Below are 57,671 nucleotides of genomic sequence, written 5' to 3' on the forward strand. Positions count from 1 at the left end.
AAGAAAGCGATACCATATTATCATTGGAAGAATATTTAGGGCTTGTAAAAAAATATCATCCTATTATAAAACAAGCAAAACTTATAACTTCTGAAAGTGAAGCAAAATTATTAAAATCAAGAGGTGCTTTTGATCCTAAATTAGAAGTTGATTTTAGCCGTAAAAAATTTAAAGGTACAGAATATTACAATAAATTAAATTCAACATTTAAAATACCAACCTGGTATGGTATTGAATTAAAAGCCAACTATGAAAGTAATGATGGTTATTATTTAAATCCTGAATTTAAAACACCAGATGACGGCTTATATAGTGCCGGCGTGTCTATACCACTTGCAAAAGGCTTGCTAACTAATAAAAGAATGGCAACTTTAAAACAAGCTAAATTATATACAAAACAAGCACAAGCAAAACAACAATTAGTTGTTAATGACATTCTATATAACTCAATTGCTTCCTATTTTAATTGGTTAAAAAATTACCAAGCAAAATTAGTTTATAAAGATTATCTTTTAAATGCAAAAACAAGATTTCAAAATGTAAAAAAAAGCTTTTCCGCTGGCGACAAACCTGCAATTGATACATTGGAAGCCAATATTAATCTTAAAAATAGACTGCTAGATTTTGAAAAGGCTAAAATTGGCTATATAAAATCAGTATTAGAAATTTCAAATTATTTATGGTTAGAAAACAACTTACCAATTGAGTTAGAAACCTCAATTATACCAGACATAAGTACACTTCAAAAAATTGATACTGTGTTAAATAGCTCCATTTTAAATATAACTGATAATGTAATTGAAAATCATCCTAAAATACAGGAACTTAAAACTAAAAAAGAATCTTTAAGTGTTGATAAGCGATTAAAAGCAAATAATTTATTACCTAAAATAGATTTAGAGTATAATTTTTTAAATACAGATTATGATGCTATAAATTCATTTAACACCTCAAATTATAAGACTGGCTTAAGTATTAATTTCCCATTATTTTTAAGAAAAGAACGAGCTGATTTAAAGCTAACAAAGTTAAAATTACAAGATATTGATTTTGACATTTCAGTTACCGAGGTTAGTTTAAAAAACAAAATTAAAAGCATACTTCAAGAGATAGAATCTTACTCAATACAACACAATATTTTAACTGACCTTGTAAATGATTATAAAAAACTAGTAACCAGCGAAGAACGTAAATTTAGTCTTGGAGAAGGCTCACTATTTCTTGTTAATTATAGAGAAGTTAAACTAATTGAAATTCAGCTAAAAAATATTGATACTGAATATCAATTATTTATTAATAAATCTACTTTATTAAAAACTTTAGGTAATTTGTAATATTTATTATTCAATCTATACATAGACATTACACTTCCCTCCTTTTGCCACCGCCTAAAAGTGCTCCATTAACATTGTAATAATAAGTTATATTTTAACTGCATTTAAAAAAAAAGACAAAAAAAGCAGGTTTTTACACCTGCTTTACATTATTAAATTATTAACCAATGTTAGATAATTTATAAACACTTTTTTTTTTAAAATTTATTTCTATTTAGAAATATTAACTTTAAAATCACCGTTACTTCTTATATAAATTATGGTTTCTTTAGTTGTTGAAATTTTTGATGTTGCGTTTTCTTTAGCTCCAAAATATGATCCTGGTTCTAGTACATTTTTTGTTCCTTTTTTAGCAAACTGATGAGTTAGGCTACCAGAAATAACAACAACTCTAAAGTTTGAACTTAAATTTTTGATACTTCCCTTAAAACCAATTGGTAATTTTAAAAGTGTTGCCCGTAATTGCTTTTCTTTATGACTTCCCCATAAGAAAGCTGTTTCTACATTACTTTTTTCTGCTATCCATTCTATATCGTTCGCATTTAACCAAACCAAATTAGTTTTATCTACATTCAGTGGTCTTTCACCATTATCAAAAGCTTCAGAAGTTGGTTTCACTAAATAAGGACCTTCTTGAATATCTAAAAAAGCCATATTGTCCTCACCATCTGCTGCAGTAATATGCGCTTCGCCTGCTGGTTGTTGCCAGTACGAACCTTCTGGTAACCATTGTTTTTCAGCGTTTTCATCATCGTTATGTAATAAACCTTTTATTACTACACCTCTATACGTAATATTGTGAATATGTGGTGGAGATGAAAATCCTTTTTTAAATTTCACCAAAAATCCTGCGGGCTCATTTTTAGTTCTATCTCCCCAAAGTTTACCTGCAGCCGGACTTTTATCGCCTCGTAACGGGTTTAACCAACCCCATTCTACATTATTAGCTGTAACAACTTCGTTTTTAGAGGTTTTATTGTCTGTTGTTGGTGTTTGTGCAAAAGTTATTGCACTAATAAAAGCTGCAAAAACTAAAGTAATAATTGTTTTCATTTATTGAATTTTAACTATGAGTTTCTAAAACAATTCCAAAAGTTTTTGGGATAGAATTAAACCTCTAAATATTTATATTTCTTATTTCCAAGTTACTATATCCTCCAAAGCTCTTCTAGATTTTGGGAATTCAGGTTCTGCTTTTCTGTAACCAAATGCAGTCATAAATGAAATTCCATATTTATCCGTATCAACTCCAAATTTATCTCTTAATAAAGCTTCAGTTTGTTCTATATGAAAGCCTTCAATTGGACAAGAATCAATTCCTGTTAAAGCAGCAGCAGTCATCATATTACCTAACGCAATATAGGTTTGTTTTGAAGACCAATCGAATAATTTTTTATCTGAATCTAATTTAAAATCGCGCTCTTGAAACTCTCTGTAAAATTTAGAGTACATTTCAATTACGTCTTCTGGCAATTGTTTAACTTCTTTCATCATGTGCATAATGTAATCTGTATCATGTTTTACCATAGATGCTTTCATACTTAAGCCTAAAACAAAATGACTAGCTGTATCTAATTTTAAAGGTGCTCCCCAAGCTACAGGTTTTAGTAATTCTCTTAATTCTTGGTCTTGTACCACTATAAAATGCCATGGTTCAAACCCAAAGGAACTTGGAGATAAATTTGCTGTTTTAAGTATAAAATTAATATCTTCTTCAGATATTTTTTTGGTGGCATCAAATTCTTTTGTTGCGTGTCTGTATTGAAATGCGTTTAAAACATCTTCTTTTGCTATGTTTGGTGTCTTCATTATATTTTAGATTTTATTAGACTATAATTTTTATAGTGGCAAAAGTATGTATAGTATTTAAATTTCACAATAACGGTCAAAAATGATAGTATAATTAAATTTTGCAAACAACTTAAAATCAATACATTATAAATATAAAATTTACTATAAAAAGTATAGTTGTATAATTAAGTATAGTGTTGTACTTTTGTATTCTTAAAAAATATATGATGTATAAATTTAAAGGAAAAGAATATCCATGCTGTGCCAGTTTAACTATGGGAGTTATAGGAGGAAAATGGAAAACGGTTATATTATACCATTTAATTGATAATACGCTACGATATAATGAATTGAGAAAAGAAATGCCTACAGTTACTGAACGTACTTTAAGTTTACAGTTAAAAACGTTGGAAGAAGATGGCATTATTAAAAGAAAAGTATATACCTCTAAACCACCTTTAAAAGTAGAGTATTCGCTAACCAATTTTGGTAAAACATTAATTCCAGTAATTAAATCTATTGCAGATTGGGGCGTTTTTGTTGTTGAAAAAAAAGGGAAAATTGTTATTTAATACATAAGTATTAATTAAGACTACAATCTCCTGCTTGGATATCTTCAACTGTTGGATTATAACCGTTGTGAGCAATTTCAACAGTTTCATAGGTTCCATTTACAAATAGATTTTGTAATGCACAGAAATCAGTTAAACTAGGATTAAAAGAATCGTTCACATAACCAAAAGGTCCAATTATTACCCTTTTTAGACTTATTAAATTTTCTAAACCGGTTAAAGAACTCAAATTCTCATTACTAAAAATACTCAATGCATTTGTAATAGTTTGTACTCCTTCTAAACCAGATAAGTCTTGTAATGCATCATTATCATGGATATATACATTGTCTAAATTCCCAGGACTTAAATTGCTTAAACTATTAATTGAATTAAGAGCAGAATTCATTGATAATTTTAACTCAACAACAGATGTTAAATTATCTAAACCTGACAGTGTTTGAAGTGACGGATTTAGAATAACAGTTAAATACGACATTGCTGATACATTTTTTAAGCCATCTATAGATGCTAATAAAGGATTATCTTGTATACCAAATGATAACGGATTAGATATATCATTATTTAAACCTTCTAATCCGTTTAGAGATGTTAGATTGGAGTTGTAACGAATAGATAATTCAGAAATATTACTTATATTTTCTAATCCATCCATAGAAACTAAAGCATCATTATTTTCGATTAGAAGCCAGCTATCATTAGCATCATTTATTAACGACAAATTACCTAAACCTACTAAATTTACAAGTGCAGGATTATCTCTAACAAATACCCAAGGTCCTGCAGTTGTAAGATTCGGTGTTCCAATTTCAATAAGAGAATCATTTCCGTTTATGTCAAGATATTCAACAGTGGTTAAACTACTTAAATCGGATAAAGATATTAACGCATTATTATTTGAAATTATTAGAGATCCTGAAGTAGACTCGATAGCATTTAAACCCGCTAAAGAAGTGAGATTGTCATTATTTTTAATAAAAACATTACCATTTAATGAAGAGGATACTGAAGTTAATGTGTTAAGATTTACTAATGATGTTATATCTGAAGATGAGTCATCTAGCCCAATCACTAAATTACCTTCAATTTGTTGGTAACCTAAATACCCAAAAAAGTCAACTTCATCTTGACTTGTTAATGTAACATTACCAACCTTAACACCTCCAAGATTTTCGCAAATAGAAATTGTATTTAAATTGGTGTCACCTTCTGGAGTAAAATTAAGATTAATAAAATCTGTTCTTTTATTGGTATCAAAATCATAAGCGATTAATGTATAAGAAGCGTTTGGACAATAACTGAAATCGAAATTTACACTAGATCCTGTTAACGATACTGTTTCAAAAACATTGCTTCCACTTAATAAAGCCAAATAACCGTTTGTAATTAGATTAGCGTTACAATCAACCAAATCTGCAATTATTGTTGTTTGTTGATAATCTGGAACATCGTCTATGGTTATATTAATATCTGTATCAGAATTAAAAGGATCTATAGGCTGGTCATATATTAGCGTTGTAGAACAGTTTGAATATACTTTTAGCAATGTCTGTTCGCCTTGAGGAAACAATCCACACAATTGACCAGAAATATTAGTATAACCAGAAAATATCATTTGCTCTGTAGATTGCATAATTATTTCTATGTAATTATTTGATACATCAGCACCATTTAAATCCGTTAGTGTAAGGCAAACATTAACGCCTTCAAAAGGATAATCTACGTTCCACCAAGAAAAATGAGTTACAGATGCTTCATATTGATTACCAACACGAGACGCTGTTCCTTCTTCTTTCCAGTAACCAACTTCATCATCAAAACTCCATAAAGCAATTTCTGCAGGTGCATTTGGCGTACTTGTATCTATTGGAAATGTTAAGGTAGCCGGTGCAGTTTCTGATATATTTAGCTGTTCTCCGCTTGGTGAAGTAAGTGAAACAGAAAGCATACCATAAGTTTCCATACTTGTTGCATTTCCATTTTCTCGTTTTCCAAACAGCATACCAGGCATTGCATTAAAAGTTTCTTGTTGGTTTGGTGCTAAATAGTTTATAGAAACATCTACTTGTCCATTATAATTATTAGCGTCTGAATCTATAAAAATTCCTTGAAACACAACCTTGGCTCCATTTGGAAGACCTATTTCAGAAATTTCCCCAGAATTAATTGAATCTACAATTATTTTTTTAATGAGTGTTATACGAATATTGTTTGAAGCGTTTTGCAAAGGAATTAAAGTTCTACTCCCATTTATATATCCTGCTTTACTAGCTTTTATATGCGCAAAATTGTCAAAAACAGAAGCATTATTAATTATAAACACGCCATTTTGGTCTGTAACAGTTGTTTGATCTCTTAAGGTTATTTGAACATTAGGTATATGCTCTCCAGCTTCATCTACTATTTGCCCAATAAAATCTGTTGTAATTAATTCACCAAAATATTTATCAGCAAATTGCTCATCAGTAATTAACTCTTCAGGATTCTCTATATTTTCTTTAAAAGCATCATCTTTTTGACAAGTAAAAAAGATAAAACAAGATAATGTAAGTAGTAAGTACTTTTTCATAAGCAAATTATAATTTTAGACAATATACTATTTTTATTTAACTGCTAATAATTATAATATCGCTATCGCTGTTTTAAGTATGGAATAAACTTATTTTATATTATATATTTCGCTACGCTCCTATCATCGGTACGTGAAAAAGAATATTCCATTAACACTATAAAAAAGGTTTTTGAGAAAAAATTAAGAAAGTTTCTCAATGTTTTCTATTATTTTTGCTGTTTTAATTTCAATAGTTTTGATTTTTTCTTATTATGAAACCATTATATATCTTCTTTTCTCTATGTTTTTTATACTTTAATAATTATGCACAAAACGAGAACGATTATAAAATAAATATAGATTCTGTTATTCAAGTAGTTTTATTGGAAAAAGCCAAAGAAATTAAAAACGATTCGATTGGCAATGTAATTTTACAAGATTCTACAGCTGTTTCAGCAAAAGATAGTATAACAAATGTATGGTTAACAGATAATTGGGATACTTCAGTTATTAATCCATATAAAAGAGAAGTTATAGTTGAACCTTTTAATATAAAATTTTCCGATACTGTTTATAGCTCTCCAATGGAACGTAAAAAAGTTATTACGTCTCATTACGGTTGGCGAAATAGAAGAGCTCATTATGGGATTGATATCGATTTAGTTACTGGAGATAATGTTTTAGCTATGCTAGACGGTAAAGTACGTTACGTTGGTTATAATAGAGGACACGGAAAAGTGATTGTGATTCGCCATTTTAACGGATTAGAAACAGTTTATGCACACTTATCTAAACGATTGGTAAAAGCCAACGATATTGTTTTAAAAGGAGAAGTTATTGGTTTAGGTGGTAATTCTGGAAATTCTAGAGGAAGTCATTTACACCTTGAGGTTAACTATAAAGGAAATCATATAAATCCTGAATATTTATTTGATTTTGGCGAAAAAAATATAGTAAGAGCTCAAAATATATGGGTTACTAAAAATTGGGTTACAGCATACAATCATAGTTCTAGACGTAAAAGTAATATTACCGTTTGCAGTACTTATGATGAAGCTATACAAAGTGAAGTAAAACAAAAAGAATTGTATATTGTTAAACAAGGAGACACACTGTCTAGAATTTCAAACAATCACCACGTATCTATAACTTCAATTTGTAAAACTAATGCTATTAGAAAAACAAGCACGTTAAGAATTGGTCAAAAATTAATATTAGTTAAATAGTAAGCTTCTCTTTTTTTAGCTATTCATAAATAAGTGTTTATTAGCTTCGCTACAATATCTAAATAAAATACTATCCCATTAATTCTAATACCGTATTAATATTCTTTTTACTAGCTAGGTTTGTACCTTCACTCATAGTAGTTGCTGTGCCACATACAACTCCCCATTTAAGTATTTCTTCAGAAGAAAAACCATTTTGAATAGCAAACACCATTCCCGCAACCATACTATCACCTGCACCAATTGTACTTTTAACTTTTACTGATGGCGTATTTTTATAAAAAACACCTTCAGACGATGCTAAAAAAGCTCCACGTGCACCTAAAGAAACTACCACATATTTTGCTCTATTCGAATTTACTAATTCCATAGCAAAAACTTCTTGTTCTTTTTTAGTTAAAAACTCTTTCCCTGCTAGTTGCGCTAATTCTTTTTGATTTGGTTTTATTAAAAATACGTTTTCTTTTAATGTTTCCATTAACGCTTTTTCGGATGTATCTACTATAATTTTTATATTTTTTTCTTTTACCATTTGTATTATTTTCACATATAAATCTAAAGGCATTTTTTCTGAAATACTTCCGCTTAAAACTAAAATTGAATTTTCAGAAGCTTCATTATTAATTATTGTTTTTATTTGTTCAATTTCGTTTAAACTTAATTCACCTCCAGGCATACCAAAACGATACTGTAATTGTGTTTGCTTATCAACAATTGATAAGTTTTCTCTTGTCCAAGCTTCAACAGAAATTGCTGTTAAATTTATGTTTTCTTTTAATAAATGATTTTTTAAATTTAAACCTGTATCGCCACCAATAGTACAGATACATTTGTTTTTTACTTGAAGTACATTTAATACTCTAGAAATATTAACTCCTCCTCCACCAGCCTGATACTGAATTGAATGGCATTTAAGTTTTTGATCTGGTATAACCTGGTCTACTTTAGCACTTTTATCTAATGCAGGATTTAATGTTAGTGTAATTATATTCATTTTATAGTTTGTATTTTTAAATTTTTATGATTTGAATATGGTTAATTATTTAGTTTCATTTTGCTTTACATACACATCTAGTTGAGGGAACGCTATTACAATATTATTTTCATCAAACTTACGGACAATTATTCGCCTAATATCACTTTTTACAGAACCAATTCTAAATATATTTTTACTGAAGAATAATAATTGAAAATCTAGAGATGAACTTCCAAATCCCATTAATCTTCCTTCAGCTAATTCACGATCAAATACATCGGGATGCTCAAAAGCACTTTCTTCAAGTATGCTAATTACCTGATCTACATCACTCCCATAAGCTACACCAACATCAATTCTAAAACGTGTTTTATCTGTTTGATGGCTCCAATTAATTACTTTACTAGTGGTTATTAACGAATTTGGAATAATTATAGATATATCATCTGTATTTAATCCTTTAGACGTTCTAACACCAATAGTTTGTATTTTAACTATATTATCATCAATTTCTAAAACATCTCCAATTTTAATAGAACGTTCAGTAAGTAAAATAAACCCCGAAATTATATCGTTAAAAGTTTGTTGTAAACCAAGCCCTATTCCAACTAATAAAGCCGCAGAACCAGCAAGAAATAAGGTTACTTTAATACCAATAGCTTCTAAAATTAAACCAAAAGCTACAATCCATAATATATATCTAATAATTTGATAAATTGCTTGAATGTTTCCTTTTTCATGTTCATCAACATCTGATCGTCTAAAAAGCATTTTTTTAACAATCCACAATACTATTTTTGTAATTATTATAATTAAAAAAATGGCCACTACCATATGTAACTTTAATGAATAACCACCAACACTAAAAAGTATATGATTTAAAATCTCTTGTATTGACTGCATAAGTATAATAAATTAGTACGCTAAATATACCATTAATTTAGATGCATATTTACAAAAAATAAAATGTGAAAATATATTTAACTAATCATTTTTATTATCTTATTAAAAAAAAACAGTTTATATAAAAGTTTTATATAATTTAGTGTTAATAAATTAATACTATTTATAATGAGTAAAGTCCTCTCTAAAGCGAAGGCCAATTTTGGTACACTTCCAGTATTTTTAACAGCAATTTCAACTATTTTGGGTGCTGTGATGTTTTTACGTTTTGGCTTTGCTGTTGGTGCAATAGGATTTGTTGGAACTGTATTTATAATTATAATTGGTCATATAGTTACTATAACAACAGCTATGGCTTTAGCCGAAATTGCTACTAATTCAAAAGTTGAAGGTGGTGGAGAGTATTTTATTATTTCTAGATCTTTTGGGGTAAATATTGGTGCTGCCATTGGTATTACACTATATCTTTCACAAGCTGTTAGTGTTGCTTTTTATGTTATTGCATTTGCAGAGGCTTTTGATGCTATAAAACCTTGGGTACTTTCAGAATTTGGGTATGAATTGTACGACAATCGTTTGTTTAGTATACCTGCTTTACTGCTACTTATTTGGTTAATGGTTACCAAAGGTGCTAATTTAGGAATGAAAGCACTATATATTGTGGTTACTATTTTAGCTATATCACTTGTGTTTTTCTTTCTTGGAACTACATCTTATAATGAAGTTTTTGATAGCTCACAATTATTAAAAGGTGTTGATACCGGTAAAAGTTTCTTTTATGTTTTCGCTATTATTTTCCCTGCTTTTACTGGAATGACTGCTGGTGTTGGTTTATCTGGAGATTTAAAAGATCCTAAAAAATCTATTCCAATAGGTACACTTTCTGCAACTATTATAGGTATGATAATTTATGTTTTTATTGCTTATAAATTGGCTTCATCAGCAAGTCCTACAGATTTAATTAGCGACCAATTAATTATGGGTAAAATTGCGCTTTGGGGACCAATTATACCCATTGGTTTGGCGGCAGCAACAATATCATCTGCATTAGGTTCTTTTATGGTTGCTCCTAGAACTTTACAAGCCATTGGAAGTGATAAAGTTTTTCCGAATAGATTAATTAATTTCTGGGTTGCAAAAGGAACTAAAAGCACTAATGAACCAAGAAATGCGACCATTTTAACAAGTGTAATTGCACTAATTTTTGTATTAATGGGAGACGTTAATGCTGTTGCAGAAATTATATCCATGTTTTTTATGGTTACATATGGTTCTCTTTGTTTAATTTCGTTTTTACAACATTTTGCTGCAGATCCAGCTTATAGACCTTCCTTTAAATCTAAATGGTATTTTTCGTTAATAGGTGCTATTATGTGTATTTATTTAATGTTTAAAATTAACACACCTTATGCAGTTTCAGCAATAGCTTTAATGGTTGTACTTTATTTTTATATTTCTATTAAAAGTAGTAACAATAAAGGTTTGGCTACTATTTTTCAGGGTGTTATTCATCAATTTAATAGAACTATTCAAGTTTTTCTTCAAAAAGCTGAAAAAGATAAAGCTGAAGAAGATTGGCGTCCAGCAGTATTGTGTTTATCAAAAGATAGCTTTAAACGTTATAGTGCACTAGAAATGATGCGTTGGATATCACATCGATACGGGTTTGGAACCTACATTCATTTTGAAAAAGATTATTTTTCTACTGAATCTAAAGAATTAGCGGATAAAAATCTTCAAAAATTAATAGATATTTCGTCTAGTAGTAATTCTAACGTTTTTTTAGAAACATTAATATCTCCATCAAATACTGGAGCTATAGTACAAGCAATACAGCAACCAGGTATTTCTGGACAACCAAACAATATGATGCTTTTTGAATTTAAAAAAGGTGAAAAAGAATGGTTAACAGATGTAGTAGATAATTATAGTATTTTAAAAACTGCGAAATACGATTTATGTATTTTGGCTACTTCTGATAAAGGTTTTGGGTATAAAAAAGATATTCATGTATGGCTTAATAAAGATGATTATGAGAATGCCAATTTAATGATTTTACTATCTTATATTATTTTAGGGCATAGTGATTGGAAAAAAGGGCAAATCAAAATTTTTGCTACATTCCCAAAAGAAGATATTAAAAAAGAAGAAGAACAATTAATAGAACTTACAAGTAGCGGACGTTTACCAATTTCTGCTAACAACATACATGTTTTATCTAGAGATGAAGGCAAAAGTAGATTAGATTTAATTAATGAATATTCTACCGATGCAGATTTAACATTAATAGGTTTTCATGAAGGAATGATAAAATCAGATAAAAGCATTGAACTTTTTGAAGGCTATGACAAAATAGGAAATATACTATTTGTGAACACTTTAACTTCTAAATTTATTAAATAATTAAAAAGAGAGCAGTTTTAAAACTACCCTCTTTTTAATTATTTAGTGATTATTTTTATTATTTCATATCTATAATACCAACTATTTCGTAAGCTCTAGTTCCATCAATTTGTATTTTTTCATATAAAATATTAGCGTATTCATAATATGTTAATCCATCTATAACAACTTTTTCATAATCGTTAGGTAGTTCATAAACTATAGTCCCTATTTCAGGTTCTACAACTTCGTATTGGTTATTTATTTGTATGTAAAATATACCATTTGCATTATAATAATCATAATTATTAAATCGTACTCTTCTAGAATTAGATGGTAAAATATTAATTCTAAATCCAATTTTAGGAGCAATTACAATATATCTACCTCTAGATTGTGTATAATATTTATTGTTTGCATAATAGTAATTTTGACCTTTATGATTTATAACTCTTCTATTTGAAATATTTCTTACAGCAACTACTTTCTTTTTAGGTTTCTTGTAAGTTACTTTAGTACTAGGTATCCTTCTACTTGTTGTACTATTATTTACAATTCTATTAGTTTTAGTTTTAGTAGTTCTGGCTGTAGTTGTTGGTTTTACCGTTTTATTTGTTGAAGTACTTCTTCGTGTTTGTGCTGAAACTTGCGTTGTAATTGTTATTAAAAACAATGCAGATAATATGTATGCTTTCATAAATGTTTTCATAATTTAAAATTTTAATAATTAGACTTCCTTTTTTTATAGTAATAGTTAGACTATACTTTGTATGATTAGTTTAAAAATAATTAGATTATGAATTAAAAAAAAAGTTAATAGAAGATTACTTAAATTACATCTATAAATAAGCTGATTTTATAGATTGTTATTAATTAATGGCATTAAGAATAGTTTAAAGTAAAATAAACAAAACCATAAGTTACTAGTTTTTTGGTTGTTAATTACGTATTAAACACACGTGTAAATATTCTACTTTTACTAAAAAACGTTACCACCAAAGTATATTTATTGTTTATGTGTTTATTTTGTATTTTTGCTACTAAAAATAGAAAAAAGCATATAATATGAAAAATAACTTATGTAAAACTTCATGTTTATTGATAGTTATGTTAATTAGTTTTTTAAGTTATTCTCAAACAACTATTATAGCTAGTGACGATGCGTACACATGGGATTCTTACCCTGCAAATAATTACGGAACTAAAAGATTAATTACTAGTAATGATAGTGATAACAGTAGCACAGACCATACTAGAGAAGTATATTTAAAGTTTAGCTTATCTTCTATTCCTACTGTAGTTTCAGCAAAATTAAGACTAACTATAGAGAGTACTATAACAACCACAAGAAATTACAAAGCTTATTTAGTACCCAATACTAATTCTTGGACAAACAGTAACATTACATGGAACAAAGCAACTAATTTTACGGGAGTATCAGAAATAGTTTCTGGAAATCATCTTGGAAACTTAATAGAATTTGATATTACTAGTGCCGTTTCTAACGCTAAAGCTAATAATGAAACTTCTATTTCAATTAAAATTGTTTCTACTGAAGAAGATATATCAACTTTTATATACAGTACAAATACTACTACATCAAATGCTGAAAAACCAAGATTAGTAATTAATGAAACTACTCTATCTTTAGATAACGAACTAAATTCAGAGATAACCAATGTTTTTGTTTTCCCAAACCCAACTAGTGATAAGTTATATATTAAAGGAATTGAAAATATAGAAACAACTATAAATATATATAGTGCTATGGGTCAGCTGTTAAAGCAAGAAAAATACAATTCTAGTGTAGATTTGAGTACTTTTAAAACTGGATTGTACTATGTGAAAATTTCAAATACACAGAATCAAAAAACATTTAGTATTTTAAAAAAATAGATTTTATAAAAACGTATTTAAAATAAAAAAGAGAATAGCTACAAGCTATTCTCTTTTTTATTATCCAAAATTTATTATTTCAATAAACCTAATAAACCTGTTAATTCAGTAAGGTTTAAACTTGAATTATTATCAGTATCTAATATGTTAAAATTTTCTGCTACAGTACCAATGGCTTCAGTTGAGCTAATTGCCTCATCTTTATTACTATCTAATAAAGTAAAAAGACTAGATATTTGCTTTACTGTAGAATTTGAACTTAACGAGCTTAACAATGTTGCTGCACTTGAAATACTAGATGTGTTAGCATTTTTAACTGTATCACAACTAAACATTGCAATTACTAATGTTAATGATAAAATGATTTTTTTCATACTATTAATTCTATTTATTTAATATTAAAGAAATGTAATGTTACATATTATTAATAAAGAAGTGAATAGACAAACAGCACTTATTAATCCTTTAATACAATAATTTTATCGACGAAGTTATACCTTTATTTTAATTAAATTCTTCTTCGATTTATTTATCTATTTAAATTAATTTTCTAATACTGCGAATTGCTCCAATGCTTGCATAGCTTCACAACCGTAAACTACTGATGGGCCTCCTCCCATAAGAACAGCTACTCCAATAGTTTCCATAATTTCTTCTGCACTTGCACCTGAAGTTAACGCATCATGCACATGGCAAACAATACAACCCTCACATCGTACGGTAATTGCAATACCTAAAGCAATAAGTTCTTTTGTTTTAGCTGAAAGAACTCCATCTGAACTACTTGCTTTATGCATTTTACTAAAACCTTCCATTGTGTTAGGTATTTTTGCGCCTAATTCTCCCATTAATTTTGAGAGGTTGTTGTAGTTATTTGAATAATCTTTAATCATATCTAAAAAATTTAAAGAGTTAATTAAAAAGCAATTGATTTTGAAAGAAGAGCTCAAAAACATTGCGTTACTCAAAGTTAAAAAATATTACACTAATTTTCAATAATTATTCTGTTTATTTCCAACTAAAAAAAATCTTAAAAATGCTAGTATTCAAGCTGTTAAAATATTTATTCAATTAGTAAATAATGTTTTTAATTTGAATTTTTAGTGCAAAAAAAAACGCATATTTCTATTAAAATTATAAACTTATTACTATTAATTTGTAAAATAGATAATGCTAATTTAATTATGAATTTAAAGAGTTATTATTTATAAACTCTAAAAATTTTGGTTTGTAGTGTTCTGAAACTGTAATTCTCTGCTTATTAATTATTATTTGACTACGCTCAATTACATCTATATTTTTTAAAGCTACAATAAAAGACCGATGTACGCGCATAAATTTTGTTTCAGGAAGTTCTTCTTCCAAAGATTTTAAACTCATTAACGTTAAAATAGGTTTTGGGTTATCTTTTAACCAAATTTTAATATAATCTTTCAACCCTTCAAAATACAATACATCAGCTAATTTTATACGTAATTGTTTGTATTCAGATTTCACAAAAAGGAATTCTTTTTCTTTAGAAACACTATTTTGTTGTTTTCCTTTCACCAATTCAAACCATGTATTTGCTTTATTAGCTGCTGCTAAAAATTCAGCATAATCAAAAGGCTTTAATAAATAATCTAAAGCTTCTACTTTAATACCTTCTAGAGCATATTGATCAAAAGCAGTAGTAAAAACAACACGGGTTTCTTTCGGTAACATTTTTGAAAATTCAATACCAGTTAAATCTGGCATTTGAATATCTAAAAACAATAAATCCACAGGATTTGCTTTAATAAACTCCATAGCTTCAATAGCACTACTACACTTTTTTTTAAGTACTAAAAAAGGTGTTTTTTTTACGTAGCTTTCAACTAAATTTAAAGCCATTGGTTCATCATCTACAATAATACAGGTAATTTTAAGTGCACTCATAATTTAGGATGTTTCTATTTCTAAATGTACTAAAAAACATTCTTGTTTTACACTAGTTTTAAAGGTATATTTATTGGGATAAAGCAATTCTAATCGTTTTTCTAAATTTTTTAATCCAATACCTGAACCGCTTTTATCATCTGTTTTTTTAGGGAAGTTATCGTTTTCAACAGTAAAAAGCACAGTTTTTCCTTTACAATTCATTTGAATATTAATACTACTTTTTTCACTCGCAGAAACACCATGTTTAAATGCATTTTCAATTAATGAAATAAATAATAATGGTGCAATTTTAATACCTGTTTCTTCTGAAGGGAAATTAAAATTAACCGTTGTTTTATCTGAAACTCTTAATTTCATAAGCGCAATATACTTTTTCATAAAATCAATTTCTTTTGAAAGTGAAACTAACTCCATATTTGTTTCATACAGCATATAACGCATTAACTTACTTAAACTATGTATAGAAGATTTGGCTTGTTCTGGCGAAACATCTACCATAGAATAAATATTATTTAATGAATTGAAAAAGAAATGTGGTTGTAATTGATAATGTAAATGTTGTAACTCGGATTGTAATTTAAAATTTGCCGCCTCTTTACGTTCAGCTTCTGTTTCCACCCAGCGTCTTGTAGTTTTCATAGCTATAGAAAATAGCAATGGAGCAACGTAAGACAGTATTTGTACATAAATAAATAACTTAAAAGGAGGACCATTACCATTTTCATTATCCGTTTTTTTTCTAACAATCTCTTGAAAAAAAGTATCTTCAATTTGTTCTTTTAAAACTAAAAACAAAGCAATCATACCAAGGTTTATACCTATAAATAATAGCATTTTTTTAGTAAATAAAAAGCGATCTATAAGTATAAAATAGTTGACATAGAAAATAATGGCATAAAACCCTAACGGAACCCAAAAATGAGCAATAACTCTATTTATCTCTTGCGATTGTCCATACGATAATATATACGGAATACTAAAAAGCACTACCCAAACTAGAAGATGTGAAAAAGTTGTTATTTTATTATTTTTATGCATTAAATTATATTTATAAAGTTTTAAAAATTTTACTTAACTACCAATGGTGTTTTTTACCGTGAACAGTATCCCATAAAGTACCACTCTCAAATTCACTTGTAATATATGTATAGATATTTTCTGCCGATTCTTTAGGTGTTAATGGAGCATTTTTAAGATTACTAATTCTAATCTCCGTTTTTACCCAACCAGGATCAATTGCGGTTATAAATATGGAGTTTTTTAATCTGTTTGAAAGAATTTTTGTGTACATATTTAATGCACTTTTAGACATTCTATAAGCAACAGAATAAGCATCTTCTACATTTGTTATTGAGCCTAATTTTGATGAAATTATTATTATTTTCCCTTTGTTTTCTATATGTGGTAGTAAACTTTCTGTTAAAAAAACAGTACCATTAACATTTACCTTAAATGTGTTTTCAAAAGATTCATATTCAGGGTTACTTTTTCCTAAATCGGGACCAATTCCTGCATTATTAATTAGTATATTAATTTTATTAAAACGTTCAGCTACAAATTTAGAAAACTCTTCTATACTGCTTTTATCTTTTAAATCTAGCTTAACAGAAATAAGATTTTTATGTTCTATTTCGCTAATTTTACCATCTCTGCAAGTTCCAATTACTGTAAACCCATTAGACAGCATTTTTTTAGCTAGTGCTAAACCTATTCCCTTACTTGCTCCTGTTATTATTGCTATCTTATTCATTTACTTGTTATTTTTAAAAGCTACTATTTATTATTCATAACGCAATGCAGTTATCGGATCTAAAGCAGCTGCTTTTTTAGCTGGATACCACCCAAAAAAGATACCTGTAATGGCACATACAGCAAATGATATTATTATAGAATACAATGCAATACTTGTAGGCCAATTTAAGAATTTTTCAATAAAAACAGTTGATGTAAGCCCTAAAATCACTCCTAGAATTCCACCTGTTATACTTATTAAAATAGCTTCTATTAAAAACTGCATTAAAATATCTGAACCCTTACCGCCTACTGCCATTCGTAATCCAATTTCTTTAGTTCGTTCTTTTACAGAAACATACATAATATTCATAATACCAATACCACCAATTAATAATGAGATACCTGCAACAGCTACTAATAAAATTGTTAACATTTCGCTAGTTGAACTAAAGGTTGAAATTAATTCTTCCATAGAACGTACATGAAAATCGTCTTCTTCACTTGCTGTTAATTTGTGTTGTTTTCTTAAAATTTCTGAAACTTGAGTTACTGCTTCTGGGGCTTCACCTTCACTTATAGCAGATGCCATAATTGTATTTAAATGATCGATCGCTAAAATTCGTTTTTGTACTGTTGTATATGGTGCAATAACTACATCATCTTGATCTTGACCAAAGGTATTCTCTCCTTTTTCTTCTAAAACACCTATTACTTTAAAAGGAATATTACTAAATCGAATCATTTGCCCTACAGGATCTTGGCCGTCAGGAAACACATTATCAACCACTGTTTGTCCAATTAAAGCCACTTTAGCAGCCGTTTGCACTTCTGCATCAGTAAACATACTGCCGCTTTGTAATTCGGTAATTTTAATTTTTAAATACTCTTGATTTACTCCGTAAATTGTTGATGGCCAGTTATTAGAACCGTTAATAACCTGTCCACTACCATTTACTAAAGGTGTTATATACGTTAATAAATTAGCTTGGTCTTTAATTGCGTAGTAATCATTTAGTGTTAATGTTTCCATAGCGCTACGTTCTTGTCTAACACCACCTCGCACATCAGATCCAGGTCTAATAGTTATCATATTTGAACCCATTGCTGAAATAGTTGAACGAATACTCTCTTTTGAACCTTCACCAATGGCTAACATAGCAATTACAGAAGCTACGCCAATAATAATTCCTAACATGGTAAGCAATGTTCTTGTTTTATTAAGAATAATTGCTTTAAATGCGATTTTTAATAAATTTAATAGTCTCATAATTAATCGTCTTGTTTAGGTAATTTTTCTAATTCTTCTGCAGCAGATAGTATATTGGTATTTTTATAATCTTTAATAATATTTCCATCTCTTAACACAACAGTTCTATTGCTAAAAGTAGCAATATCAGGTTCATGTGTTACAAAAGCAATAGTAATTCCTTGTTTATTTAAATGTTGAAACAACGACATAATTTCATAAGAGGTTCTTGTATCTAAATTACCTGTAGCTTCATCTGCGAGAATCATTACTGGATTATTCACCAACGATCTGGCAATTGCAACACGTTGTTGTTGTCCTCCTGAAAGTTCTGAAGGAGTATGATCCATTCTATCAGCCAAACCAACCATTTCTAACGCTTTTATAGCACGTTTTTTTCGTTCTTCTGTAGAAACTTTACTATTGTACAACAATGGTAATTCTACATTTTCTAATGCTGAAGTTCTTGCTAATAAATTATATGATTGAAAAATGAATCCTATTTTTTCGTTTCTTATGGTTGCTAATTGGTTTCTGCCAAGGTCTTTTACTTTTAAACCATCAATTTTATAAGATCCATCAGTTGGTTGATCTAAACAGCCTAAAATATTTAGGAGTGTACTTTTACCAGATCCACTAGATCCCATAATGGTAACAAACTCACCTTCATGTATAGTAAATGAAATACCTCTTAAGGCATGAACCGTTTCGGTTCCCATAACAAAGTCACGTTTTAAGTCTTCTATTTTTATAATTTCTTTACTCATGACTATTTACTTTTTTTTACTTCCAGGTCTTTGTGGCATAAACGGACTTTCATTAGAACCACTTGACCTAGCTTCAGATTTAGAGACAGCTTTTAAGCTATAGACTAATTTTTCTCCTTCAGAAATACCACTTACTATTTGTACATTAACACCATCACTTGCTCCTAGAGTTACTGTTTTTGACGTAATACTTCTATCGTTTCCAAGCACCCAAAGTATTTTTTCATTTTTAGATGAATTGTTTGTGTTTTCTGGTAAATTATGATGTGTATTATAGGTTGCTAACGTTTCTGCTTCTGGTTTAAAGTTTATGGCTTTAGCTTCTGCTGTTAAAACATTGTTTAACTCTAAAGTATAAATTGAAATGGTTGCTGTTAAACCAGGTTTTAGTTTTAAATCTGGGTTATCTGCCTTAATAACAACGGTATATGTTACCACATTTGAAGTAACTGTTGGGTCTAGTCTCACTTGGGTTACAATACCTTCAAAGGTTTCACCAATATAAGCATCAACCGTAAAAGATACACGTTGACCATTTTTTACATTTCCTATATCTGCTTCATCTACATCTGCTTCTACTTGCATTTCTTTTAAATCTTGTGCTATGGTAAACAAGGTTGGAGTACTGTAACTTGCTGCAACTGTTTGTCCTTCATCTATATCTCTAGATAATATAACACCATCAATAGGTGAATAAATATTAGCATATCCTAAATTAGTTCTTGCTGACTGAAGATCAGAATAACGTTGTGTTACAGTACCTTTTGCTGTTTGGTAATTGTATTCGGCTTCGTCAAAATCAGATTTACTAATTACTTGATTTTCATACAAGGATTTTTGTCTCTCGTAGATAGTTTTCATGTAATTTCTTTGACTTACAGCATTGTCATAAGCAGCTTGAGCTTGAGTTTTAGAAGCTTTTAAGTTTGTTTTATCTAATTCAGCTATCAACTGTCCTTGTTTAACTTCACTATTATAATCTACATATATTTTTTCAACAACACCAGATACTTGCGTACCAACATCTACTTGATTTATGGGTTCAATAGTTCCTGTTGCAGTAACCATTGTAGTTACGTTTGCTTTTTTAGCTAAAACTGTTTTTGCTTCAATTATAATAGCATCGTCTCCTTTTAAAAAAAAGTAAGCTATAATAGCAAGTGCTACTAGTGTAATACTACTTATAATGATTGTTTTTTTATTTTTCATGAGTCTGTTGATTAAAGTTTTATATCGTTTCCTTGATAAAATTGTAATAATTGGTGGTATAAAATATTTAAGTATTTTGCTTGCAGGTAGTTTTGTTGTGCATTGGTAAATGTATTTTGACTAATTACCAAATCTATAGTACTTAAAGCTCCTAATTCGTACTTTTTTTGTGCAAGTTTGTAACTTTGTTCTGCGGCTGTTTTAGAAGCTTCAGAAGCAATTACTTGTTCTTGAGCTGAAAGTGCATTTTGATAGGCTGTTTCTACTTTTTTATAAACTTCTTTTGTAGTAGTTTGTTTTTGAATTTCAGCTTTTTCAATGTTTATAGTTGCATTTTGTACAGCTGCTTTTGTTTGGTTTCTGTTAAATATTGGAATACTTAAGGATAATCCTAATTTTTGATTAAAATTAACATCAAATTGATCTGAAAAGGTGCTATCATCAACACTTGTGTATCCAGAGCCTATACTTCCACTTAAAGATAAGGTTGGTAAAAAACCTCCTTTAGCAATTTCAAGTTCTTTCTGATTAACAGCAATATTTAAATTACTAGCTTCAATTTCAGGTAAAAATGTTAACGATTTGTTGTAAATCTGTGTTTTGTTTAGTTCTAAATTTATTAAATCCTGATTTTCACTTAAGGTCTCAACTTCTATATCTTCAAAAGGTTGAAGTTCTAATAGTTGTTTTAACTCAATTATATATTGTTGATAATTATTTTTTGCTGCAATAACATTGTATTTGTTTGTTGCGGCTTGACTTTGTGCTTCTGTGTAATCACTTAAAGCAATAGTTTCTGCATCTAAACGAGCTTTAGCTCTTAATACTTCTTTTTCTGAAGCTTCTAAATTATTTTCTGCAATAGTGATACTTTCTTTACTGTATAACGTATTTAAATACGTTTCTAGAATAGTTAAAACAATGTTGTTTTTTTCAACTTCTTCTTGAAAAATACTTTGTTCTACTAATATTTTATTTTGTTCTATCTGATTGCTAATTTGATTCCCTTGAAACAATGTCATAGAACTATTTATACCAACATTTGTACTATGTATTTGGTCAGAAACATAATCGCTAGTAATTGGATCAATTGTATTTCCGCTAGAAAAACTTTGTGATGCACTTCCAAATAAATTAGGTAATCTAGAAGATTTTGCCTTACTATAATTTACTTCAGCTATATTTTTATTTAGTGTAGCATCTTTTACAGTAATGTTATTTTCTATTGCATAGCTTATACAATCTTCTAAAGACCAAACTTTTGTTTTTGAAGTTGAAACTTCTTGAGCAAAAGATATTTGCATAAAAAGAAAGCTTGCTATGATAAGATATAATTTCATTTTGAGTGTTTTTTAATTTAACACTACAAATGTGAAACTATATACTATTTAAATAAAGTAGAATAGACGTTTACGAAGATTTGATATATAAAAACCTATTTTTAATAGATGAGATTTTTTACATTAAAGTATCTATAATTATTTTTTATTCAACAAAAGATTGATTATCAATTTTTTAAACGTATTCAAAATAACTCCATATTGTTATACAAACTTTTATTTTTGTGATCTTTTATTTTTAATTTCAGATAAATGCAGTCCTTTTTCACGTATAAGTAAATCATTTTTTGGACTACCTATAATTTGTGAAGAATATACTCCAGAATGTCCAGAAAATAAATAAGCTGTAGAGCAAGCTAATGCAATAAAAACTCCAGATTCTATTCCAAAAAGTTCAATTCCCATAATGGTACAAGCAATAGGTGTGTTTGTAGCACCAGCAAAAACAGCTACAAATCCCATTCCTGCAAGTAATCCCATTGGTAAAGGAATAAACCAAATTAATACATTACCTAAAGCTGCTCCAATATAAAATAAAGGTGTTACTTCTCCTCCTTTAAAACCTGCTCCAAGGGTAAATGATGTAAATAAAATTTTCAATAAAAAATCATACGAATTTAAATTCTCATTAAAAGCATCTACAATAGTTGGTATTCCCAATCCAATATATTTTGTAGTACCCATAAAATAAATAGCAATTGCTAAAATTGTTCCTCCAATTACAGGTCGAAGTGGTGGATATTTAATTTTTTTATTAAAAAGCTTGCTCCAAAAATGTGTGGATTTTGAAAAAAGCATTGCTGTAAGTCCAAAAATAATTCCTGCTAATAATGACCATAATAGATTAACAGGAGTCATTTCAGCAACTGTATTGATGTGATAATGTGTATGAGGTACATTCCAAAATTGACAAAAATAATCTGCAAAAACTGCAGCCATAAAACTTGGAATAATAGCATCTAATCGAATTCTTCCTAAAACTAATACTTCCAATGCAAAAATTCCACCTGCTAAAGGCGTACCAAAAACAGAGGCAAAACCAGCACTTATACCTGCAATTAATACAATTTGTCTATCTCGCTTTGATAATTTAAGAACTTTTGTAAACCTATCGGCAATAGCACCACCAATTTGAACTGCAGTTCCCTCACGACCAGCTGAACCTCCAAAAAAATGAGTTAAAATAGTTCCAAACAAAACAAGCGGAGCCATTCTAAATGGAATTATTTTTTTGGGAGAATGAAATTCTTCAAGCAATAAATTATTACCTTTTACAACACTATTTCCATATAGATGATATGACAGCCCTATTATAAAACCACCAACAGGTAATAACGCAATTATCCATAAATGTGATTCTCTCCAATTTGTAACCCAGCTTAAACTTAACAGAAAAAATGCTGAAATACCTCCTACTATAATTCCTAAAACTAAACAAATTAAAACCCATTTTAGAAGATATATTAATGATGGTATTTGTTCAAATGAAAATAAAAACTTTTTAATTTTTGTTTTGTTCATATTGCCCAAAGTAATTTTTTTATACTGGCATAAACTATTTTAAATAGAAATTTTTAATTCTAAATTGAAAGTAGTTTAAGGCAAACCTTATAGCCAAAATTAAGAATGTAAATATAAACTAAAATTAAGTTTTAACAATTGGTAATAAAGTTATTATCTAGTTTTATTTTTTAATAGACTATTTTAAAATTAAAACCTAAAAAAACCAGAAAATTTGCATCATCTGGTTTTTAATTTAAAGTATATGTATTTTAAATTTAGGTTGCTTCTAAATAATCGGCAATTCCATTATTGTTTTCATCTCCCAATTCATCTGCGGTTAAAATTTCATCACCATCGTCATCAGTATCCAAGTAATTAGGAATTTCATCTCCGTCAGTATCATCGTTTTTTACATTTCCATCACCATCAATATCTTCATCACTTGATAAAACACCATCATTATCATGATCAGCTCTATTTATATCGTTTAGTGTTATTTTAAAAATTAAAGGTGAATTTTCACTAATTATTGATTGAGTAATATTTCTATAAGCTAAACCAGATGGAATAAATAAATAACCTTCTCCACTATCTTCATAATCAAAAGATTCATCATCATTTATTATTTTAGTTCCAGTTTTAAAATTTGTAAACCCGTAAGCCCAACCATCTACAACACCTGTTAAAGAAAACCATATTTTACTTGAACTAGAATCAAAAACAGTACTATCTAATAACATTCCGGCATAAGTAACAAATACTGAATCTGAAGATTTTGGATATTCACCCACACCTTCGTTTTCTTTTAAAAAGTATAAGTTATAATTTATATCATCCTTTGTAACCTCCTGTACTTCAACTAAATCTGAAAGCGGTGTTTCGTCTGATGTTATTGTCCAAATTGCATTATCATCTTCATTTAAATAATGAGTTTGTAAGTATTCTATTAAATCAGCATCGTCAATTAAGGCTTGCGCTGCATGATCAAAATCATCATCACTTGAATTATCATCATTTCCATCACAAGAAAACATTGTAATACTTAGTAGTGCAATAAATAATAAACTTTTTAATTTCATTCCTTTTATAAGATTAGATTGCGCAAGATACTATTTTCATATACTTTTGAAAAGTTTAATATTAAATTTTTAACTTTAAATTATGCGAATAGATAAGTATTTGTGGTGTACGCGTTATTATAAAACACGAAGTATTGCAACTGAAGCTTGTAAAAAAGGACATGTTAGAGTTGATAATAAGCCGGTAAAGCCTTCAAAAGATGTGTTCTCTGGAGAGAAAATTATGGTAAGAAAAAATCAAATTAATTACGAATTTTTAATTCTTGATTTACCTTTAAATCGTGTTGGTGCTAAATTAGTAGACTTATACAGAAAAGATATTACCAATAAAGAACAGTTTGAAAAACTAGAATTATTAAAATATTCTAAAGACTATTATCGTAAAAAAGGAACTGGAAGACCAACAAAAAAAGATAGACGTGAATTAGAAGATTATCAGGATGAAGATTAATTTAATACATAAAAAAGCACTTGTAGGTGGAAGCTCAAAAGGTTTAGGAAAATCAATAGCTTTAGAATTAGCTAAAAACGGAGCTTCTGTAACAATAATGGCTAGAAATAAAGAGGCTTTGCAAGCTTTAGTTTCAAAAATGGATACTTCACAAGGTCAAGTACATCAATTTTTAATTGTGGATTTTTATAATTTTAACGAATACCAGAATATAATTTCAAACTATTTTAAATCTAATTCAGTTGATATTTTAGTCAATAACACCAACGGACCAGAAGGAGGAACTGTTTTTGATAAAACTACAAAAGATTACCAAACAGCATTTGATTTACTTTTTAAAACTACACAATTTACTACCATGTGTGCTATTAAACAAATGGAAAAAAATGGTTTTGGTAGAATTATTAATGCAACTTCTATTAGTGTTGTTGAACCTATTAACCATTTAATATTATCTAACACTATTAGAGCAGCAGTAACTACTTGGGCTAAAACATTAGCTACAAGCATTGCTAGTAAAGGAATTACAGTAAATAACATTTTAACTGGTATTTTTGATACTGAACGAATTAAAGAACTTAATAAATTACAAGCTAAACAGTTAAATATTTCTGAAGATGAAGTTTTACTTAATTTAAAAAACTCAATTCCAATGAAACGAATTGGAAACCCAAAAGAGTTTGGATACTTGGTTAATTTTTTAGCTTCAGAATATGCATCTTACATTACAGGAACAAATATTGTTATTGATGGAGGACTTGTAAAATCTTTATAATTTATGACTAAATTTGACAAACAGTATTGGGATTTAAAATACGAAAAAAATAAAACGGGTTGGGATATTGGTTACATCTCCACTCCTATAAAAACATATATAAATCAATTAACAAATAAAAATTTAAAAATTCTTATTCCAGGTGCCGGTAACAGTTATGAAGCTGAATATTTGCATGAAAATAATTTTAATAAAGTTAGAGTTATTGATATTGCTTTTCAACCACTACTTAATCTAAAAAAACGTTTTCCAGATTTTCCTGAAAAAGATTTAATAAACATGAATTTTTTCAGTCATGAAGATAAATATGATTTAATACTAGAACAAACTTTCTTTTGTGCATTAGATCCTTCTTTGCGAGAAGCTTATGTAAATAAAATGTATAATTTATTAAATGATGGAGGAAAAATTGTTGGTTTACTATTTGATTTTGAACTAACCAAGCAAGGTCCACCTTTTGGAGGAAATATTATTGAATATATTCAACTATTCTATGCTAAATTTGAAGTTCGTGTTTTAGAACGTTGTTATAATTCTATAAAACCAAGAGATGGTAGAGAATTGTTTTTTATCTTTGAAAAAAAATAAATATAATGGAACAATCGGTTATACTTACTAATAAACAAATTGAACACAAAACAAAACGTATTGCGTATCAAATTTTCGAATGTAATTCTAAAGAATCAGAAATTATTATAGCAGGTATAAAAGGAAATGGATACATTTTTGCTCAACATTTAGAAGCAGAATTAAAGCAAATTTCCGATTTAAAAATTACACTTTGCGAAGTAAATATAGATAAACGAAATCCATTAAAACCAATTTCAACAGACTTAAAACCTGATGATTACAAAAACAAGCCACTAGTTTTAGTTGATGATGTATTAAACTCTGGGTCTACCTTAATTTACGGAATAAAACACTTTTTAGAGGTTCCAATAAAGCAATTTAATACAGCTGTAATGATTGATAGAAATCATAAAAAATACCCTGTAAAAGCAGATTTTAAAGGTCTCTCTTTATCTACTTCACTTCGTGAACATGTTAATTTAGTGTATAATAAACAAAATAGTTATGCTGTTTTAGAGTAGCGTAATTATTTCTTCTGAAATTTCTAAAATAGATTTATCATCAACATTTGCAATTTTTGAAGCACTTTCATAAAATGGTGAACGTTCAAAAAGATGTTTAGCAATAAATTCTTTTAAATTATCAATTCCTATTGTTGCTACTAAAGGACGTTGAAGAGTTTCTTTTTTTATCCTTTCAAAAATAGTATTAATAGAAGCTTTTAAATATATTGAAGTACTATTTTCTGTTATTAGTTCCATATTATTTCCATAACAAGGTGTCCCTCCTCCTAACGAAATAATCATATCATTTTTAGAACTCAATAACTCTTTTAAACATTCAGACTCCTTGTTTCTAAAATATATTTCTCCTTTTTCTTTAAAAATAGTAGAAATTGTTGATTGTTCTTTCGCTTCGATATACGCATCTAAATCAATAAAAGGAATCAACATTTTTTTTGCAACTACCTTACCCACAGCAGATTTGCCACTTGCCATATACCCTAATAAAACTATTTTCATACTTGTTTACTTTCTATTTAAATAAGTAACACAAATATCGTTTAAAAAACTACATAAAAAAACTTGTATTTTAAACTTTAGGTAGTATATTTGCACTCGTCTTTGGAAAAGGTAATTGACCTGGTAGCTCAGTTGGTAGAGCACCTCCCTTTTAAGGAGGTGGTCCTGGGTTCGAGCCCCAGCCAGGTCACAAAAAAAGTTAAGCATTTGCTTAACTTTTTTTATTTACTAAAATTAATGCACATATGGCGGAATTGGTAGACGCGCGGGCTTGAGGGGCTCGTAAACGTAAGTTTGTGCAGGTTCAAGTCCTGTTATGTGCACTTATTTCACTTTAAAATTCATTACTATTTTAATATTCTTTAGCAAAAATTAGGGTTTTTATTAGTAATATTGCATTATGCTAAAAAGAATTTTAACTCCTATAGTTTTTTGTATTGCTTTTGCTGGTTTTGCTCAAGTAGAAAAAAACACCGATACTATAAAACAATTTGAAACTTCATATTTGAAAGGTCAAGTTATTAGTCATACAACCAAAGACCCTTTAAAAGGAGCTCACTTATTTAATTTGAATTCTGTTTTAGGAACTGCAACAAATGATGATGGTAAGTTTGAAATGAGCACAAGAGTAAATGACACTATTTATGTATCATACCTTGGTTACCAATCCATTAAACTAAAAATTACAAACGATTTACTTCTTGGAAATGAGTTAGTTATAGAATTAAATGAAAAAACTGAACAAATGGAAGAAGTAGTTGTTAAATCACATAAACTAATTGGTGTTTTGGAAATTGACGCTAAAAACACTCCAAAAGATAAATACTCAAGAATACATATTAGTGGTGTTCAACAAACTTATGAAGTTGGTGGATTACGTAAAGCTAAAACCTATACTTCTCCTGTAGACGCTTTATTTCATCCTGTAGATTTTGTTTATAATATGTTTGGTAAAAAACCAAAACAACTAAAAAAATTAAAAAAATTACGAGATGATGATGAAGTTAGAAATTTAATGGAAACTAAATTTAATCGTGAGATTATGATGGAGTATTTAAATATGGATGCTCAAGAATTAAATGATCTTTTAAATGAATGTAATTATTCTGACTATTTTATTAAATCAGCTAGTGATTTACAATTAGTTGAGGCAATTTTACTTTGTTATGAAAACTATAAAGCCATTAAAAAAGGTAGTACTATAAAAGAAAAAAACTAGAAAATTTATAACTTATATAATAATTAAAGTCAACATATGTTGGCTTTTTTTAACATATTTACTATGACATATAAAGAAATTGACTCTTATACAGATTTAATGGAAGCTATTGAAACTCAAAATCAATTAAGTTTTCATGCTTTTCAAAATATAGATTTCAACCAGATTTCAAATTCTTTTACAAACTTATCATTTTACAATTGTATATTTTTAGGTTGTACAATTCCTGAAAAATTTACCGTTAAACTTTCTGAGGATTGTTTAATTTTTCCTCAAATAAACGCTCCATTTAATCCATTTATAAATTCATTATACACAAAAGAAAAATTGTATAATAATTATCAACTTGGAAATCCTGATAGTTACGAAAAAACTTTTGATAAGGTAGTTTACAATCACTACACAAAACAAGGTAAAGAAGCTGTAGATATTAAAGAAACACTTACTAGACGTTTACACGATCACTCCATTACAAATGCTTTAAATGATTTTGTTATAGATTATGATAAACGGAAAATTGTTGCCATAATGGGTGGACACAGCTTATCTAGAAGTAATAAGAATTTTTTAAAAGTAGCTAGGATTAGTAAAAAATTAACTGAATTAGGTTATTTAATGATTTCTGGTGGTGGTCCTGGAGCAATGGAAGCTACCCACGTAGGTGCTTGGTTTGCAGGAAAAAGTAATAAGGAGTTAACCGAAGCTATAAATATATTAGCTGAAGCACCAATTTATAATGATGCTTTATGGTTAGATAAATCTTTTGAAGTTTTAGAAAAACATCCTACTTCTAATTATAAAAGTTTAGGAATTCCAACTTGGTTATATGGACACGAACCGCCTACTCCATTTGCCACACATATTGCTAAATATTTTGCAAACAGTGTACGTGAAGAAGGTTTGTTAGCTTTAGCTAAAGGTGGTGTTATATTTTCACCAGGAAGCGCAGGAACTATTCAAGAAATTTTTCAAGATGCTACTCAAAATCATTATTTAAGTTATGGTTTTGCCAGCCCAATGGTGTTTTTAAATAAAGAATATTGGACTAAAAATAGGCCTATTTATCCATTGTTGCTAAAATTAACAGAAGAAGAAAAATATAAAAATATGATTCTTTCTATTTTCGATTCTGAAGAAGATGTGATTTCTGAAATAGAAAAGTTTCCAAAAAAATAATCATAAAAAAAGAGGCTATCTAAAAGTGAAAATTTCGTCAACCTGAACTTGTTTCAGGTTCTCATACTAATTAATTATCGGTATGATGTGATTCTGAAACAAGTTCAGAATGACGGCTTTCAATGCTTTTTAGACAGCCTCTTCTATTGGTTTATCTTCTTCTTATTGATTCCCTAAAATAATAGGCATTCCAGAATCACCACTACCAATAACAATTACTTTGCTATTTGGAGATTCAGCTAACTTAATAGTTGCTTCAATTCCTTTATCCTGAAGAATTTTATCAGTTAATGATGCGCTTAAAATTCTATTTGCATCTGCTTTACCTTTCGCTTCAATTATTTGCTTTTCAGCTTCTTTAGCTGCAGTAACTAATCTAAACTCATATTCTAAAGATTCTTGCTCTTGTTTTAATTTACGCTCAATTGCATCTTTAATTGTTGCTGGTAAAGTTACATCTCTAACTAAAACTTCGTTTAATATAATGTATTGACCATCCAATATTTTTTTTGCTTCATCATAAATTTCACTCTGAATTACATCTCTTTTACTTGCATATAATTGCTCCGGAGTATAACGTCCAACAACACTACGAGCTGCTGATCGAAGCGTAGGTTGAATAACTCTTTCTAAATAATTTTTACCTTTTTCTTGATGTAGTTTACCTAAATCTGCAGGTCTTGGCATATACCAAGATGAAGTTTCTAAAATAATATCCAATCCGTTTGATGAAAGTACTTTCATTTTTTCAAATAATTCTTGTTGACGTACTTCATACACTATAACTTCATTCCAAGGTGCAACAATATGAAATCCTTCACCTAATGGTGGTTGATCTGTTACTACACCGCCATCAAAACGTTTCCATAACACTCCCGCTTCACCTGCATCTACTGTTACAGTTGATTTTGATAAAAATATAATTGCTACAATACCTATTAAAATAATAGGCATTAAAGTTTTTGGTAATTGTAATTGTCCGTTGTTTGCCATTGTTGTTTTAATTTAAATTTTTGTAAAAATACGAAACAGAAAATTATAAACTATCTTCTATTTTTATTTTTTACTACTCTACATTTTCTAAAGGTGAAAAAACTCCTTTGCCTAGTATTTCTAATTCATTAAATTGACTGTAATTTTCAACTTCAATCCATTCTTCATTTTTAACTCCAAGAATTACTTCTTTTTTTTCAAAATTAAATGCTTTATCCGTTTTATTTTTTAAAACAAATGCAAAAAACTTATTATCTTCATGTAAAATAGCTTCAATTGGCAAAGCCCATTTTATTGATTTTTCTATCATAATTTCAGCTTCAACAAACATTCCAACTAAAAAAGGTTGATTTTCATCTTCTAAATGTGCATGAACTCTAACTGTTCTAGTGTCTTCATTTATTTCATTTCCAATTAAATAGACACTCGCATTGTATGTGTTTTCTGAATTTTCTGGAATAGAGAACTTTATTGATTGTTTTTCTTTAACATTTAAAACATCTTTTTCAAATATCACCAATTCTAAATGTTTATGTTTTGTATTGTTAATTTCTAAAATAACATCAGTTGCATCTACAAATTTTCCTTTAGAAGCATTTACTTTTGAAACTACTCCATTAATAGGTGAATAAATAGGAATTATTGAGGTAAAATTCCCAGATTTTACATTGGTAATATTTATTCTCATTAATTTTAATTTTTGCTCTAATCCACGTGAAATAGCAACTGTGCTCTTATAATTACTTTCTGCCTCTAAATATTTCTTTTTTGAAGTAATGTTTTCATTAAACAAGGTTTTCTGACGCTCGTATTCAGATTTTAAATAGTTTAATTTCTCTGAAACTTCTAAAAACTCTTGTTGAATGTCTATAAAAGCAGGGTTTTCTATAGTTAATAATAATTGTCCTTTTTTCACTTTATCACCTATTAATAAAGGTGATTTTTTAATATAACCACCAATAATAGCGCTTACTTTTGCTTTATTTGCTGGTGGAACATCCACAAATCCATTTGTTTTAATACTTGTTGAAAATTCTTGTTTAGATAGTTTAACTAATTCCATTTTAGAACTCTTAAATTGTTCTTTACTAACAGAAATAACTCCTTTTTCAGTTGCTACATCTTTTACAACTTCTTTTTCTTTTGTTGAGTTACATGCTGAAAAAGAACCTATTAAAACAAGTTGTAGTATATATATTTTAATGTTTTTCATAATTATAGATTTATATAATTTAATTCGATAGCTTTTTGATTGTAGTTATTTAAACTATTTAAATAGCTTACATTTATTTGATATGAATTTTCAATACTTTGTATATATTGAAAGAAATCAATCTCTCCATTTTTAAAACTAGAATTGGCAGTTTTTAATATTTCTGAAGCTAATTTTTTTCCATTTTCTTCATAAAAAGAAAGTTCTGCATTTGCCTTATTCAACTCATTTTGAAGTATTGAATACTTGCTTTTCAATTGTATTTCGGCTTCTAACTTTTTATCTTCTGATATTTTTTCATCTATTTTTAAAGCTTTTAATTTAGCCGATTTACCAAAAAACAATATAGGAATAGTGACTCCTGCTCTAAAACTATTATAAGATTCATTAGAAGTTATATCCTTGCTATTAAAATAGTTAAATGATAAACTTGGTAAAAACTCTTGGTTTGAAATTTGCTTATTTACTAACGATAGTTTTTTATTTTCTTGGTGAAATTTATTAATTAAATGATTTTCTAAAATTTGATTTTCAACTGTTACTTTACTCAATCTATTTTTTGAAACTAAAATTTCTTCATTAGACTGTAATACACTATTAAATTTTATTAATAAGCTTGCCAAATCTTGTTCTAATTTTATTAATTCAGTAGTAAAAAGCTGATGTTTAGATTGCGCAGTTATCATTTCTAAATAATTAGATTCACCTAACTCAAATTTTCGTTTTGCAGCTTTTGAAAAATTACGATACAAACTATCCATATGTTTTAAGTAATTCTGTTTGTTTTGAACATAAACTATTTCATAATAAAGACTTGAAACATTTTTAATTAACTCATTTTTAGCTAATTCAAATTCAATTTGTTTTAAATTAGTATTTAATTTATTAGCTTTTTTCTTTGAAAAATAAATAGTTGGAAAATCTATACTTTGTTCAACTCCATAGGTGTCAAAAGGTTTATCTAAAATTCCTAAACTTGTTCTATCCTTTTCGTAATAGACAGAAGTATTTTCAAAATTGAAAGCTGTGTTAATTAATTTTTGGGCTTTTGCTTTTTCCAAGTTGCTAATATTTAAACCTTTATTGTTTTCAACCGCTATTGAAATGGCTTCCTCTAAATTTATTTGCTTTTGAGAAAAACTAAAAACAGGAATTAATAATACTAGTAAAATTAATGTAGACTTATTTGCTTTTATTTTTTTTATTTTAAAATTTTTAGTTTCAAAAATTGCATATAATGTAGGTAAAACAATCATAGTTAATATGGTTGCTGTTACCAAACCACCAATTACAACTGTAGCCAATGGGCGCTGAACTTCTGCTCCTGCATTGGTAGAAATTGCCATTGGAAAAAATCCTAATGCGGCAGCGGCGGCAGTTAAAATTACTGGTCGTAAACGCTCTTTAGTACCTTTTAAAATTCGTTCATTAACATCTGATATTCCTTGTTTTTTCAATTCTTTTAAATGCTCAATTAGTACAATACCATTTAAAACAGCAATACCAAATAAAGCAATAAAACCAACACCTGCCGAGATACTAAAAGGCAAACCTCTTATTAGTAAAAACAATACTCCACCAACTGCTGCTAAAGGTATTGCAGAAAAAATCATTAATGCATCTTTTACAGAGTTAAACGCAAAATGAAGTAATATAAAAATTAATAACAATGCAATTGGAACAGCAATTTTTAGTCTGTTTTTTGCACTGTTTAAATTTTCAAATTGTCCTCCATACGAAACAGAATAACCAACAGGTAATTTAACTTGTTCGTTTATAATTTTTCTAACATCATCTACTACAGATTCCATATCTCTATTTCTAACATTTACTCCAATTACAATTCTTCTTTTAGTATCATCTCTAGATATTTTTGCTGGACCTTTGGTATATTCAATTGTGGCAAGTTCATGCAATGGAACTTTTATACCTAATGGTGTGTCTACATATAAATTTCGTAAATTTTCTATATTTTTTCTGTAGTTAGAATTTAGCCTAACAACTAAATCAAACTTACGCTCCCCTTCAAAAACACTACCTAAAGTTTGACCCGCAAAAGCCATAGAAACCAATTCATTTAAAACTTGAATATTTAAACCATAACGAGCCACTTTTTTACGATTGTATGTAACCGTCATTTGAGGTAATCCATCAACTTTTTCTACAATAATATCCGATGCACCTTCTACGTTTGCAATTTTACTTTTAATTTCATCGGCTTTAGATGCTAAAACATCCAAATCTTCACCAAATAATTTTATAGCAACATCTGCTCTAACACCTGTAATTAATTCATTAAAACGCATTTCAATAGGTTGTGTAAACTCAAACTCAACTCCTGGAATAATAGCTAGTTTTTCTTTAAACTTATCTGCTAATTCATCTTTTGAAGAAGCTGAAACCCATTCACCCTTTGGTTTTAGTTTAATAATTACATCGCTTTCTTCCATAGACATAGGATCAGTTGGAACTTCAGCAGCTCCAATTCTTGTAACTACTTGAGATACTTCAGGAAAATTATCTAATAAAATTTGTTCAATTTTAGTGGTGATTTCAACAGTTTTTGATAAAGATGTACCTGTTTTTAAAGCAGGTTGAATAACAAAATCACCTTCATCAAGAGTTGGTATAAACTCACCTCCCATTTTACTAAAAATAATTCCAGTTACAATTAACAATACAACTGATAATGCTACAACAATTTTTTTATTGAATAAAGCCCATTTTATAACCGGTTCGTACATTTTTGTAAAAAACGAAATCAATTTTTTTGATACGTTATTTTTAGACACTTTTTCTGGCTTTAAAAAAATGGAAGAAATTACTGGAACGTAAGTAAAGCATAAGAACATAGCACCAATTAAAGCAAAACTAAAAGCCATTGCCATTGGTTTAAACATTTTACCTTCCACACCACTTAATGATAAAATTGGAATGAATACAATTAAAATAATAAGTTGCCCAAAAACAGCAGAAGTCATCATTTTTTTACTACTATCATAAGTGATTTTATCAATCTCACTTTGTTGTTCATTTTTAGATAAACCAACTAATTGATCTCTACTACTTGTAATTTTAAAGGCTATAAATTCAACAATAATTACGGCTCCATCTATTATTATACCAAAATCAATTGCGCCTAAACTCATTAGATTAGCATCTACTCCAAAAACATACATCATTGATAATGTGAATAATAGCGAAAGTGGTATAACTGAAGCTACCACCAAACCAGAGCGTAAACTTCCTAAAAGTAGAATAACTACAAAAATTACAATTAATATTCCAATAATTAAATTCTCTGCAATGGTAAAGGTTGTTTTACCTATTAGTTCACTTCGTTCCAAAAAGCCATTGATAAAAACGCCTTCAGGCAATGTTTTTTGAATTTCCTCAACACGCTGTTTAACGGCTTCAATAACTTTATTAGAATCACCATCTTTCAACATCATTACTTGTCCTAATACTTTTTCTCCTTCTCCATTTCCAGTAATAGCTCCAAACCTTGTAGCATACCCATAATTAACTTCAGCAACGTGCTTTATTAAAACTGGAACACCTTGTACATTTTTTATAACAATGTTTTCAATATCTTCTAAAGATTTTATCAAACCTTCACCTCTTACAAAGTAACTTTCATTTGTTTTTTCTATATACCCACCTCCTGCAACACTATTATTTTGCTCTAAAGCATCCATAATTTGTGAAGAAGTAATATTCATAGATTTTAATTTTTCAGGATTTAGAGCAACTTCATATTGCTTTAGAAATCCACCCCAAGTATTTACTTCTACAACACCTGGAATACCAGAAAGTTGACGTTTTACAATCCAATCTTGAATTGTTCGCAACTCCATAGGGGAATATTTATTTTTATAAGCAGGTTTAGTGTCTAAAATATATTGATAAATTTCTCCTAAACCAGTAGTAATTGGCCCCATTTCAGGAGTTCCAAACTCCTCTGGAATTTTTTCAGATGCTGCTTTTATTTTTTCAGCTATTAACTGTCTAGGTAAATACGTACCCATATTATCTTCAAAAACTATGGTAACTACTGAAAGTCCAAATTTTGAAACGGAACGTATTTCTTCTACACCAGGTAAATTAGCCATTTCTAATTCAACTGGATAAGTTATAAATTGTTCAACATCTTGAGTAGATAAATTTCTAGATGTTGTTATTACTTGAACTTGATTGTTTGTAATATCTGGTACTGCACCAATTGGTATTTGTGTTAAAGCAAATAAACCAAATAAAAAAATAGATGCTGTTATAAGTAAAACAATAAGTTTATTTTGTATACTTAATTTAATTATATGTTGTAACATAGTTTAATTATTTAAATCATAATATATTGAATGTAAGTTAATTACATTACTTATTTAAACAAATAAATTAAACTGTTTTTGGAGGTTGAAAAAAGTTAGTTTCAAATAGTTTTATAGGTTGCTCACAGTATAAAAATCGAGAATTTACAAAAATTTCATCCTTTAGTTGAAGTGGATAATTGTTATTGCAAATAATAAAATCTAAATGAAAATGAGTATCTAAATGTCTATGTTTAAATGGTAAATTTTGATGTTCTTTATGTTTATTTTTATGAATATCAATATCACTTCCATAGTGTTGGATAATAAATTCACCTAAACTTTCACCTTGTTGAATGTGAGTTACTAAATGATCTACTAAAACAGGTATTTTAGGAGCATCGGTTAAATCCAAATTAAAGCTTTGAATTAACACAATAAAAGATAAAAATATGACAGCAATTTTACTCATCTACTGCAAATGTAAAATTAATTAGAAAATAAAATGTGACAAGTTTTACATAAGAGAATTAAATTTTCCCAAAATATTTTCTTAAAAACCATTCTGTACTTAATAAAATAATAACAAAAGCTAATAACCACTTCCAATTTATTAGAGGTGTTTTTTGTAGCGTAGATTTTTGAATACTTTTAAATTTTTCGGTGGCAATTAAATTATTTATTACACTTTCAGAGTCTTTAGAATAATAGACCTTTCCTCCTGTTTTGTTTGCTAATAATTTTAAATTTTCATCGTTAGCATTTAAAAATTGTTGTTCTACTTCAAAAGGTTCAACTTTAAAAACTCCAGAACTACTAACATTTTGATTTTCAGTAGTAATAGTGTAATTATACTCACCCGAATTTAAATTTGAAATTTCTGCTACAAAACTATTATTTGAAAGTGCAAAAGGAAATTTAGACAACTTATTAGTTGCATTATTTTTAATAGTTAACCACAATTTAGCTCTACTATCAAAGCTTAAATTATTATCTAAATATACAGCCGAAAACTGAACAATTTCATTAGAAAAATATATAGGTTCTACTGAAACTTGTAGGCGGTTTTTACTTTTATTAGATGCTAAATACAAAACTAAACTTGAAATAAAATTATCGAATTGCTCAAAATTTTTAGTTTCAATAAAACTTTGCATTCTCCACCTCCAACTATTTTCGCCAAATAAAATTCCGGCTTTAATCTCATCAATTTCAAAAGTTGCTAACATTGGCTTATCTGTTTCAAAAGCTCCAATTTTTTGATAAAGTAATATGTTTAATGGAATATTAAAACTTACATCGCCAAACTTATCTTCAAGTGGAGAAAATGACTTAAAACCAATATCTTCAGTAACAAAGCTTTCATATTGTAAGTTAAGTTTAGGAACATAACTTTCAGTTTGATTTAAAACGTCTTTTTTAAAATATGATTGCGCTTTATTTAAAAAATCCCAATCGGTTTGCGAGCCACTTATTATAAAAAAATGTTGTTTGTTATTTTTAATTTCATTTAAAACAGACTTAAAACTACTGGTAGGCTGATATAATATAACTAACTGATAATCTGTTATTTTGCCTTTAATTTTATTTGGTTTTTTTATAGTTACTTCTCTCTGTTTATTAGTTTCGATAGATTTTTTAAGCATCCCTAAATCTGGATGAACTACATCACTTATCAATAATATTTTAGTTTTTTCTTCTATCACATTTATTGAAAAACTTTTAGAATTGTTTGCTGTATTTTTTTCTGAATCTAAATTTTCTACAATAGCTGTATAATATTGAGTGCCTTTTTCAGTAACTTTTATATAAAAAGATGAAATTAAAACATTATTATTTTTAGAAAGCTTAATGGTTTCTGAATGAACAGTTTTTCCTTTATGAAGAATTTTTAGTTTTTTAGAAACTGTATTTTTTCCCGCGTAATTCACAAAAATTTCAACAGGTAATCTATTATTTATATAGGTTTGTTTATTTACATTTAATCGAGAAATATAAATATCTTCAATGCTAGTTGTGTCTCCTACAATAAAAGAATTTATTGGATTTTTAGGTTTCAGAAATTCAATACTATTTCCAAAGGTTTGGTTTCCATCTGTTATAAGTAATACAGGATTGTTCTCTCCGTAAATTTTAGAAAACTCTTGAATTGGATTTGATATATTTGTTTGATTTTCAATATATTTTAGTGTATCTAAAGCATATAATTCTTTTCCAAAACCATAATACTGAATATTATATTTATTATTTAAGGCTGAACTATTTTTTAAATTATCAACTAAAGTTTGTACTATTTCTACTTGTTTACTGTATTTTATAGATTTAGATTGGTCAATAGCAACCACTAAATTTGGTTTTTCAATTTCAAAAATTGTTTTTTTTATAGAAGGATTAATTAACAACAACATTAATGTGAATAGTGCTAAAAACCTTAATGCTAATAAAATATAGTTTGTTTTAGTTTGTTTTAATTTATACCAATACTGAAAAAGCGCTATTGCTAGCGCTAGTATTCCAGATAATAGTATGTATAAAATTGTTTCGGTTGACATTAAATTATGTTAACATTCCACCATCAACGCTTAATGTTTGTCCTGTTATGTAAGCACTCATATCCGATGCTAAAAATACACATGCATTTGCAACATCTTCAGGTGTACCGCCACGTTTTAAAGGAATTGAATTTCTCCATTCTTTAACTGTTTCTTCTGGAAGAGCTCCAGTCATTTCAGTTTCAATAAAACCAGGAGCTATTGTATTACAACGTATATTTCTTGAACCTAATTCTAAAGCTACCGATTTTGTGAAGCCTAAAATACCAGCTTTTGAAGCTGCATAATTAGCTTGACCTGCATTTCCTTTTAAACCAACTACCGAGCTCATATTAATAATAGAACCTTTACGTTGTTTCATCATAGGACGAATTACTGCTTTTGTTAAATTAAAAACCGATTTTAAATTCACTTCAATTACTTTATCAAAATCTTCTTCAGAAATACGCATTAATAAGTTATCTTTTGTAATTCCTGCGTTGTTAATTAAAACATCTATACTTCCAAATTCTTTTAAAACATCTGCTGCTAATTGTTGTGCTGCATCAAAATTTGCGGCATTAGATTGATATCCTTTCGCTTTTATTCCAAATGATTCTAATTCTTTTTCCAATGCTTCTGCAGCTTCAACTGAAGAACTGTATGTAAAAGCAACATTTGCACCTTGTTTTGCAAAAGTTTCAGCAATTCCTTTTCCTATTCCTCGTGTAGCTCCTGTAATTAAAGCTGTTTTATTTTCTAAAAGTTTCATTTATTTAAAATTTCATTTATCAAATCAAATATAATACAATTGTATAAAAAAAGCCTCTAAAACTAGAAGCTTTTAATAGTGTGAATTTATTATTATTAATTTGGAGGATAACACAGTAAAATTTTAGAAGAACTTATGGAACTGATAGTAATTTCAGAAATTGCTGCTGAAATAAAAATTTCATCTCCTTGAGTATATTCATATTTATTTCCATTACAAGTTATAATTCCATCACCTGAATAAATAACAGCAACGTAAAAACAAGAATTTCCTTTAATAGTATGCTCTCCATCTAAAAGTAATTCATTTAACCCAAAACAATTTGTATGCTTTTTATTAAATAAAGTTCTTAATGTAAACTGATTAGAACTTTCTATAACTTCAGGGTTTATTTTCCATTTTTCTAACGCCTCATCAATTGTGTAATTATCATAATGAAAACACTCAAGCATTTTTTGTTCACCAACACCTTGATGAATTAATTCTGGACCTATTTTTAAACCTGCTGGAGTTGTTTTTTCAACTCGCATAGTATAATCTGTAGGCTCTTGGACTTCCATTAAAAAGCACCCAGCACCAATAGCATGTGGCACACCTCCATAAATCATAAAAGCATCTCCTGGTTTTACTTCAATTTTATGAAGGCAATTTAACATTCCTTCAATATTTTGATTTTCAAAATGAGATCTCCAAATTTCTTTGGTAACATGCTTTTTAAATCCCATATAAATAACAGGTTTTTCTCCATTTATTTCGCGCGTATTTAAAACATACCACGATTCTGTTTTTCCAAATTCAGAATTTAATATAGTTTTAGCATATTCTTTATCTGGATGCACCTGAATAGTTAATCTTTCTTTTGAATCTAGCATCTTAATAAGTACACCTGTTGTTCCGTATTTTTTTGCTAATTCTTCACCTAAATATAATTCTGGATTAGAATTAATTAAATTTTTTAAGGAAAAAATACCATCAGTTGTTTCAATTAATGAGAGTCCTTCGTTTTCTGGTCTACCATTTCCACGTGCAGTAACCGTAGACATAATCCATTGTTCTGGCTTTTGTCCATCTACTTCTGAAGATTGTTTTTTCCATCTATCAATTAAAGCTCCTCCTTCATAAGTTCTCCAAACTCTATTTAATGATTGTTTTAAGGGTATGTGTGCATATTTTTGTAAATTCTTCATTATAGTTTAATTAAATATTTGAATAACTCCTGTAATACCTGTATATGAAGTGTATATAGAAAATAATAAGATAAGTCCTAAAAAGATGTTTTCTAGTACTGTGTTTTTATATTTCCCCATTAAGTCTGATCGATTGCTTAAGTATAAAATACCTAAAACAGTAACAGGTAAAATAACAGCATTAAAAACTTGTGAAACAACCATTACAAATATTGGTTGTGCATTAAAAACTGGCACTACTAAACCTAATAATGAAATTAAAAGCACCATTATACGGTATTTTGGCAATGTCATATTTCGTTCAGAATTATTATAATCGCATAACAACCAAGGAAGCATTAAAATATTTGGAAATTGAGATGAAACTCCAGCTGAAATTATACCAATTGCAAATACAGATGTTGCAAAACTACCTGCTAATGGTTCTAACAATCCAATCATTTGAGATGCTGTGGATAATCCAATGCCTTCAACATATAATGTACCTGCAGCAGCAGCCATAATAGATGTGCTAATAACAAACATTAAAATTACTGACACCATAGCATCATTACGTTGTTTTTTTAAATCGGTCATTTTCCAACCTGCTTCTTTAACTAAAGTTGTTCTAATTATAAATAAACCAGAAAAAACAGTTGTTCCTACAAGTGAAGCAATTATTAAAAATGGACTTTTATCGGTACCTAAAGTATCTGGCACATTTGGTATAAGCCCTTTTAAAATATCTATTGGAGGTGGCATCATTATAAAAAAGTTTAGCAAAAAACTAGCTGACATAATTGCAACAATTACTGCTAATGCTCTTTCAAAAAATTGTGTTTTTCCATTCCAAAAAATAAAATATACCATAGCAATAAAAGCTGTTGCAAAATAAATTGGAGATATACCTCCATCAACGGCACTTTTAGACCATTCATAACAAATGTCAGCAACAATTCCCATTACTCCCATTACACTTCCACAAACACCTACAGTTAATGCTATTATAAAAAAGATACCAACTCCAGGATGAATATGCTTTCTAAAGGCTTGTAAGGCTGTTTCACCAGTAACTAGCGTAAATTTACCATATAAATTAATCATGAAAAAGGTTGTTAAACAAGAGGCTACAATAGTCCAAAGTAATGACATTCCATATTCAGCTCCTGCTTTAGCCATAGTTGTTACACTTCCTGTACCAATATTTAATCCTAATAAAAATATACCAGGAAGAAATAAGGCAATCCATTTTGCAAATTTGCTGCGAAAGGTTTGTTTCATATGTAAGTTGTTTTTAAAAATAAAGATTTGTGAAATTAGTTAAAAAAAAAAGAATAACATCAAAAGTATTTTATATTTAAGATTCTAATTATAAAACTAATTAAGTACAAAAAACACTTACAAAATTGATTCAATTTTGTAAGTGTTTTTTAAAATCTATTTATAAGATATAAGTATCAACAAATGGAACTTAATATTTTAAATTAAAAATATAAAAAATGCTATATTAGGTATTAACCTAATACTTCTGCAACTTTATCTCCTATACTAGCAGGAGAATCAACTACATAAATTCCGTTTGCTTTTAAAATTTCCATTTTTGCTTGTGCTGTATCATCTTTTCCTCCAACTATTGCACCTGCATGTCCCATTGTTCTACCTTTTGGAGCTGTTTGTCCAGCTATAAAACCTACTACTGGTTTTTTATTTCCAGTTGCTTTTACCCATTGTGCAGCTTCAGCTTCTAATTGACCTCCTATTTCCCCAATCATTACTATACATTCAGTTTCAGGGTCATTCATTAATAATTCTACAGCTTCTTTTGTAGTTGTTCCAATAATTGGATCTCCGCCAATACCAATTGCGGTAGTAATTCCATAACCTTGTTTTACTACTTGATCAGCAGCTTCATAAGTTAATGTTCCAGATTTTGAAACAATCCCTACTTTACCTTTTTTAAAAATAAAACCAGGCATAATTCCAACTTTAGCTTCTCCTGGCGTAATAACTCCTGGACAATTTGGACCTACCAATCTACAATCTCTAGTTGCTATATATGCTTTTACTTTTACCATGTCAGCTACTGGAATTCCTTCAGTAATACAAATTATTACTTTTATTCCAGCTTCAGCTGCTTCCATTATTGCATCAGCTGCAAATGCAGGTGGTACAAAAATTATGGATGTATCTGCTGCTACTTTTTCAACTGCTTCTGCAACGGTATTAAATACAGGTTTATCTAAATGGATTTGACCTCCTTTTCCTGGAGTAACTCCTCCAACAACATTTGTACCATACTCTATCATTTGAGTAGCATGAAAAGTTCCTTCACCTCCAGTAAAACCCTGAACAATAATATTTGAATTTTTATTAACTAAAACGCTCATTTAATTGTAATTTTTAAGTGTAATTTTTATTTTAATTCAAATTTAATTTTTTATTCAATTAAAATGAAGAAAATATTATTTTTTTTGAGATCTCAATAGCTGCTTTATTTCAGCCATTTCTTTTAATTTTTTTCTAGATTCTTCAACTGGCGTTCCAAAATACGTTTTTCCTCCTTTTACGGATTTTGTTACTCCTGTTTGTCCTAAAATAGTTGCTCCTTTACCAATAGTAATTCCACTATTAGTTCCTACTTGTCCCCATAAAGTTACACCATCTTCAATTATTACACAACCTGCAATACCTGTTTGTGATGCTATTAGGCACATTTCCCCAATTGTAGTGTCATGTCCAACATGAACTTGGTTATCTATTTTTGTTCCTTGTCCAATAGTTGTATTAGATGAAACTCCTTTATCAATAGTACAAAGTGCACCAATATCTACATTATCTTCTATTAAAACAGAACCACTAGAAAGTAATTTATCGTAGCCTTCAATTCTTTTTTTATAATAAAAAGCATCTGCTCCAAGTATTGAACCCGAATGAATAGTTACATTATTTCCTATTTTACAACCATCGTAAATAGTTACATTGGCATGAATTAAACAGTTATCACCAATTTCAACATTGTTTCCAATAAAACAATTTGGTTGTATAACAGAATTCCCTCCAATTTTAGCTGTTTCTGCAATGGTACTTGAAGATTCTTGAAAAGGTTTAAAATATCTAGTTAATACATTAAACGCTGTAAAAGGGTCTTTTGAAATTAATAAAGCCTTACCTTGAGGGCATTTAACTTTTTTATTAATTAGAACTATTGTAGCTTTAGATTCTAATGCTTTTGTATAATACTTTGGGTGATCTACAAAAACTATATCTCCTTTTTCTACTACATGAATTTCATTAAAACCTTCAACGGGAAAGGAAGCAGGTCCTATAAAATCAGCATTAACTATTTTAGAAATTTCTTCAAGACTATATATTCTAGGGAGTTTCATAGTTTTTACTCTTTAACTCTTTCAGAGTAAGTTCCTTTTGTAGTTTCAATTTTTATTTTATCACCTTCATTAATAAATAAAGGTACATTTACTTCTGCTCCTGTTTCTACAGTTGCTGGTTTTGTTGCATTTGTTGCTGTATTACCTTTTACACCTGGTTCTGTATGAGTAACTTCTAAAATAACGCTTGCAGGCATATCAACAGATAACGGCATGTCATCTTCTGTATTAAAAATTATTGTAACAATTTCACCTTCCTTTAATAAATCTGGTGAATCTAATGTTTCTTTTTGTAAAGTAATTTGATTGTAATCATCTGTATTCATAAAGTGAAAAGTTTCTCCTTCTGGATACAAAAATTGATATTTTCTAGTTTCTACTCTAATATCTTCAATTTTTCTTCCTGCAGGAAATGTGTTATCTAAAACTTTACCTGATGATAAACTTTTTAATTTAGTTCTAACAAAAGCTGGACCTTTACCTGGTTTAACGTGTAAAAATTCTACTACTTTAAAAATATCATTATTATGTTTTATACATAATCCGTTTCTAATATCTGATGTTGTTGCCATTTCGATGGTTATTTTTTATCCTTATTAACTTCCTGTATATCCTTTCATAATTCCTCTTTGAGAATTTTTTATGAATAGAATTATTTGATCTCTTTCTGGTGTTGCCTCCATTTCTGCTTCAATTTTTTCTAAAGCTTGTGAAGTATTGTAATTCTTCTGGTACAAAATTCTAAAAATATTTTGAACCTCTCTTATTTTTTCTGTTGAAAATCCTCTTCTTCTTAACCCTATTGAATTGATACCTATGTATGACAAAGGTTCTTTTCCTGCTTTAGCAAATGGAGGTACATCTTTTCTAACTAAAGATCCTCCAGATACCATTGCATGCTGACCAATATGAATAAATTGGTGTACTGCAACTAATCCACTTAAAATAGCAAAATCTCCAACAGTTACATGTCCTGCAATTACAGACCCATTTGCTAAAATACAATTATTTCCTATTACACAATCATGAGCAATATGTGAAGTTGCCATTACTAGACAATTATCTCCTATTTGGGTTTTTCCTAGTGCTTTTGTCCCTCTATTTACGGTACAACATTCTCTTATGGTTGTATTGTCTCCAATAATTGCAAGGGAATCTTCACCATCAAATTTTAAATCTTGAGGTATTGCTGAAATTACTGCTCCTGGAAAAATTCTGCAATTTTTACCAATTCTAGCACCTTCCATTATAGTAACATTTGATCCAATCCATGTTCCAGAACCTATTTCAACGTTATTATGAATTGTTGTAAATGGTTCTACAACTACATTTGTTGCTATTTTTGCTCCTGGGTGTATATATGCTAATGGTTGATTCATTATTCTTTTGGTTTTCTAGCGATTTGCGCCATTAATTCTGCTTCTACTACTAATTTCCCATTTGCATATCCGTAAGATTGCATGTGACAAATCCCTCTTCTAATTGGTGAAATTAATTCCGCTTTAAATATTAATGTATCTCCTGGTAATACTTTTTGTTTGAATTTAACATTATCCATTTTCATGAAGTATGTTAAATAATTTTCAGGATCAGGAACTGTACTTAATACTAACACTCCTCCACATTGAGCCATAGCCTCTACTTGTAAAACACCTGGCATTACAGGTGCTCCTGGAAAATGCCCAACAAAAAAATCTTCATTCATTGTTACATTTTTCATTCCCACAACGTGTTTATCTGATAATTCGATAATTCTATCAATTAATAAAAACGGAGGTCTATGTGGTAATACATCCATAATTTGATGTATATCCATTAATGGTGGTTGATTTAAATCGTAAGTAGGTACTTTATTTCTTTTTTCTTGCTTAATTTTATTTCTTAATTTTTTTGCAAAAACAGTATTTACTAAATGTCCTGGTTTATTTGCAATAACTTTACCTTTAATTCTGGTTCCAACAAGTGCTAAATCTCCAATTACATCTAATAATTTATGACGAGCAGCTTCATTTGCCCAGCGTAAAGTTAGATTATCTAAAATTCCATTTGGATTAACGGTAAGCGTTTCTTTATTAAAAGCCTTTTTTAATTTATCCATAGTTTCATTAGATATTTCTTTATCTACGTAAACTATAGCATTATTTAAATCGCCTCCTTTTATTAAATTATTATCTAATAACATTTCAAGTTCATGCAAAAAGCTAAAAGTTCTAGCATCTGCTATATCTTCTTTAAAATCACTTAAACTATTTAAGGTTGCATTTTGTGTTCCTAAAACTTTAGTACCAAAATCTACCATTGTAGTGATTTGATATTCATCACTTGGCATTAATATAATTTCACTTCCAGTTTCTTCGTCTCTGTAAGAAATTACTTCTTTTACTATATACTCTTCTACTTCAGCATCTTGTTCTTCTATACCTGCTTTTTCTAATGCTTCAACAAAATGTTTAGATGAACCATCCATAATTGGAGGTTCTGGAGCGTTTATTTCAATTAATACGTTATCAATTCCTAACGCTACACATGCAGCTAATACGTGCTCTGATGTGTTAATACTTACTCCTCTTTTATCGAGGTTTGTTCCACGTTGAGTATTTACAACATAATCTGATAATGCCTCAATTACAGGTTCTCCTTCTAAATCAACTCTAACAAATGCATACCCATGATTAATTGGAGCAGGTTTAAATGTCATAGTAACTTTGTTTCCTGTGTGTAAACCTACACCTGAAAGAGTTACTTCGTTTTTAATAGTTTTCTGTTTTAAACTCATTTTTCTTCTTTTAAAGCTTTTAATTCTTTTTGCAAAGAGTGAATTTGTGATACTAAGTCAGGTAACTTTTTAAAATATACGTATGATTTGTTAAAATCTGAATAGCCTATGGCTGGAGTTCCCTGAATAACTTCATTATTTTTTATGTTGCGGGCTATACCCGATTGCGCTTGAACTCTTACATTATCTCCAATAGTAATATGTCCTACAATACCAACTTGGCCGCCTAACATACAATTTTTCCCAATTTTAGTTGAGCCTGCAATTCCTGTTTGTGCAGCAATTACTGTGTTCTCTCCTATTTCTACGTTATGAGCAATTTGAATTTGATTGTCTAATTTTACTCCTTTTCTAATTATTGTTGAACCTAAAGTTGCTCTATCAATAGTTGTAGCTGCTCCAATATCTACATGATCTTCAATAATAACATTTCCTATTTGTGGAACTTTACTATATACTCCTTCTTCATTTGGAACAAACCCAAATCCATCAGCGCCAATTATTGCTCCTGAATGTATATTAACATAGTTACCTATTACTGTTTCTGAACATATTTGAGCTCCTGAAAATAAAACTACATTATTTCCTATTTTTACATTATCTCCAATATGTGTATTAGGATAAATTTTCACATTGTCTCCAATAGAAACATTGTCTCCAATATAAGAAAACGCACCTAAATATAAATTTTCACCTATTTTAGCTGAACTTGAAATAAAGGATGGTTGCTCAATTCCAGACTTATTTAATTTAGCTTCGTTATAAAAATGAAGTAATTTAGAAAAGGCCTTGTAAGCATCATTAACTTTAATTAAAGTTGTTGATATGTCTTTTTCAGGGTTAAAGTTTTTATCAACAATTGTTATTGATGCATTTGTTGAATATATGTAAGATGTATATTTTGGGTTAGATAGGAACGTTAACGATCCTTCTACTCCTTCTTCAATTTTTGAAAGCGTGTGTACTTTTACTTCTCCATCACCTACTACATTACCTTCTAAAATTTCTGCGATTTGGTTAGCTGTAAATTTCATTATCTGCAAAAGTAAAAAAAAAGTTGAATATTATTGTTTTGGATAGCATATAAAATACTTAAACACTGGTTTTGATAATGCTTGAAGGTTTAAATGGTCTGATGCTTCAGTAATATCCTTGATTTCTCCACTTTTAAATAATATTTGAATATTATTTTTTGTTCTATCATAAGCTTGATTTTGAACTTCTCCATGATACATAAAATAATCAATCTCATTATTATTGAAATTGCTCTTTTTTTGAATATCCTTTTTTACTTTTTCAATCTCATTATTATTAAACTTTGTTGATTGTAAAATAACCTTTGGAAGTTTTCTATTTACAAGGTTTTCAGCTAATTTAGAAAGTATAAGATCATCTGTAGAAATCCACTCTTTAATAGATGAAAAAATATCATAATCATCTAATTTAGCAAACCTTTTTAAGGTTTCTAAAGTAAAATTTTCTTCATTTATAGGATTTTCTAAAAAGAATTTAAAAGCTTTTGTTCCTGGTAAATCTATGTTTTTAGAGGTTAATTCTTTAGCTCTTTTTAATACTTTTTCTAATAATTTTTCTGCAACTAAACCTGTTTTGTGTAAATAAACTTGCCAATACATTAAACGGCGACCTACAATAAATTTTTCAACAGAATAAATTCCTTTTTCTTCAACAACTAGTTCATCTTTTTTTACATTTAACATAGTTATTAAACGCTCCGAATTTATATTACCTTCTGCAACACCTGTATAAAAGCTATCACGTTTTAAGTAATCTAACCTATCCATATCTAACTGACTTGAAATAAGCTGATATAGAAATTTTCTAGGATAATTACCTTTAAATATAGTTATTGCCAACGTTAATTTACCTTCAAACTCTTCATTTAAAACTTCCATAAATTTTAATGAAATTTTTTCATGACTAATTCCTGTAACTATATTATTTTCTAACGCATGTGAAAAAGGTCCATGACCAATATCGTGTAATAAAATTGCGATATAAACAGCATTTGCTTCATCTTCCGAAATTTTAACACCTTTAAAACGCAATATTGAAACTGCTTTTTGCATTAAATGTAAACAACCCAATGCATGATGAAAACGTGTATGATGCGCTCCTGGATATACTAAATGCGATAAACCCATTTGCGAAATTCTTCTTAATCGCTGAAAATAAGAATGTTGTATTAAATCAAAAATTAAAGCATTTGGAATTGTAATAAACCCATATATTGGGTCGTTTAATATTTTAAGTTTGTTCGTTTTTATTTCGGTCAAAATAATTAATTTTATAAATTACAGCAAAGATAATAATATATATGGGTGATATAAGCATTTTATGGGTAGATGATGAAATTGAAATTTTAAAACCGCATATTCTTTTTCTCGAAAAAAAAGGATACAAGGTTTCAACAAGCACAAATGGAACTGATGCCATTGAAATGTGTAATGAACAAAACTTTGACATTGTTTTTTTAGATGAAAACATGCCTGGACTAACTGGTTTAGAAACACTTACAGAAATTAAAAGTAAAAAGCCTAGTTTACCTATTGTAATGATTACTAAAAGTGAAGAGGAATATATAATGGAGGAAGCAATTGGTAATAAAATTGCTGATTATTTAATTAAACCTGTAAATCCAAATCAGATTTTATTGAGTTTAAAAAAGAATCTAGATCATTCTAGATTGGTTTCAGAAAAAACAACCTCGAACTACCAACAAGAATTTAGAAAAATTGCCATGGATTTAGCAATAGTAAATTCTTATGAAGAATGGGTTGAGCTTTATAAAAAGCTAGTTTACTGGGAAATAGAATTAGAAAATATTTCAGATACTGGAATGGTAGAAATTCTTGAAAGTCAAAAAGCTGAAGCAAATTCGTTGTTTTTTAAATTCATTAAAAAAAATTATACAGATTGGATTGAAGGATATGACGCTCCTATTTTATCGCATCAATTAATGCAAAAAGTAATTTTACCTGAAGTTTCAAATTCAAAAGGAACTTTATTAGTGGTAGTTGATAATTTAAGATACGACCAATATTTAGTTTTAGAAAAAACCATTAATAAATATTATAAAAAACAAGAAGAAATTTCGTATTGCAGTATTTTACCAACCGCAACACAATATGCTAGAAATGCCATTTTTTCTGGTTTAACACCTTTAGAAATGTCTAAAAAACATCCAAATTACTGGAAAAATGATACGGATGAAGGTGGTAAAAATTTACACGAAGAAGATTTTTTAAATACACAATTAAGAAGACTGAATAAAAATATTAAAAGTGAATACTATAAAATAACCACATTAAAAGGTGGTAAAAGTTTAGTTGAAAACTTTAATGCATTAAAAGAAAACGATTTAACTGTTGTAGTATATAATTTTGTAGATATGCTTTCACATGCTAAAACGGAAATGGAAGTTATAAAAGAATTAGCTAGTGATGATAAAGCTTACAGAAGCTTAACTAATAGTTGGTTTAAAAATTCTCCGTTGCTAGAAATGATTCAAAAAGCGCAAGCATTAGGGTTAAAATTAATTATAACTACAGATCATGGAACTATTAATTCAAAAGAACCTACAAAAGTAATTGGTGATAAAAACATAAGTTCAAACCTCCGTTATAAAACTGGTAGAAGCTTAACTTATGAAGATAAAGATGTTTTTGCTGTTAAAAACCCAGAAGATATTCAACTACCTTCTATTCACATGAGTAGTTCTTTTATTTTTGCAAAAGAAGATTACTTTTTTGCATATCCTAATAATTACAATCATTTTGTTAAGTATTATAAAAACACCTATCAGCATGGAGGAATTTCTTTAGAAGAAATGATAATTCCTTGTGCTATATTTGTACCTAAATAATAGTAGTAGCATATAAAAATATAAAGGAAACCTTTAAACTTTTAAACCACAAAATAAATTATATGGTAAAAAATTACGGTTTAAACGAAATAGCTGATGTAGCTAAAGAAGTTATTTCAAATTCAAAACATAAAATATTACTTTTTTTTGGTGAAATGGGTGTTGGTAAAACAACCTTAATCAAAGAAATAGTAAAACAATTGGGTGTAAATGATAATGTAAACTCTCCTACTTTTTCTTTAGTAAATGAATACCTTTCAGAAAATGGAGAAGCTGTTTATCATTTTGATTTCTATAGAATTAATGATGAAAATGAAGCTATGGACATGGGAATTGAAGAATATTTTTACAGTAATAATTGGTGTTTAGTAGAATGGCCTAATAAAATAGAAAATTTACTACCTTTAGAATCTGTTAATGTTACTATTACAATAAACAGTAATCAACAACGAACCATTACACTTAAAAATAATGAGTAAAAAAATTACTTCGCCATTTAGCTTACACGAACTAATTCCTCAAGAAGAAACTTTAGAAATTGCTAAAAGCAAAGGAGAATTAGTTATTGGAATTCCTAAAGAAACGCATTACCAAGAAAAAAGAGTGTGTTTAACGCCCGATGCTGTTGGCGCATTAACTGCTCAAGGACATAAATTTGTTATTGAAACTGGTGCTGGTGAAGGTGCAAATTTTTCAGATACTGAATATTCTGAAGCTGGTGCAAAAATATCATACGATGAAAAAGAAGCTTTTGGTTGTCATATTATCCTAAAAGTTGAACCACCTTCTTTAGAAGAAATTGAATATATAAATCCACAAAGCGTTTTGTTTTCTGCTTTACAATTAAAAACACAAACAAAAAAATATTTTGAAGCATTGGCTAGTAAAAGAATTACGGCTCTTGCTTTTGATTATATCCGCGATGAGCACGGAATTTATTCCATAGTAAAATCATTAAGTGAAATTGCAGGAACTGCTTCTATTCTAATTGCAGCAGAAATGTTAAGTAAAGCTAGCAATGGAAATGGATTATTACTAGGAAATATTAGTGGTGTTCCACCAACCGAAGTTGTAATTTTAGGAGCCGGTACTGTTGGTGAGTTTGCCGCGCGGTCAGCTATTGGATTGGGTGCTAATGTTAGAGTATTTGATAATTCATTAACAAAATTGCGTAGCCTTCAACAAAGACTTGGAAGACCAATTTACACATCTACTATTCAACCAAAAACACTTTTAAAATCGTTAATGCGTTGTAATATTGCTATTGGAGCAATTAGAGGTGTTTCTAGATCACCTGTTTTTGTAAACGAAAGTATGGTAGAACAAATGAAAGATGGAGCCGTAATTGTTGATGTAAGCATTGATCGTGGTGGTTGTTTTGAAACTTCTGACGTAACTACACATAAAAATCCAACCTTTAAAAAGCACGGAGTTATACATTATTGTGTACCAAATATACCTTCAAGATATTCCAGAACTGCTTCAGTATCAATAAGTAACATATTTACACCTTATTTAATGAATATTGCTGAAGAAGGTGGATTTGAAAATGCTGCACGTTTAGACAAAAGTTTGCAAAAAGGTATGTACTTTTACCACGGAATTTTAACAAACAGAACTGTTGCTGATTGGTTTGGATTACCTTTTAGAGATATAAATTTATTGTTTTTATAGTATATGACTTTTAAAGAACGTTTACCTTACTACCTTTTTGGACTTGTAATTGGAATTATTTTAGTGGTTTTTATTTGGAACAAAAAAGGAACAGAATTTAACTACGGACCTAATTCACGCCTATTAAAAAATATTAGAATTAAAAATCGTGTTTTTTCTAATGAAGCATTATTTTCACTTCAATCTAAAAATTTAGATACTTCTGTGGTATCAAAAATATTAAAAAATGGAAATGCCGATATGTGGAATAAAGTAAAATTAGACACTTGTATACGTTATGAAATAAAAGGAAAAAAAGAACAAAAAAACGTTACACTTACCATTAAAAACTGTGATTCTACAGCGTTTATAGAAAAAATAATTATTGATTAGCTATTTCAGCATAATAGTGCTCCTTTATTTTTTTAATACTCTTTATAGTTTTTTCCATCCAATCTAAATATTTTTCATCTTTCTCTAAATCAGAAAGTTGCCAATCAATAGTACTAGATTTTAACTTTTCTCTTAATCGTTGCAAAATAATAGCAGCAGCCACAGATATATTTAAACTTTCTGTAAATCCAACCATTGGAATTTTTAAATAACCATCAGCATTATCCATTACCTCTTTAGAAAGACCATCTTTTTCAACTCCAAAAAAGAAAGCTGACTTTTTAGTAAAATCAAAATCTTCCAAATAACAAGATTCATTGTGTGGTGTAGTTGCAATAATTTGGTAACCTTTACTGCGTAAATTATCAATACAAACTTTTGTATTATTTACATTTCGTTCTCTGTAAAAATTGAAATCTAACCACTTTTGAGCACCCTTTGCTACTTGATTTGAAGCGTAAAATTTATATTTATTTTCAATAACATGAATATCTTGTATTCCAAATATATCACATGTTCTAACTACTGCACTTCCATTTTGAGGTTGATAAATATCTTCAATAGCAACTGTAAAATGACGCGTACGATCTTCTAAAACCTTTCGAAATAAATTTCTTCTTTTTTCAGTTACAAACTGTTCTAAATATTCGGTTAATTTATAATCTACCATGTGAAATCTATTTTTGAAAACTATATTTCAAAAATATTAAAATAATTATACATTTTCATTTAATTCTAACTAAAAAAGGAATGTTTAAAACTCTTTTAATAACTATTATTTTAAGATGATTTAATGTGAAGTTGTTTCTTTTATTTTAATTAAATTTGCGCTTTAAACAACACACTAAAAAATCATCTTATGATCCATTTCTTTGGAAACGCAAACGGTAAAATTTATGCTGTTCAAACGTCAAAAGAACTTTCTCCTGAAACAACTAACAAATTAAACTGGCTTTTTGGAAACCAACCTAAACTAGAAGAAACTTCTATAACTCAATTCTTTATTGGTCCGCGAGCAGCTATGATTACTCCTTGGAGTACAAATGCTGTTGAAATAACGCAAAATATGGGAATTGAAGGAATTATTAGAATTGAAGAATTCAATAGTTCTAATGAAAGCGAAAGTTTTGATCCTATGATTTTTCAAAAATATTCAGAATTAAATCAAGAAATATTTACTATTGAAATTGAGCCTGAACCAATTTTAGATATTGAAGATATAGCAGCTTACAACAAGCAAGAAGGTTTATCTTTAAGCGATGAAGAAGTTCAATACCTAAATAATTTAAGTGAGAAAATTGGTAGAAAACTTACCGATTCAGAAGTTTTTGGTTTTTCGCAAGTAAATTCAGAACACTGTCGTCATAAAATTTTCAACGGAACATTTGTTATTGATGGAGAAGAAATGCCTTCTTCCCTATTTAAATTAATTAAGGAAACATCAAAACAAAACCACAATACAATTGTTTCAGCTTATAAAGATAATGTAGCGTTTGTAGAAGGTCCAAAAGTGGAACAATTTGCTCCTAAAAGTGCTGATAAACCAGATTTTTATGAGAAAAAAGATTTTAATTCTGTAATCTCTTTAAAAGCTGAAACTCACAACTTTCCTACAACCGTAGAACCATTTAACGGCGCTGCTACAGGTTCTGGTGGAGAAATTAGAGATAGATTGGCTGGTGGAAAAGGTTCTTTACCTTTAGCCGGAACTGCTGTTTATATGACTTCTTATTCACGTTTAAAAGAAAATAGACCTTGGGAACAAGGAATGAAAGAGCGTGATTGGCTATACCAAACTCCAATTGAAATTTTAATTAAAGCTTCAAACGGAGCTTCAGATTTTGGAAATAAATTTGGACAACCATTAATTAATGGTTCTTTATTAACTTTTGAACACCAAGAAGACACTTCGACTTCACTCAATGCAGGCGCTAGAAAATTAGGGTTTGACAAAGTAATTATGCTTGCCGGTGGAATTGGTTATGGTAAAAAAGAACAAGCTTTGAAAGATACACCAAAAGAAAACGATAAAATTGTAATTCTTGGTGGTGAAAATTATAGAATTGGAATGGGTGGAGCTGCTGTATCTTCAGCAGATACAGGTGCTTTTGAAAGTGGAATTGAATTAAATGCTGTTCAACGTTCAAATCCAGAAATGCAAAAACGTGCTGCAAATGCAATTCGTGGAATGGTAGAAAGTGATGTAAATCCTATTGTTTCAATTCACGATCATGGTGCTGGTGGACACTTAAACTGTCTATCTGAATTAGTTGAAGAAACCGGTGGAATTATCGATTTAGATAAATTACCTGTTGGTGACCCTACTCTTTCAGCAAAAGAAATTATTGGTAACGAGTCTCAAGAACGTATGGGATTAGTTATTAACGGTAAAGATGCTGAAACTTTAAAAAGAATTGCAGAACGTGAACGTTCTCCTTATTATGAAGTTGGTGAAGTTACTAATGATGATAGATTTACGTTTGAATCTAAAACTACAGGTGCAAAACCTATGGATTTAGAATTAGAAGATATGTTTGGTAGCTCTCCAAAAACAATTTTAACTGATAAAACGGTTAAAAGAAATTATAAACAGCTTGAATATAATGTAGATAATATTCACCATTACATTCAAAATGTATTAAAATTAGAAGCAGTTGCTTGTAAAGATTGGTTAACAAATAAAGTGGACCGTTGTGTTGGTGGTAAAGTTGCAACACAACAATGTGTTGGAGCATTACAATTACCTTTGAGTAATTGTGGCGTTATGGCTCTAGATTTTAAAGGAAAAGAAGGTATTGCAACGTCAATTGGTCATTCACCGGTAAGTGCAATTATTAATCCTGAAGCTGGAAGTAAAAATTCTATTGCTGAAGCGTTAACAAACGTTATTTGGGCACCATTAGAAAATGATTTAAAAGCTATTTCATTATCAGCTAACTGGATGTGGCCTTGTAAAAATGAAGGAGAAGATGCTAGGTTATACAAAGCAGTTAAAGCTGTTTCAGAATTTTCTATTGAATTGGGAATTAACGTTCCAACAGGAAAAGATTCACTTTCAATGAAACAAAAATATCCAAATGAAGATGTTATTTCTCCTGGAACAGTTATTATTTCGGCAGTTGGGCACTGTAATGATATAACAAAAGTAGTTGAACCAGTTGTTAAAACAACTGAAGATAACAAACTGTATTATATCGACTTATCAAAAGATAGTTATAAATTAGGAGGTTCTTCTTTTGCACAAACAAATGCAAAAATTGGTAAAGAAACTCCAACAGTAAATGATGCAGCTTATTTCAAAAATGCATTTAATACCGTTCAAAAGTTAATTAAAGAAGATAGAATAATTGCGGGTCATGATATTTCTGCTGGTGGAATGTTAACAACACTATTAGAAATGTGTTTCTCTAGCGAGAGTGTTGGTTTAAACATTAACCTATCTCAATTAAAAGAAAAAGATACTGTAAAGCTTTTATTTGCCGAGAATAGCGGAATTATTTTCCAAAGTACAGATAATAGTATTCCTACAATATTAAAAGAAAGTAATGTTGAATTCTTTGAAATTGGAACAGCTACAGAAGGCGAAAATGTAAACATTATTCACAACGAAGAAGTGTTTAGTTTTAACGTAGCTTATTTACGTGATATTTGGTTTGAAACTTCATATTTATTAGATCAAAAGCAATGTGCGAACAATACAGCCGAGGAACGATTTAAAAACTATAAAAATCAACCATTAAAATATACATTCCCTAAACATTTTACAGGTAAACTTCCTGAAATTGATGCTTCAAAACCAAGGCCAAAAGCTGCTATTATTCGTGAAAAAGGTTCAAATTCTGAACGTGAAATGGCAAACGCTATGTATTTAGCTGGTTTTGATGTAAAAGATGTACATATGACTGATTTAATTTCTGGTCGTGAAACATTAGAGGATATTCAGTTTGTTGGTGCAGTTGGTGGATTTAGTAATTCCGATGTTTTAGGTTCTGCAAAAGGTTGGGCTGGTGCATTTTTATACAATGAAAAAGCAAATACGGCTTTACAAAATTTCTTTAAAAGAGAAGATACTTTATCTGTTGGTATTTGTAATGGTTGCCAATTATTTATGGAGTTAGAAGAAATTAATCCAGAACATGAAGTTCACGGAAAAATGCTTCATAATAATTCTATGAAACACGAAAGTAATTTTACTTCGGTAAATATTCAAGAAAATAATTCTGTAATGCTTTCTTCTTTAGCTGGAAGTACTTTAGGTGTATGGATTTCACATGGTGAAGGTAAATTTAACCTTCCTTTAGAAGAAAAAGAATACAATATTGTAGCTAAATATGGTTATGAAGGATATCCTGCAAATCCTAATGGATCTGATTATAATACAGCCATGATGAGTTCAAAAGATGGTAGGCATTTAGTAATGATGCCACATATTGAGCGTTCTATTTTCCAATGGAACTGGGCAAATTATCCTGAAGGAAGAAAAGATGAAGTTTCTCCTTGGGCTGAAGCTTTTGTAAATGCTAGAAAATGGCTGACTAAATAATTTTAATTTATTTGTCAAAATAATTATATTAAGACCTAACAAGTATCAAAATATCTGTTAGGTCTTTATTTTTATTTGCTTTTTGTTTAACATTCCGTATAAAATAAAATCACGCACACTTCACTGAAGTTCATAGCTTTAAATAATGTACTTTTGCAAAAATTTTGATAACAGCAAATGAAACCACCTAAAAAATACCAATTTATTATTGAATTGGGAAAAGCCTTACATATTTATGGAATTCCTTCCTATAAAATTCAATCGTACTTATCTAAAGTAGCTAAACAACAAGGAATTAAAGGTGTTTTTATGGATTTACCTACTTGGATTAACTATACGTTTTATGATGACGAAAATTCATATAATTATGTAGAATGTATTCCTCCTGGATATCTAAATTTAGGTGCATTATC

The 57,671-nt window shown here is 28.8% G+C and carries 51 protein-coding genes and 2 tRNA genes (2 of these 53 cut by a window edge); 19 read left to right on the forward strand and 34 right to left on the reverse strand.

The window, feature by feature from the left end:
• Nucleotides 1–1,334, forward strand: partial view of a TolC family protein gene (locus tag R3X25_RS13520; protein ID WP_317675467.1) — the 3' portion only. 55 nt of this gene lie to the left of the window's left edge; 1,334 of the gene's 1,389 nt are visible here — the last part of the coding sequence; the start codon falls outside the window, past its left edge; the stop codon is at nucleotides 1,332–1,334.
• A gap of 210 nt (nucleotides 1,335–1,544) precedes the next feature.
• Here the strand turns inward: R3X25_RS13520 and R3X25_RS13525 are convergent, their stop codons facing one another.
• Nucleotides 1,545–2,387 (reverse strand): DUF4437 domain-containing protein, encoded by an 843-nt coding sequence (locus R3X25_RS13525; protein ID WP_317675469.1) that lies wholly within the window; start codon nucleotides 2,385–2,387, stop codon nucleotides 1,545–1,547.
• An 81-nt stretch (nucleotides 2,388–2,468) separates the two neighbouring features.
• On the reverse strand, nucleotides 2,469–3,143 hold the full coding sequence (locus tag R3X25_RS13530) for an NAD(P)H-dependent oxidoreductase (RefSeq protein WP_317675470.1): 675 nt from the start codon (nucleotides 3,141–3,143) through the stop codon (nucleotides 2,469–2,471).
• A gap of 209 nt (nucleotides 3,144–3,352) precedes the next feature.
• On the opposite strand from R3X25_RS13530, the gene R3X25_RS13535 reads away from it, so the two are divergent.
• Nucleotides 3,353–3,697 carry a helix-turn-helix domain-containing protein gene (locus tag R3X25_RS13535; RefSeq protein ID WP_317675471.1) on the forward strand — a complete coding sequence of 115 codons (345 nt, stop codon included), beginning with the start codon at nucleotides 3,353–3,355 and terminating at the stop codon, nucleotides 3,695–3,697.
• Nucleotides 3,698–3,707: 10 nt separating this feature from the next.
• Here R3X25_RS13535 and R3X25_RS13540 read toward each other — a convergent pair whose 3' ends face one another.
• On the reverse strand, nucleotides 3,708–6,266 hold the full coding sequence (locus R3X25_RS13540) for a hypothetical protein (protein ID WP_317675472.1): 2,559 nt from the start codon (nucleotides 6,264–6,266) through the stop codon (nucleotides 3,708–3,710).
• Nucleotides 6,267–6,520: 254 nt separating this feature from the next.
• Here R3X25_RS13540 and R3X25_RS13545 point away from each other — a divergent pair, with 254 nt between their 5' ends.
• Nucleotides 6,521–7,474, forward strand: coding sequence for a M23 family metallopeptidase (locus tag R3X25_RS13545; protein ID WP_317675473.1), 954 nt, complete (start codon nucleotides 6,521–6,523; stop codon nucleotides 7,472–7,474).
• Between the two features lie 70 nt (nucleotides 7,475–7,544).
• Here the strand turns inward: R3X25_RS13545 and R3X25_RS13550 are convergent, their stop codons facing one another.
• A complete protein-coding gene (locus tag R3X25_RS13550) occupies nucleotides 7,545–8,468 on the reverse strand; it encodes a 1-phosphofructokinase family hexose kinase (RefSeq protein ID WP_317675474.1) in 924 nt (307 codons plus the stop codon).
• A 45-nt stretch (nucleotides 8,469–8,513) separates the two neighbouring features.
• Nucleotides 8,514–9,353: a mechanosensitive ion channel family protein gene (locus R3X25_RS13555; RefSeq protein WP_317675475.1), complete on the reverse strand. Its 840-nt coding sequence runs from the start codon at nucleotides 9,351–9,353 to the stop codon at nucleotides 8,514–8,516.
• 168 nt (nucleotides 9,354–9,521) lie between these two features.
• Between R3X25_RS13555 and R3X25_RS13560 the strand changes: the two genes are divergently transcribed.
• The gene (locus R3X25_RS13560; protein WP_317675476.1) at nucleotides 9,522–11,756 is read left to right on the forward strand and encodes an amino acid permease; all 2,235 of its coding nucleotides are present in this window, start codon (nucleotides 9,522–9,524) and stop codon (nucleotides 11,754–11,756) included.
• 58 nt (nucleotides 11,757–11,814) lie between these two features.
• Here R3X25_RS13560 and R3X25_RS13565 read toward each other — a convergent pair whose 3' ends face one another.
• Nucleotides 11,815–12,444, reverse strand: a complete 630-nt coding sequence (locus tag R3X25_RS13565) for a DUF6515 family protein (RefSeq protein WP_317675477.1) — start codon at nucleotides 12,442–12,444, stop codon at nucleotides 11,815–11,817.
• A gap of 356 nt (nucleotides 12,445–12,800) precedes the next feature.
• Here R3X25_RS13565 and R3X25_RS13570 point away from each other — a divergent pair, with 356 nt between their 5' ends.
• Nucleotides 12,801–13,631, forward strand: a complete 831-nt coding sequence (locus tag R3X25_RS13570) for a DNRLRE domain-containing protein (protein WP_317675478.1) — start codon at nucleotides 12,801–12,803, stop codon at nucleotides 13,629–13,631.
• Between the two features lie 74 nt (nucleotides 13,632–13,705).
• Here the strand turns inward: R3X25_RS13570 and R3X25_RS13575 are convergent, their stop codons facing one another.
• From R3X25_RS13575 to R3X25_RS13625, 11 genes are all read right to left on the reverse strand, one after another.
• Complete coding sequence (locus R3X25_RS13575; RefSeq protein WP_317675479.1) at nucleotides 13,706–14,005, reverse strand: hypothetical protein; 300 nt, start codon at nucleotides 14,003–14,005, stop codon at nucleotides 13,706–13,708.
• A 168-nt stretch (nucleotides 14,006–14,173) separates the two neighbouring features.
• The gene (locus tag R3X25_RS13580; protein WP_317675480.1) at nucleotides 14,174–14,524 is read right to left on the reverse strand and encodes a carboxymuconolactone decarboxylase family protein; all 351 of its coding nucleotides are present in this window, start codon (nucleotides 14,522–14,524) and stop codon (nucleotides 14,174–14,176) included.
• 289 nt (nucleotides 14,525–14,813) lie between these two features.
• A complete protein-coding gene (locus R3X25_RS13585) occupies nucleotides 14,814–15,548 on the reverse strand; it encodes a LytTR family DNA-binding domain-containing protein (protein ID WP_317675481.1) in 735 nt (244 codons plus the stop codon).
• A gap of 3 nt (nucleotides 15,549–15,551) precedes the next feature.
• A complete protein-coding gene (locus R3X25_RS13590) occupies nucleotides 15,552–16,589 on the reverse strand; it encodes a sensor histidine kinase (protein ID WP_317675483.1) in 1,038 nt (345 codons plus the stop codon).
• 37 nt (nucleotides 16,590–16,626) lie between these two features.
• The gene (locus R3X25_RS13595; protein WP_317675484.1) at nucleotides 16,627–17,301 is read right to left on the reverse strand and encodes an SDR family NAD(P)-dependent oxidoreductase; all 675 of its coding nucleotides are present in this window, start codon (nucleotides 17,299–17,301) and stop codon (nucleotides 16,627–16,629) included.
• A 30-nt stretch (nucleotides 17,302–17,331) separates the two neighbouring features.
• Nucleotides 17,332–18,552 (reverse strand): ABC transporter permease, encoded by a 1,221-nt coding sequence (locus R3X25_RS13600; protein WP_317675485.1) that lies wholly within the window; start codon nucleotides 18,550–18,552, stop codon nucleotides 17,332–17,334.
• A gap of 2 nt (nucleotides 18,553–18,554) precedes the next feature.
• Entirely contained in the window at nucleotides 18,555–19,298 is a 744-nt protein-coding gene (locus R3X25_RS13605; protein ID WP_317675487.1) for an ABC transporter ATP-binding protein, read from the reverse strand.
• Between the two features lie 6 nt (nucleotides 19,299–19,304).
• Entirely contained in the window at nucleotides 19,305–20,507 is a 1,203-nt protein-coding gene (locus R3X25_RS13610; protein ID WP_317675488.1) for an efflux RND transporter periplasmic adaptor subunit, read from the reverse strand.
• Between the two features lie 11 nt (nucleotides 20,508–20,518).
• Nucleotides 20,519–21,847 carry a TolC family protein gene (locus R3X25_RS13615; RefSeq protein WP_317675489.1) on the reverse strand — a complete coding sequence of 443 codons (1,329 nt, stop codon included), beginning with the start codon at nucleotides 21,845–21,847 and terminating at the stop codon, nucleotides 20,519–20,521.
• Nucleotides 21,848–22,063: 216 nt separating this feature from the next.
• Entirely contained in the window at nucleotides 22,064–23,368 is a 1,305-nt protein-coding gene (locus R3X25_RS13620; protein ID WP_317675490.1) for a voltage-gated chloride channel family protein, read from the reverse strand.
• Nucleotides 23,369–23,625: 257 nt separating this feature from the next.
• Nucleotides 23,626–24,429: an FKBP-type peptidyl-prolyl cis-trans isomerase gene (locus R3X25_RS13625; protein WP_317675491.1), complete on the reverse strand. Its 804-nt coding sequence runs from the start codon at nucleotides 24,427–24,429 to the stop codon at nucleotides 23,626–23,628.
• Between the two features lie 82 nt (nucleotides 24,430–24,511).
• On the opposite strand from R3X25_RS13625, the gene R3X25_RS13630 reads away from it, so the two are divergent.
• Genes R3X25_RS13630 through R3X25_RS13645 form a run of 4 tightly spaced genes read left to right on the forward strand, consistent with a single transcriptional unit; the run spans nucleotide 24,512 to nucleotide 26,746 of the window.
• Nucleotides 24,512–24,880 (forward strand): RNA-binding S4 domain-containing protein, encoded by a 369-nt coding sequence (locus tag R3X25_RS13630; RefSeq protein WP_317675492.1) that lies wholly within the window; start codon nucleotides 24,512–24,514, stop codon nucleotides 24,878–24,880.
• Nucleotides 24,870–25,655, forward strand: a complete 786-nt coding sequence (locus R3X25_RS13635; protein ID WP_317675493.1) for an SDR family oxidoreductase — start codon at nucleotides 24,870–24,872, stop codon at nucleotides 25,653–25,655. The genes R3X25_RS13630 and R3X25_RS13635 overlap by 11 nt, the downstream gene beginning before the upstream one ends.
• Before the next feature lie 3 nt (nucleotides 25,656–25,658).
• Entirely contained in the window at nucleotides 25,659–26,243 is a 585-nt protein-coding gene (locus tag R3X25_RS13640) for an SAM-dependent methyltransferase (RefSeq protein ID WP_317675495.1), read from the forward strand.
• A gap of 5 nt (nucleotides 26,244–26,248) precedes the next feature.
• On the forward strand, nucleotides 26,249–26,746 hold the full coding sequence (locus R3X25_RS13645) for a phosphoribosyltransferase family protein (protein WP_317675496.1): 498 nt from the start codon (nucleotides 26,249–26,251) through the stop codon (nucleotides 26,744–26,746).
• Here R3X25_RS13645 and R3X25_RS13650 read toward each other — a convergent pair.
• Nucleotides 26,738–27,247, reverse strand: a complete 510-nt coding sequence (locus R3X25_RS13650; protein WP_317675498.1) for a shikimate kinase — start codon at nucleotides 27,245–27,247, stop codon at nucleotides 26,738–26,740. The two genes, R3X25_RS13645 and R3X25_RS13650, sit on opposite strands and share 9 nt — an antisense overlap.
• Nucleotides 27,248–27,364: 117 nt before the next feature.
• Between R3X25_RS13650 and R3X25_RS13655 the strand changes: the two genes are divergently transcribed.
• From R3X25_RS13655 to R3X25_RS13670, 4 genes are all read left to right on the forward strand, one after another.
• Nucleotides 27,365–27,437 (forward strand) — tRNA-Lys (locus tag R3X25_RS13655).
• Nucleotides 27,438–27,486: 49 nt separating this feature from the next.
• Nucleotides 27,487–27,570 (forward strand) — tRNA-Leu (locus R3X25_RS13660).
• A 77-nt stretch (nucleotides 27,571–27,647) separates the two neighbouring features.
• On the forward strand, nucleotides 27,648–28,466 hold the full coding sequence (locus R3X25_RS13665) for a carboxypeptidase-like regulatory domain-containing protein (protein ID WP_317675499.1): 819 nt from the start codon (nucleotides 27,648–27,650) through the stop codon (nucleotides 28,464–28,466).
• Nucleotides 28,467–28,529: 63 nt separating this feature from the next.
• Nucleotides 28,530–29,642, forward strand: a complete 1,113-nt coding sequence (locus R3X25_RS13670) for a hypothetical protein (RefSeq protein ID WP_317675501.1) — start codon at nucleotides 28,530–28,532, stop codon at nucleotides 29,640–29,642.
• Between the two features lie 162 nt (nucleotides 29,643–29,804).
• Here the strand turns inward: R3X25_RS13670 and R3X25_RS13675 are convergent, their stop codons facing one another.
• From R3X25_RS13675 to R3X25_RS13745, 15 genes are all read right to left on the reverse strand, one after another.
• Complete coding sequence (locus R3X25_RS13675) at nucleotides 29,805–30,635, reverse strand: prohibitin family protein (RefSeq protein ID WP_317675502.1); 831 nt, start codon at nucleotides 30,633–30,635, stop codon at nucleotides 29,805–29,807.
• A gap of 73 nt (nucleotides 30,636–30,708) precedes the next feature.
• On the reverse strand, nucleotides 30,709–31,848 hold the full coding sequence (locus R3X25_RS13680; protein ID WP_317675503.1) for an efflux RND transporter periplasmic adaptor subunit: 1,140 nt from the start codon (nucleotides 31,846–31,848) through the stop codon (nucleotides 30,709–30,711).
• A 2-nt stretch (nucleotides 31,849–31,850) separates the two neighbouring features.
• Entirely contained in the window at nucleotides 31,851–36,176 is a 4,326-nt protein-coding gene (locus tag R3X25_RS13685) for a CusA/CzcA family heavy metal efflux RND transporter (RefSeq protein WP_317675504.1), read from the reverse strand.
• A gap of 67 nt (nucleotides 36,177–36,243) precedes the next feature.
• On the reverse strand, nucleotides 36,244–36,627 hold the full coding sequence (locus R3X25_RS13690) for a hypothetical protein (protein ID WP_317675505.1): 384 nt from the start codon (nucleotides 36,625–36,627) through the stop codon (nucleotides 36,244–36,246).
• Nucleotides 36,628–36,685: 58 nt separating this feature from the next.
• The gene (locus R3X25_RS13695) at nucleotides 36,686–38,707 is read right to left on the reverse strand and encodes a VWA domain-containing protein (RefSeq protein ID WP_317675506.1); all 2,022 of its coding nucleotides are present in this window, start codon (nucleotides 38,705–38,707) and stop codon (nucleotides 36,686–36,688) included.
• Between the two features lie 4 nt (nucleotides 38,708–38,711).
• A complete protein-coding gene (gene fabG, locus R3X25_RS13700; protein ID WP_317675507.1) occupies nucleotides 38,712–39,458 on the reverse strand; it encodes a 3-oxoacyl-[acyl-carrier-protein] reductase in 747 nt (248 codons plus the stop codon).
• 95 nt (nucleotides 39,459–39,553) lie between these two features.
• Nucleotides 39,554–40,645, reverse strand: coding sequence for a type I phosphomannose isomerase catalytic subunit (locus R3X25_RS13705; protein WP_317675509.1), 1,092 nt, complete (start codon nucleotides 40,643–40,645; stop codon nucleotides 39,554–39,556).
• A gap of 6 nt (nucleotides 40,646–40,651) precedes the next feature.
• Nucleotides 40,652–41,905: an Nramp family divalent metal transporter gene (locus R3X25_RS13710; protein ID WP_317675510.1), complete on the reverse strand. Its 1,254-nt coding sequence runs from the start codon at nucleotides 41,903–41,905 to the stop codon at nucleotides 40,652–40,654.
• Between the two features lie 233 nt (nucleotides 41,906–42,138).
• A complete protein-coding gene (gene sucD / locus R3X25_RS13715) occupies nucleotides 42,139–43,011 on the reverse strand; it encodes a succinate--CoA ligase subunit alpha (RefSeq protein ID WP_317675511.1) in 873 nt (290 codons plus the stop codon).
• Between the two features lie 75 nt (nucleotides 43,012–43,086).
• Nucleotides 43,087–44,010 carry a UDP-3-O-(3-hydroxymyristoyl)glucosamine N-acyltransferase gene (locus tag R3X25_RS13720; protein ID WP_317675512.1) on the reverse strand — a complete coding sequence of 308 codons (924 nt, stop codon included), beginning with the start codon at nucleotides 44,008–44,010 and terminating at the stop codon, nucleotides 43,087–43,089.
• Nucleotides 44,011–44,015: 5 nt separating this feature from the next.
• Complete coding sequence (efp, locus tag R3X25_RS13725; protein WP_317675513.1) at nucleotides 44,016–44,582, reverse strand: elongation factor P; 567 nt, start codon at nucleotides 44,580–44,582, stop codon at nucleotides 44,016–44,018.
• A gap of 24 nt (nucleotides 44,583–44,606) precedes the next feature.
• On the reverse strand, nucleotides 44,607–45,389 hold the full coding sequence (lpxA, locus tag R3X25_RS13730; protein WP_317675514.1) for an acyl-ACP--UDP-N-acetylglucosamine O-acyltransferase: 783 nt from the start codon (nucleotides 45,387–45,389) through the stop codon (nucleotides 44,607–44,609).
• A complete protein-coding gene (locus R3X25_RS13735; protein WP_317675515.1) occupies nucleotides 45,389–46,786 on the reverse strand; it encodes a bifunctional UDP-3-O-[3-hydroxymyristoyl] N-acetylglucosamine deacetylase/3-hydroxyacyl-ACP dehydratase in 1,398 nt (465 codons plus the stop codon). The genes lpxA and R3X25_RS13735 overlap by 1 nt, the downstream gene beginning before the upstream one ends.
• Nucleotides 46,783–47,820: a UDP-3-O-(3-hydroxymyristoyl)glucosamine N-acyltransferase gene (gene lpxD, locus R3X25_RS13740; RefSeq protein WP_317675517.1), complete on the reverse strand. Its 1,038-nt coding sequence runs from the start codon at nucleotides 47,818–47,820 to the stop codon at nucleotides 46,783–46,785. The genes R3X25_RS13735 and lpxD overlap by 4 nt, the downstream gene beginning before the upstream one ends.
• Before the next feature lie 30 nt (nucleotides 47,821–47,850).
• The gene (locus tag R3X25_RS13745) at nucleotides 47,851–49,080 is read right to left on the reverse strand and encodes an HD domain-containing protein (RefSeq protein ID WP_411556582.1); all 1,230 of its coding nucleotides are present in this window, start codon (nucleotides 49,078–49,080) and stop codon (nucleotides 47,851–47,853) included.
• Nucleotides 49,081–49,121: 41 nt separating this feature from the next.
• On the opposite strand from R3X25_RS13745, the gene R3X25_RS13750 reads away from it, so the two are divergent.
• The 4 genes from R3X25_RS13750 (at nucleotide 49,122) to R3X25_RS13765 (ending at nucleotide 52,715) form a co-directional block, all read left to right on the forward strand.
• Nucleotides 49,122–50,669, forward strand: a complete 1,548-nt coding sequence (locus R3X25_RS13750) for a bifunctional response regulator/alkaline phosphatase family protein (protein WP_317675518.1) — start codon at nucleotides 49,122–49,124, stop codon at nucleotides 50,667–50,669.
• A 62-nt stretch (nucleotides 50,670–50,731) separates the two neighbouring features.
• Entirely contained in the window at nucleotides 50,732–51,148 is a 417-nt protein-coding gene (gene tsaE, locus R3X25_RS13755) for a tRNA (adenosine(37)-N6)-threonylcarbamoyltransferase complex ATPase subunit type 1 TsaE (protein ID WP_317675520.1), read from the forward strand.
• Nucleotides 51,141–52,343, forward strand: a complete 1,203-nt coding sequence (locus tag R3X25_RS13760; protein WP_317675521.1) for an alanine dehydrogenase — start codon at nucleotides 51,141–51,143, stop codon at nucleotides 52,341–52,343. Before tsaE ends, R3X25_RS13760 begins: the two co-directional genes overlap by 8 nt.
• A gap of 3 nt (nucleotides 52,344–52,346) precedes the next feature.
• Complete coding sequence (locus tag R3X25_RS13765; protein ID WP_317675522.1) at nucleotides 52,347–52,715, forward strand: DUF4258 domain-containing protein; 369 nt, start codon at nucleotides 52,347–52,349, stop codon at nucleotides 52,713–52,715.
• Here the strand turns inward: R3X25_RS13765 and R3X25_RS13770 are convergent.
• Nucleotides 52,705–53,385, reverse strand: a complete 681-nt coding sequence (locus R3X25_RS13770) for an RNA methyltransferase (RefSeq protein WP_317675523.1) — start codon at nucleotides 53,383–53,385, stop codon at nucleotides 52,705–52,707. The two genes, R3X25_RS13765 and R3X25_RS13770, sit on opposite strands and share 11 nt — an antisense overlap.
• Nucleotides 53,386–53,574: 189 nt before the next feature.
• Here R3X25_RS13770 and purL point away from each other — a divergent pair, with 189 nt between their 5' ends.
• Entirely contained in the window at nucleotides 53,575–57,258 is a 3,684-nt protein-coding gene (gene purL / locus R3X25_RS13775) for a phosphoribosylformylglycinamidine synthase (protein ID WP_317675524.1), read from the forward strand.
• A gap of 177 nt (nucleotides 57,259–57,435) precedes the next feature.
• Nucleotides 57,436–57,671, forward strand: the 5' portion of a protein-coding gene (locus R3X25_RS13780; protein ID WP_317675525.1) for a threonine/serine exporter ThrE family protein. The gene runs 964 nt beyond the window's last position; 236 of the gene's 1,200 nt are visible here — the first part of the coding sequence; its start codon is at nucleotides 57,436–57,438; its stop codon lies beyond the right edge, outside the window.

Origin of the sequence: Lutibacter sp. TH_r2 (assembly GCF_033101135.1) — a bacterium.
Taxonomy (GTDB): domain Bacteria; phylum Bacteroidota; class Bacteroidia; order Flavobacteriales; family Flavobacteriaceae; genus Lutibacter.

Excerpts from the sequence above, each read along its gene's own strand:
- R3X25_RS13550 (WP_317675474.1), bottom strand. The coding sequence starts at position 8,468 with ATGAATATAATTACACTAACATTAAATCCTGCATTAGATAAAAGTGCT.
- R3X25_RS13625 (WP_317675491.1), bottom strand. The coding sequence starts at position 24,429 with ATGAAATTAAAAAGTTTATTATTTATTGCACTACTAAGTATTACAATG.
- R3X25_RS13760 (WP_317675521.1), top strand. The coding sequence starts at position 51,141 with ATGAGTAAAAAAATTACTTCGCCATTTAGCTTACACGAACTAATTCCT.
- R3X25_RS13580 (WP_317675480.1), bottom strand. The coding sequence starts at position 14,524 with ATGATTAAAGATTATTCAAATAACTACAACAACCTCTCAAAATTAATG.
- R3X25_RS13675 (WP_317675502.1), bottom strand. The coding sequence starts at position 30,635 with ATGGCAAACAACGGACAATTACAATTACCAAAAACTTTAATGCCTATT.
- R3X25_RS13605 (WP_317675487.1), bottom strand. The coding sequence starts at position 19,298 with ATGAGTAAAGAAATTATAAAAATAGAAGACTTAAAACGTGACTTTGTT.
- R3X25_RS13530 (WP_317675470.1), bottom strand. The coding sequence starts at position 3,143 with ATGAAGACACCAAACATAGCAAAAGAAGATGTTTTAAACGCATTTCAA.
- R3X25_RS13610 (WP_317675488.1), bottom strand. The coding sequence starts at position 20,507 with ATGAAAAATAAAAAAACAATCATTATAAGTAGTATTACACTAGTAGCA.
- R3X25_RS13585 (WP_317675481.1), bottom strand. The coding sequence starts at position 15,548 with ATGAGTGCACTTAAAATTACCTGTATTATTGTAGATGATGAACCAATG.
- R3X25_RS13770 (WP_317675523.1), bottom strand. The coding sequence starts at position 53,385 with ATGGTAGATTATAAATTAACCGAATATTTAGAACAGTTTGTAACTGAA.
- R3X25_RS13525 (WP_317675469.1), bottom strand. The coding sequence starts at position 2,387 with ATGAAAACAATTATTACTTTAGTTTTTGCAGCTTTTATTAGTGCAATA.
- R3X25_RS13620 (WP_317675490.1), bottom strand. The coding sequence starts at position 23,368 with ATGAACAAAACAAAAATTAAAAAGTTTTTATTTTCATTTGAACAAATA.
- R3X25_RS13670 (WP_317675501.1), top strand. The coding sequence starts at position 28,530 with ATGACATATAAAGAAATTGACTCTTATACAGATTTAATGGAAGCTATT.
- R3X25_RS13635 (WP_317675493.1), top strand. The coding sequence starts at position 24,870 with ATGAAGATTAATTTAATACATAAAAAAGCACTTGTAGGTGGAAGCTCA.
- R3X25_RS13750 (WP_317675518.1), top strand. The coding sequence starts at position 49,122 with ATGGGTGATATAAGCATTTTATGGGTAGATGATGAAATTGAAATTTTA.
- tsaE (WP_317675520.1), top strand. The coding sequence starts at position 50,732 with ATGGTAAAAAATTACGGTTTAAACGAAATAGCTGATGTAGCTAAAGAA.
- R3X25_RS13540 (WP_317675472.1), bottom strand. The coding sequence starts at position 6,266 with ATGAAAAAGTACTTACTACTTACATTATCTTGTTTTATCTTTTTTACT.
- R3X25_RS13615 (WP_317675489.1), bottom strand. The coding sequence starts at position 21,847 with ATGAAATTATATCTTATCATAGCAAGCTTTCTTTTTATGCAAATATCT.
- R3X25_RS13645 (WP_317675496.1), top strand. The coding sequence starts at position 26,249 with ATGGAACAATCGGTTATACTTACTAATAAACAAATTGAACACAAAACA.
- R3X25_RS13535 (WP_317675471.1), top strand. The coding sequence starts at position 3,353 with ATGTATAAATTTAAAGGAAAAGAATATCCATGCTGTGCCAGTTTAACT.
- R3X25_RS13640 (WP_317675495.1), top strand. The coding sequence starts at position 25,659 with ATGACTAAATTTGACAAACAGTATTGGGATTTAAAATACGAAAAAAAT.
- R3X25_RS13705 (WP_317675509.1), bottom strand. The coding sequence starts at position 40,645 with ATGAAGAATTTACAAAAATATGCACACATACCCTTAAAACAATCATTA.
- R3X25_RS13680 (WP_317675503.1), bottom strand. The coding sequence starts at position 31,848 with ATGAAAAACATTAAAATATATATACTACAACTTGTTTTAATAGGTTCT.
- R3X25_RS13575 (WP_317675479.1), bottom strand. The coding sequence starts at position 14,005 with ATGAAAAAAATCATTTTATCATTAACATTAGTAATTGCAATGTTTAGT.
- R3X25_RS13560 (WP_317675476.1), top strand. The coding sequence starts at position 9,522 with ATGAGTAAAGTCCTCTCTAAAGCGAAGGCCAATTTTGGTACACTTCCA.
- R3X25_RS13690 (WP_317675505.1), bottom strand. The coding sequence starts at position 36,627 with ATGAGTAAAATTGCTGTCATATTTTTATCTTTTATTGTGTTAATTCAA.
- efp (WP_317675513.1), bottom strand. The coding sequence starts at position 44,582 with ATGGCAACAACATCAGATATTAGAAACGGATTATGTATAAAACATAAT.
- R3X25_RS13720 (WP_317675512.1), bottom strand. The coding sequence starts at position 44,010 with ATGAAACTCCCTAGAATATATAGTCTTGAAGAAATTTCTAAAATAGTT.
- R3X25_RS13685 (WP_317675504.1), bottom strand. The coding sequence starts at position 36,176 with ATGTTACAACATATAATTAAATTAAGTATACAAAATAAACTTATTGTT.
- R3X25_RS13595 (WP_317675484.1), bottom strand. The coding sequence starts at position 17,301 with ATGAATAAGATAGCAATAATAACAGGAGCAAGTAAGGGAATAGGTTTA.
- purL (WP_317675524.1), top strand. The coding sequence starts at position 53,575 with ATGATCCATTTCTTTGGAAACGCAAACGGTAAAATTTATGCTGTTCAA.
- sucD (WP_317675511.1), bottom strand. The coding sequence starts at position 43,011 with ATGAGCGTTTTAGTTAATAAAAATTCAAATATTATTGTTCAGGGTTTT.
- R3X25_RS13765 (WP_317675522.1), top strand. The coding sequence starts at position 52,347 with ATGACTTTTAAAGAACGTTTACCTTACTACCTTTTTGGACTTGTAATT.
- R3X25_RS13710 (WP_317675510.1), bottom strand. The coding sequence starts at position 41,905 with ATGAAACAAACCTTTCGCAGCAAATTTGCAAAATGGATTGCCTTATTT.
- R3X25_RS13555 (WP_317675475.1), bottom strand. The coding sequence starts at position 9,353 with ATGCAGTCAATACAAGAGATTTTAAATCATATACTTTTTAGTGTTGGT.
- lpxA (WP_317675514.1), bottom strand. The coding sequence starts at position 45,389 with ATGAATCAACCATTAGCATATATACACCCAGGAGCAAAAATAGCAACA.
- R3X25_RS13565 (WP_317675477.1), bottom strand. The coding sequence starts at position 12,444 with ATGAAAACATTTATGAAAGCATACATATTATCTGCATTGTTTTTAATA.
- R3X25_RS13695 (WP_317675506.1), bottom strand. The coding sequence starts at position 38,707 with ATGTCAACCGAAACAATTTTATACATACTATTATCTGGAATACTAGCG.
- R3X25_RS13735 (WP_317675515.1), bottom strand. The coding sequence starts at position 46,786 with ATGAGTTTAAAACAGAAAACTATTAAAAACGAAGTAACTCTTTCAGGT.
- R3X25_RS13600 (WP_317675485.1), bottom strand. The coding sequence starts at position 18,552 with ATGAGACTATTAAATTTATTAAAAATCGCATTTAAAGCAATTATTCTT.
- R3X25_RS13665 (WP_317675499.1), top strand. The coding sequence starts at position 27,648 with ATGCTAAAAAGAATTTTAACTCCTATAGTTTTTTGTATTGCTTTTGCT.
- R3X25_RS13545 (WP_317675473.1), top strand. The coding sequence starts at position 6,521 with ATGAAACCATTATATATCTTCTTTTCTCTATGTTTTTTATACTTTAAT.
- R3X25_RS13570 (WP_317675478.1), top strand. The coding sequence starts at position 12,801 with ATGAAAAATAACTTATGTAAAACTTCATGTTTATTGATAGTTATGTTA.
- fabG (WP_317675507.1), bottom strand. The coding sequence starts at position 39,458 with ATGAAACTTTTAGAAAATAAAACAGCTTTAATTACAGGAGCTACACGA.
- lpxD (WP_317675517.1), bottom strand. The coding sequence starts at position 47,820 with ATGAAATTTACAGCTAACCAAATCGCAGAAATTTTAGAAGGTAATGTA.
- R3X25_RS13650 (WP_317675498.1), bottom strand. The coding sequence starts at position 27,247 with ATGAAAATAGTTTTATTAGGGTATATGGCAAGTGGCAAATCTGCTGTG.
- R3X25_RS13630 (WP_317675492.1), top strand. The coding sequence starts at position 24,512 with ATGCGAATAGATAAGTATTTGTGGTGTACGCGTTATTATAAAACACGA.
- R3X25_RS13590 (WP_317675483.1), bottom strand. The coding sequence starts at position 16,589 with ATGCATAAAAATAATAAAATAACAACTTTTTCACATCTTCTAGTTTGG.